Consider the following 56,656-nt stretch of genomic DNA (forward strand, 5'->3'; position numbering starts at 1 on the left):
CAGCGCGCGGGCACCAGCCAGCCCAGTTGCTCGAGCCCGGGCACACCGTCCAGCTTCAGCAGGGCACCGCAGAAGACGACCTGGACGATGGCGATGAGCACGAGCAGCGGCATCGTCACCTCCTCCTTGCGCACCAGCGCGGAGATGAACAGGCCGAGCATCATGGCCGTGAACGCCAGCAGGGCGACGGCGACCGCGATCTCCACCAGGGGCGGCATCAGCACGCCTTCGCCACCGGGCGCGTTGAGGTCCACGCCGAGCAGGGCGACCAGGGTCAGCACCACCGCCTGGAGCACGGTGATGACACCCAGCACGACGACCTTGGACATCAAGTACGCCGATCTGGACAGGCCCACCGCCCGCTCACGCTGGTAGATCACCCGTTCCTTGACGAGTTCGCGCACGGCGTTGGCGGCCCCGGTGAGCACCGCGCCGACGCACAGGATGAGCAGTGCGTTCATCGCCGTGTCGAGCGTCAGCTTGCCGCCCGCCAGGGCCCGCGCCATCACGCCCATCACGAACGGCAGGGCGATCATGATGATCAGGAAGGTGCGGTCGGCGCTGAGCGCGGCCGCGTACCGGCGCACCAGCGTGCCGAGCTGGGCGGCCCGGCTGCGCGGCCGGGGCGGCGCGGTGATGACGACGGGCCCGGACCGGGGCTGCTGGGGCTGGGCGCTGGCGTCGGCGACGTACCGGCCGTGGAAGGGCGAGGCGCTGTAGTCCCCGGCCCAGTCCCGGCCCGCGTCCCGGTCGAACGCCTCGAAGGCCTCCGGCCACTGCTCGAACCCGAAGTACGCCAGGGCGTCCTCGGGCGGCCCGTAGTAGGCGATCTTCCCGCCGGGTGCGAGCACGAGCAGCCGGTCGCACACGTCGAGGCTGAGCACACTGTGGGTGACCACGATGACGGTCCGGCCGTCGTCGGCGAGGCCGCGCAGCATGTGCATCACCGAGCGGTCCATGCCGGGGTCGAGTCCGGAGGTCGGCTCGTCGAGGAACAGCAGCGACGGCTTCGTCAGCAGCTCCAAAGCCACGCTGACGCGCTTGCGCTGGCCGCCGGACAGGCTGTGCACGGGCTGGGCGGCGCGCTGTTCCAGGCCCAGTTCACGGATCACCTCGTCGACCCGGGCTCGCCGCTCGGCCTTGGCGGTGTCCTGCGGGAAGCGCAGCTCGGCGGCGTAGGAGAGGGCTTTGCGGACGGTCAGCTGGGCGTGCAGGATGTCGTCCTGCGGGACGAGGCCGATGCGCTGGCGCAGCTCGGCGTAGTCGCGGTAGAGGTCGCGGCCGTCGTAGAGGACGGTGCCGTGGTCGGCGGGCCGCTGGCCGGTGAGGGCGTTGAGGAGCGTGGACTTCCCGGCGCCGCTCGGGCCGACGACGGCGAGCAGGCACTTCTCCCCCACCGGGAACGACACGTGGTCGAGCAGCGTCTTGCGCCCCCGGTCGACGGACACCGCGAGGTTCTGCACGTCGAGGGAGATCTCACCGGTGTCGACATACTCCTGGAGTTCGTCGCCGACGAGGCAGAACGCCGAGTGGCCGATGCCGACGATGTCGCCCTGGCCGATCGGGGCGCTGGTGACCCGGCTGCCGTTGAGGTACGTGCCGTTGTGGCTGCCGAGATCGGTGATCTCGTAGGTCCCGTCGGGCAGGGCGCGCAGTTCGGCGTGCCGGCGGGAGACCACCAGGTCGTCGATGACCAGGTCGTTGTCGGTGGCCCGGCCGATGCGGATGGTGCGGGCGGGCAGCGGCCGTACGGTCGTGGGCTGCCGGTAGGTGCCGGTCATGGCCGGCACGGAGACGGCGGAGGGGCGTTCCGGGGCCGGCACGGGGCGGCCCGTCAGGACCACGCGCGGTCCGTCGGCAGGGTTCCCGAAGCGGATGACGCTGCCGGGGCCGACGTCCCACTCGTGGATGCGGTGGCCGTCGGCGTAGGTGCCGTTGGTGCTGTTCTCGTCCTCGATGGTCCAGTGCCCGTCGTGGGGCCGCAGCACCGCGTGGTGCCATGAGACCCGGTCGTCGTCGATGACGATGTCGCTCAACGGGTCGCGCCCGACGTGGTAAGCGTGGCCCGGAATCATCACTGTGGAGCCCGTCTCGGTCTCCAGGACGAGTTCTGGTGCTACCGACGGCTGCGCCATGACCAAGATTCTACCGATTTGCCTGATGTATGACCCGGTGAGCCGCTCAGGCCACGGGTACGCCCAGGACGGGAGCCGCCCGCTGCATCCGCAGGGCGTCCACGGACTCGGCGAGCAGTTCGTACTCGGTGGTGTCGTCACTGGTGGCTATGCGCACCAGCCGTCCGGCCGCCAACTCCTCGGCGACCCGCTCCTGCTGACCGGGATCGGCGCACCAGGCGCGCAGCAGGGTGGGCACGTCGGGCACGGTCTCGGCGACCGGCACAAGCGCGCCCGGCGGTAAGTGCTCGGCGTCGGGCTGGGGGTCGAGGCGCTGGGCGATCCAGGAGGCGCGGTCGCGCAGCCACCACAGGGCGAGGGCGAGGGTCGGCGCCCGGTAGGTGCCCAGGGGGACGCCGATGCGGCGGCCGTCACAGGCTCCGTAGGCCGTGACATGGCACAGAAACTCGTCGTGCACGTGACCCTCCCCCGCTGCCCGGCCCGCCTGCCGGCCCGGCCTTGCCTGTTCTGCGGCTCGCGTGCTGTGCGTGAGGGCGCCGTCGCTCGAGGTGAAGCGCTCTCGCTGGTCAGTATGTTCACTACTGAATCACTGTCACCATGTCTTTCCGGCCACTCTCCTGGCATATTCACACCCCGAGTTGGCCGAAACGCTGTGGGCGGGCGCCAGGGGGCATGGCTCCGGAGGTGATCGACGGTCCCGCCGGGTCCGGGCAGGGTGGTCCGTGCCGGTTCGCCGCGAGCGGTGATCCGGGACCTGACCAGCAGAGACGACCTTTCGGAGGCTGATCGCCCATGCCCGCACCCGCCCACCGTTACGAGGAGCTGGTGAGCGAGACCGACGGCTCGGCTCCCTTGGCCGGGTCGGATGTGATCACGCTGGACGAGCAGGGACGGATCAGGGCCGTGCTCGGATTTCTGGACCGGGTGCCCGCCGGGGCGTGAGACCGGCGATGAGTTTCCCGGTGTCCCGCGGTCTGGTGTGTGAGAGGCGACCGAACACCGGAGGACACCATGACCACGACCGGGAAACTGGACGCGGAATTCACCGCGGTCCTGCGCAAGAGCCCCGCCGAGGGCGGCTGGACCTATCTGGTCTGGCCCCGGTCCGTCGAGTTCTTCGGCACCCGCGGCCTGGTCAAGGTGCGCGGGACGATCGACGGGCACCCGTTCCGCGGCTCGTTCATGGCACTGGGCGACGGCACGCACAAGCTGCCCGTGAAGGCCGACGTCCGCAAGACCATCGGCAAGGAGGAGGGCGACACGGTGACGGTGCGGCTGGAGGAGCGGATCGGCTCCTAGAACCTGTCCCGGGGGCGGCCGCCGCCCCCGGGACAGCCGGGGTCGGCTACTGCTTGACGACCGCGTCGATACGGGCCAGCTCGTCCGCGTCGAAGTCCAGGTTGCCGATGGCTCCCACGCTGTCCTCCAGCTGCTGCGGGCTGCTCGCGCCGACCAGCGCGGAGGTGACCCGGCCGCCGCGCAGCACCCAGGCCAGCGCCATCTGGGCCAGGGTCTGGCCGCGCGACTTGGCGATGTCGTTCAGGTCGCGCAGCCGGCCCACCAGCTCCTCGGTGACCGCGTCGGACTTCAGGAACGGGCTGTCGCTCGCGGCCCGGGAGCCCTCCGGGATGCCGTCGAGGTAGCGGGCGGAGAGGAGGCCCTGCTCCAGCGGGGAGAAGACGATGGAGCCGACCTGGAGTTCGTCGAGGGCGTCCAGCAGGCCCTCGTCCTCGGGGCGGCGGTCCAGCATCGAGTAGCGCGGCTGGTGGATGAGGAGCGGGGTGCCCAGCTCGCCCAGGATGCGGGCGGCCTCGCGGGTCTGCTCCGCGGAGTAGTTGGAGATCCCGACGTACAGCGCCTTGCCCTGCTGCACCGCCGAGTGCAGGGCGCCCATCGTCTCCTCGAGCGGGGTGTCCGGGTCGGGGCGGTGCGAGTAGAAGATGTCGACGTAGTCCAGTCCCATCCGCTTCAGGCTCTGGTCCAGCGAGGACAGCACGTACTTGCGCGAGCCCCACTCGCCGTACGGGCCGGGCCACATCAGATAGCCGGCCTTGGTGGAGATGACCAGTTCGTCGCGGTAGGCCGCGAAGTCCGACTTCAGGAACTCGCCCAGCGCGGACTCGGCGGCGCCGGGTGGCGGGCCGTAGTTGTTGGCGAGGTCGAAGTGGGTGACACCGAGGTCGAAGGCGCGGCGCAGGATGGCGCGCTGCGTCTCGACCGGCCGGTCCGGGCCGAAGTTGTGCCACAGGCCGAGCGAGAGCGCGGGGAGCTTCAGGCCGCTGCGTCCGGTGCGCCGGTAGGGCATGTCCGCGTAGCGGTCGGGGTGTGCGGTGTACAACGCGACTCCAGAGGGGTTGGCTCGGTCGGGAAGAAACCGGTGTCCACTCTGTCGTGACCTGCGCCCATGCGTCCAACAGAAGAATCCGATGGAATTCAGCGGATACGCTTCTCAGTCATGGAACTGCGTCACTTGCAGCACTTCGTCGCGGTCGCCGAGGACCAGCACTTCACCCGGGCGGCGGAACGACTCCTGGTGTCCCAGTCGGGCCTGTCGGCCTCGATCCGGGCGCTGGAGCGGGAGCTCCAGACGCCGCTGTTCGTGCGCACGACCCGCCGGGTGACGCTCACCCCGGCCGGGCGGGCGCTGCTCGGTGAGGCGGAGCGGATCCTGGCCCAGGTGCGGGCCGCCCACGAGGCGGTGGCGGCGGTGCAGGGCGTACTGCGCGGCATGCTCGCGCTCGGCAGTGAGCAGTGCATCGCCGGGGTACATGTCGCGGGGTTGCTCGCCACCTTCCGGCATCAGCATCCGGACGTGGAGATCTGTCTGCGGCAGGCCGGGTCGGGCGTGCTGGCGGAGGATGTCGCGGCCGGGCGGCTCGACCTGGCGTTCGCGGTACGGACGCAGGCGGACAGCGACCAGTTGCGGTCGGTGCCGCTGTCCAGCGAGCCGATGACGCTGCTGTGCCACGCCAGTCACCGGCTGGCCGCCGCCGGTGCGGCCGTCACGCCGGAGGAACTGGGCGGGGAGGTGTTCGTCGACTTCCACCCGGACTGGGGGCCGCGTCGCACCACCGACTCGGTGTTCGCCGCCGCCGGCGTGCGGCGGACCGTGGCCCTGGAGGTGAATGACGTGCACACCCTGCTCGACCTGGTCGACGAGAACCTCGGCGTCGCCGTGGTGCCGCGGCACTTCGCGCACAAGCGTGCCTCCCTGACCGCGCTGCAGGTGAAGGGCACCGGCGAGGCGGTCTACGAGACGGTGGCCCTGCTGCCGCCCCGGCAGGCCACCAGCCCGGCGGCCCGGGCGCTGATGGCGCTGCTTGAGGCCACGAGCGCGCCACTGGGAACCACAGGCGCGTCACCGGGGACGACAGGCGCGACACCGGAGAGCGCGGGCGCGCAAACGGAGGTCACCGGCGCGTGAACGGAGGCCACCGGCGCGTGAACCGGGGCGCACGAGGCGCGGCGATGCGCGATGGTGGATCCATGCATGCGAAGGACATCCTCATCGACGGCTACAACCGCATCCGGGAAGAAGTCCACGCCACCGTCGGGGGCCTCGGGCCCGACGAACTGAGCGCCCGCCCCTCCCCCGACACCAACTCCATCGCCTGGCTGGTCTGGCACCTCACCCGGGTCCAGGACGACCACGTCGCCGACGCCTTCGGCCTCGACCAGGTGTGGCTGTCCCAGGACTGGGAGAAACGCTTCGGCCTCGGTCTGCCCCGGCATGACACGGGCTACGGCCACAGCCCCGCCAAGGTCGCCAAGGTCCGGGTCGACTCCGGCGAGATGCTGACCGGCTACTACGACGCCGTGCACGACCAGACCCTTCAGGCCCTGCGCGGCCTGGCGGCCAAGGATCTGGAGCGCGTCGTCGACGAGCGCTGGGACCCGCCGGTCACCCTGGGCGTCCGGCTGGTCAGCGTCCTGTCCGACGATCTCCAGCACATCGGACAGGCCGCCTACCTGCGAGGAATCCTTCAGAGCGCGGCCTCGTAGCCGGGCAGGACCACGTCCCGGATCAGCGCGTTCCGCTCGTCGAACGGTAGGAACGCGCTCTTCAGCGCGTTCACCGTGACCGTGCGCAGGTCCTCGACGGTCCAGCCCGCCTGCTCGACCAGCAGCGACATCTCGCGGGTCATCGTGGTGCCCGACACGAGCCGGTTGTCGGTGTTGAGGGTGACGCGGAAGCCGAGGTCCTTCAGCGCGGTGATCGGGTGCTCGGCGATTGAGGTCGCGGCGCCGGTCTGGAGGTTGGAGGTCGGGCACATCTCCAGGGCGACACGCCGGTCGAGCACCCAGCCCGCGAGGCGGCCGAGCTTGCCCCCCGCGAGGTCGGGGATGTCGTCGGTGATGCGCACCCCGTGCCCGATGCGCTGAGCGCCGCACACCTGAAGGGCCTGGTGGATGCTGGGCAGGCCGTGGGCCTCCCCGGCGTGGATGGTGAACGGCACGTTCTCGCGGCGCAGGTGCTCGAAGGCCGCGAGGTGGTCGGCGGGCGGGAAGCCGTCCTCGGCGCCGGCGATGTCGAAGCCGACGACACCGGCGTCCCGGAACGCCACGACCAGGTCGGCGATCTCCCAGCTGCGGTCGAACATCCGCATCCCGCACAGCAGCGTCCCGACGCGCACGGGCGTCCCCGCGGCCGCCGCCTTGGCCATACCGGCCGCGAGCCCCTCCTGCACGGTCTCGACGACCTCGGGCAGGGCCAGCCCGCCCCGCACCATCAGCTCCGGGGCGTAGCGCACCTCGCCGTAGACGACACCGTCCGCGGCGAGGTCGAGCACGTACTCCTCGGCGGTGCGCAGCAGGCCCTCGCGGGTCTGCATGACGGCGAGGGTGTGCTCGAAGGTGGCTATGTAACGCACCAGGTCGCCGGAGTTCGCGGCCTCGTAGTACCAGGCGGCGAGTTCGGCGGGATCGGTGGTGGGCAAGGTGTGGCCCACCGCGTCCGCGAGCTCCACCACGGTGGCGGGGCGCAGGCCGCCGTCGAGGTGGTCGTGCAGCACGGCCTTGGGCAGCCGGCGGAGGGTGTCGGTGTCGATGCGGGGCGCGGTCATGTGCGTGTTCCTCGGCAGGTGCGTTCTCAGTCGGTGCGGTCAGTCGGTGCGGTCAGTCGGTGGCGGGCTGGAGCAGGTCCCAGCGGTTGCCGTACAGGTCCTGGAAGACGGCGACGGTCCCGTACGGCTCGTGCCGTGGCTCCTCCAGGAACGTGACGCCCGCGGCGGTCATCCGGGCATGGTCCCGGGCGAAGTCGTCGGTGTGCAGGAAGAACCCGACCCGCCCGCCGGTCTGGTCCCCGACCCGGCCGGCCTGCGTCTCCCCTTTGGCACGGGCGAGCAGCAGACCGCTGCCCGTTCCCTGGCTCCCCGGTTCGACGACGACCCAGCGCGACCCGTCGGGCCGGGGAGCGTCCTCGGCGAGCCGGAACCCGAGAGCGTCGGTGTAGAAGCGGATCGCCTCGTCGTAGTCGTCGACGACGAGGGTGACCAGGGCGATACGTCGCATCGGGGCCTTTCGGAGCACGGGGTTGACGGGAGAGGTTATACGTAACACTCAGGGGATGCAAACACCTGGCGCGAGTTCTGTACCTACTAGTATGTACGCTCCCCTTCAACGCCCCTACGGCTCCGAGGAGATCCCATGCCCTTCGTCCGCATAGACACGCTCCGGGCCGGCCCCGAGCGACTCGCCGCACTCGGCCGGGCCGTCCACGACGCCCTCATGGAGACGATCGGCATTCCGCCCGACGACCGGTTCCAGGTCCTGGTCGACCACGACGGCGCGAGCAGCACCCTCCACTACGACGACTACCTCGGCGTGCACCGCGACGACGGCATCGCCTACGTCGCGATCACGCTGCGCACCGGTCGCACGCCCGCGCGGAAGCAGGCGCTGTACCGGAGGATCACCGAGCTCGCGCACGCCTATGCGGGCACGGAGCCGCGGAACGTGTTCGTCGTCCTGACGGAGAACGGACCGGCCGACTGGTCACTCGGAGAGGGGCGAGCGCAGTATCTCGGCACTTCGAGGGCCTAGGTTCTGTCTGCTGGTCGGCACCGTGCCCAGATGAGGATGGCGGCGAGGTGGAGTGCGGCCTGGTAGGCGATCGCGGTCTGTCGGTTCGTGTGGCCAGGCCGCGCCACTGCTTGAGGCGGTCGGTGCGCCGCTCGACGGTGTTGCGCTGCTTGTAGGTATCCGCATCGAAGCCGGGCGGGCGCCCCCCTAGGCGGCCCTGCCGCAGACGGTCGCCGATCTGGTCCGACGGCTGTGGGATGACCACGCGAATCTGTCGGCGGCGCAGGTGGTCGCGGATCGCGCGGGACGAGTAGGCGCGGCCGGCCAGGGCCACGGTGGGGCGGTTCCGGGGCCGGCCGGGACCGGTTCTCGGCACCCGGATACGGGCCATGACCGTCTCGAAGGCGGGCGCGTCACCGGCCTGGCCCGCTGTGACGGCCAGAGCCAGGGGCCGTGCATGGCCGTCCGAGACCAGGTGGATCTTGATGCTCAGCCCGGCGGGAGCGTCCGAGTACATCGTCGGCCGACTCGTTTCGGCCTGCAGCCCCCTTCCAGCCGAGTTCGTCGAGGAGGCCCCGCCAGGGCGAGTTGCTGCGGTACTTCCACGCGATGGCCTCGAGCGCGCGACGGCGGTCGGCCCACCGCCGTCCGCGGACTGGATCGGCCGGCATCAGCGGCTCGATCCGGTCCCACATCGCATCAGTGATCACGAGCCGGACAGGCACATCCGATCCACTGACGGGCCCATCAAAGAGACACGCTCCAGGTCGGACTCCGCCCAACTGTGCGCCCGCACGTGCACGGCGAGGGCGAGAGCGGTACGGACAAACCCGCCCTGTGCTGCGGTCCCGACCGGCGGGTGGTCCGGCAGGTCGGGCCCCAACACCGTCTGTCTCTGCCGCGCGGGCAGGTCGAGAGCCGACGTCCGCCGAGCCGGGCCCGGAGGGGTCTCGCCGCAGCTCCTGGTGCGCTCCACAGACGGTCCTCAGCATCCCGCGGGCCATCTGGCTCGAGGTGTTCAGGTGACGTGGTGGTCCACTGTCGCGGTCCCGTACGGCCGTCGGCATCCGCACTGCTCCCCTTCCCCGGCGGGTCCGAGGGCGCGAGCGGGAAAGGCCGACAAGCCCAGGATGCTCTGTCTGACGCCGTTGTTCCAGGCGCAGTACCGAACGGGGCAGCGCGCCCCGGATCACGACCCCTGGGTTCTCTGAGTATCGCTCCAAAGGCGGCCGACCGCGCCAACCGTGACCGGCGCGGCGACGACACACCTCCCCTCCATGTCCTGTGCCAACGAACCTTGAGTGCGTGTCATCGAAGGTTGAGTTGGTCCGGTGGAGCCTGGGACAGGCCGATCGTCGGTCAGTAGTTGATCTGCCCCCACTCCCGGGCGGACAGAGGCCCGCGCCCCGGCTCTGCCGCGCAGGAGGGGAGCCGCCTGCCGAGGCCGGTCGGCCTGCGAGGCCGCTCCGGGTCAGTACCAGGTGTAGTCGGTGCAGTACCGGATCGGGTTGGGGTCGTCTCCCTCCCAGACCGCGGCCTGGACGGCGAATCCCGCGGTGGTGGCCGGGGAGTAGGCCGAGGTCGACCAGCCCTTCGAGGTGCCGTTACCGCCGTAGTGGGCACGCCACGGGAAGTAGACGTGAGGACCGGCAGCGCTGAGGGAGATGAAGCGGACCCGCACGTGGTGGTCGTCGGCTGCGGTGTCAGCCACCGAGAGGTACACGGACGGGTAGTTGTGGGAGCCTGCGGTGTAACCCTCGACGTTGACGGTCCCGCTGACGCCCGTGGTGGTGCACCCGGCGACCGCGGCATGCGCGGGACTGCTCGCCTGGCCCACCAGGATCAACCCGGTGAGCGCAGCGGTGGAGGCTAAGGCCCGGGAGCGGTTTCGCCATCTCATTGTCATTGCCTCACTCACGTTCGTGCCGCCGGTTGAGGCGACTGTTCCGTAGCACCATAAGGATCTTGAAATGTCTTGTACAGATCAATCCGAGCCGCCCGGGGCTTCATTAACGCACGCCCGCAGGCGTTCCCGTTGTCCAGGTACACCCTGTGGCCGCCCCGGTTGACCGAGACTAGGTCTCCGTCCTACGTCCACAGCCCGAGGCGGTCGGCCCGGCCACCCACTAGTGTCCCGGGCATGAAGATCACCGAGCCACCCCGTACGCCCGAGCAGCGCAAGGCGGACCTCCTGCACCGCCTGGAGCGGGAGATGGACATCTGGGTCGCCACGGCGGACACCGAAGGTGTGCCGTGCCTGGTCCCGCTCTGGTTCGTGTGGCACGACGAGGCCGTGTGGCTGTGCACGCGGCTGACCAATCCCACGGGCCGCAATCTGCGGGACGGCCGACGGACCCGGCTGGCCTTCGGGGACACCCGGGACGTCGTGCTCGCCGACGGTGACGTGGAGACCTTCACAACCTCCGAGGTGCCGCCGAAGGCGGCCGAGGCGTTCCGGGCGAAGACCGGCTGGGATCCGCGAGAGGACCACGCGTCGTACGCGTTCTTCCGGATGCGGCCGCGCGCGGTGCAGGCGTGGTGCGAGCAGCACGAGTTGCCGCGTCGGCATCTCATGCGCGACGGGGCCTGGGTGGTCTGACCGGTCAACCGTCCTTTCGGCGCAGCGCGTTCAGCCGGTCCAGTTCCCCGTCCGTGAGGCGGATCGCGCCCGCTGCCACGTTCTCCACGAGGTGGTCGGGGTTGCCGGTACCGGGGATGGCGAGCACATGTGGTCCCTGGTGCAGGGTCCAGGCGATGCGGATCTGCGCGGGGCTCGCGCCGTGATCACGGGCTACGGCGCGCACCTCCTCGTCGTGGGCGGTGGTGGCGCCCCGCTCCCCGCCCTCGCCGGCGACGGCGTAGAACGGCACGAACGCGATGCCCTGTTCTCCGCAGATCCGCAGCAGTTCGTCGGTGGCGGGGTCGGGGCGGTCGAGGGCGTACCGGTTCTGCACGCAGACCACGGGCGCGATGGCCTGCGCCTCGGCGAGGTGGCGGGGCTCGGCGTTGGAGATCCCCAGGTGGCGTATCAGGCCCGCCTCGCGCAGTTCCGCGAGGGCGCCGAAGTGCTCGGCGATCGAGTCGTACTTCGGCATCCGGCGCAGGTTGACCACATCCAGGTGGTCTCGGCCGAGCTGGCGCAGGTTCTCCTCGACGTGGGGGCGCAGGTCCTCGGGGCGGGCCGAGGTGCCCCACTCCCCCGACCAGGTCCGGTACGGACCCACCTTGGTGACGATGACCAGGTCGTCGGGGTACGGCGCCAGCGCGCTGTTGATGAGTTCGTTGGCGGAGCGCAGCGACGAGAAGTAGAAGGCGGCCGTGTCGATGTGGTTCACGCCGAGGTCGATCGCCTTGCGCAGGACGGCGATCGACCGGTCGCGGTCACTCGGAGTGCCGAGATGGAAGGCGGCACTGCCCGTCAGCCGCATCGCGCCGAAGCCGAGGCGGTGGACGGGCAGGTCGCCGAGTTTCCAGGTGCCCGCGGCGTCCGCGGTGATCGTCTGTGAGCTCATCGACGGAGTCTCACACACGCCCCACGCTCCGGCGTCAGCAGTAGAGGTTGCCGCCGGGTGACGTCCCGAGGGTCTGCGTGAACCGCTGGTAGTTGTTCACACGGCTCTGCACCTGCGCCGGGTTCTTGCCGTCGCACTCCAGGGAGCCGTTGATGCTGCGGATGGTCTGACCGAAGCCGGCGCCGTTCACCATGGCGTTGTGCGGGGTCATGGTGCCGGGGCCGGTCTGGGTGTTCCAGTACCACAGGGCCGTCTTCCAGGCGACGGCCGAGTCGTTCTGCACCAGCCAGGGGTTGTTCAGCAGGTCGATGCCGAGCGCGTCGCCCGCGGCCTTGTAGTTGAAGTTCCAGCTCAGCTGGATCGGGCCGCGTCCGTAGTAGGCGGCCTGGCCGGCCGGGCAGCCGTAGGGCCGGCTCCAGTCGCAGTAGTGCGGGTAGTTGGCGGTGTTCTGCTCCACCACGTGCACCAGGCCGCCGGTCTCGTGGCCGACGTTGGCGAGGAAGGCGGCGGCCTCCTGCCTCTTCACCGTGTCGCTGCCGGTGTCGGCGAAGCCGGGGTAGGCACTCAGCGCCGCGGTGAGACCGCTGTAGGTGTAGAAGGGATTCCGGTTCGGGAACATCTGGTTGAACTGCGCCTCGGTCACGACGAATCGGGCGGCCGGCGTGCCCGGCCCGCTGTCGCAGGCGTACGGCTCCCAGTACCAGGTGCTGATGGTCGGGTCGTAGCCCGGGTTGGCGTGTTCGGCGATGTACGCCTTGCCGTCGGTGTAGCGGACGATGTCGCCGGCGGCGTACGACTTGCCCGCCGTCCAGTTCGGGTAGCTGGAGCACGCGGCGGCGGAGGCGCTGGTGGCCGGCAGGAGCACCGGCGCGGTGCCCGCGAGGGCGAGGGCGGCCAGGACGGCGGAGACACGGCGTCTCGACACGGGGTCAACTCCTTTGCGGGGCACGGCCGCACCTGTCGGGGCAGGGCGGAGCAGAGCCTTCACCGCACGCACCGGTGGACCGGTCACGGCGTGGGCGCGGCCGTGGTGGGGGGTGGTGGAGGCACACTCAACCGCGTTGGTCTGTACCAGTCAAGGGTGTAGACCAGTCATCCGTGCACCGGGTCACCCCGGGCTCACGCGCGTGCCGACTCCGCCAGCGTCGCGGCCGGGCTGATGGCGAGCGGCCCGTCGGCGCCCGAGGACCTCTACAGCACGGCCGGGTTCTTCGCCTCGCCGGCCAACCGGGACACCCTCGACTTCCACGGGCGCTACGCGGCCCGCTACGGCGTCGAGGCACCCGCCCTCGGCAGCCTCGGTGAGTCCTGTTATCAGGGCGTGCTGTTGCTGACCGCGCTGCTGAAGCGGGCCGGGACGCTGGACGTGTCGGCGATCTGGGCGGCGGCGGGCCCGGTGTCGTACGCGGGCCGCGCGGGCTGCTGTACCTGCGGGACAGTCATGTGCGCCAGCGCATCTACCTGGCCCGCGCCGACGGCCTCGGCTTCGACATGCTGACGAACTGGACCTGCGCGGCGCGCGTCCTTGACGGGTCGGGCGAACGACACGGCCCCCCTGATCGACACCCCGCGCCACGCGACCGAGAATTTCTGCCATGAGCACCACGCCCCTCGCCTCCTCGTCCCACCCCCTGGTCATCCGCGCGCAGCGACTGGCGCACGATCTCCTCGTCCCGCACGCCGAGCGCGTCGACCAGGAGGGGGTGCCGACGAGCCACATCGAGGCGGTGAGGCGGTCGGGGCTGCTCGGACTGGGCGCGCCGAAAGAATACGGCGGGGCGGACGCGCCCGCCGCCGTGGCACGGGAGGTCGCGGAGATCCTGGCCGGGGCGTGCTGCTCCACATGGTTCGTGCAGACACAGCACCACACACCGGTGAAGCTGCTCGCCACATACGCCTCGCCGGTCCGGGAGAAGCTGCTGCGCCCGCTGGCGACCGGCGACTCTCTGGCCGGCATCGCGTTCGCGCACGTCCGTGCCTTCCCCCGCGTGCCGGTGCGGGCCGTGCCCGAGCGGGGCGGCTGGCGCTTCGAAGGCACGGTGCCCTGGTACACGGGCTGGGGTCTGAACGACGTGATGCTGCTGGCGGGTGTGACGGACTCGGCCGACGTGGTGTTCGTCGTCACCGAGGCCCGCGAACAGCCGGGGATGCGTCCGTCGGCGCCGATGCGGCTCGCCGCCCTCACCGCCGCCCGTACGGTCTCCCTGGAGCTGGACGGCCTGTGGGTGCCGGAGGACGCCGTCGTGCTGCGCACCTCGCAGGAGCAGTTCGCCCTGGCCGACCTGCCCAGGGCCGCCAACACCAGTCCGGCCGTGTTCGGGGTGGCGAGCGCGGCGCTGGACCTGGTGGCGGACGTCCCGGACGGTCAGGAGCCGGCCCGGTCGCTGCGGGCCCGGCTCGACGACGTCCGGCGGGAGGCCTACGCCCTGGCCGACCGCCCCGCCCCGCACGAGTGCGTCCCGGAACGGCTGGTGCTCAAGGCACGGGCGTACGACGTGCTGCGGGCGGCCACGACCGCGGCGATCGTGGCCGGGGGCGGCCGGTCCATGGCCCTGGGCAGCCGGGCGCAGCGGCTGGCACGCGAGGGGATGTTCCTGCTGGTGCAGGGCCAGACGGCCGAGGCACGCCGGACGCACCTCGGCGCGCTGGCGTCCGGCTAGTGGGCTGGGTTTGAGCAGGAGACCCCGAGGGGGCGACGCACTGGTCGAAGCGGGAGCCGGCCAGGGTCGTAGGGATGTCTCCGGACCCGCTGCTGATCGACAGGATCCGCGACCGGATCTGCCGTTACTGCTCACGCGTCTCCGGACCAGCTCACCAGCCGAGCTGCGGCAGGGACGGTTTGTCGGCCGGGGAGGACTCGTCAGTCAGGGACGGCTTGTCGGCAGGGGACGGGACCTTGCCGCAGAACTCCGCTTCGATCACATCGATGTAGCGCGACCCGTCCCCCAGCCAGTCGCCGTTGATGTTGAACGTCAGCTGGTGCTTCCCGTCCTGCGTGCCGACCATCGCGGACACGGATCCGTTGGTACGGCCGGTCTTGCCCACCACCTTCGCCCCGCAGGACAGCTTCGCGAACTCGACTCCGAGCCCGAACCCGAGCCCCTTCCCCGTCGGGACCTCGTCGAGCATCTCCTTCATCTGCGCCGGGGGCAGCAACTCGCCCCTCATCAGGGAGCGATGGAAGCGGTTGAGGTCGCCGGCGGTGGAGATGACATCGCCGGCCGCGCCCAGCCAGGTCATGTTCTGCTCGGTGGCATCGTGGATTCTCGCGTCGGGGGCTTCCTGGTGCAGCCGGGAGTAGCCGACGGGGTGGGGTTTCGGCATGTGGGGTGACGTGCCGGGGAACGACGTGCCGCGCAGCTTCAGCGGCCGGATGATGCGGCGGGTGATCTCCTGCGCGTACGAGCGGCCCGTCGCCTTCTCGACGACCATCCCGGCGATGACGAAGTTGGTGTTCGAGTACACCGGCGTAGTCTCCGGATCGGGCAGCGGCGGGTACTTCAGCGCGATCGCCACGAGTTGCTCGGGCGTGTGCGTGTCGTACCGGTGCTCCGGAAAGCCGGGACCGGCGGCGTCGTGGACGAAGGCGGGGTCGTCGGTGTAGTTGGCGATGCCGCTGGTGTGGTTGAGGAGCTGCCGCAGAGTGATCTTGCCGCCGTCGTAGCCGTTGCCCCGCACCAGGTCCGGCAGCCACGACTCGACCGTGTCGTCCAGGCTCAGTCTGCCTTCGGCCTCCAGCTGGAGCAGGACGGTCGCGACGAACGTCTTGGTGATGCTGGCCCCGCGGAAGTGGTCGCCGGGGGAACGCTCGCGGCCCGTGCCGGTGTCGGCGTAGCCGGCCTCCGCGAACCAACTTCCCTTGTCGTCATGGCCCTTGGCGGCCACTCCGGGCAGTCCGCCCTTCTCGACCAGATCACGCAGTGCGGTCCGGGTCGCCTCGTGGTCGCCCCGCGACTGTGCCGCGTGCGCGGACGGGGCGAGTGCCGCCGTTCCGGCGGACAACGCCACGGCCAGGCCGAATGAGACGGTGCGTGAAGCCCGCTGCTTCATGGGTGTGTGCCTCCCGTTCACCGAGGGGCAGAACTTGCCCCTCGGTGTGGATGACGCCCAACGCGGGCTCACGGGTTGATCGTTGGGGGCGGGAGGCCGAGGTCCTAGCTCGCGAACGGCGCGAGCACGGCGGGTTCGGCGGGCGCGGCGGGTGCGTCCTCCTCGACCGAGGGGTGCCGCCACAGTCCTTGTGCGGCGAGGCGCGGCAGCACACCCTCGCCGAACCAGTACGCCTCCTCCAGGTGGGGGTAGCCGGAGAGGACGAACTCGTCGATACCGAGGGCGTGGTACTCCTTGATGCGCTCGGCGACCTCGTCGTGGCTGCCGACCAGGGCGGTGCCCGCGCCACCGCGCACCAGGCCGACGCCGGCCCACAGGTTGGGGTGGATCTCCAGGCGGTCGCGCCGGCCGCCGTGCAGGGCGAGCATGCGCCGCTGGCCCTCGGACTCGCTGCGGGCGAGCCCCGCCTGCACCGACGCCACGGTCTCCGGGTCGAACCCGTCCAGCAGCCGGTTCGCCTCGGCCCAGGCCTGCTCGGCGGTGTCGCGGGTGATGACGTGCAGCCGGATACCGAAACGCAGGGTGCGGCCCTCGGCGGCTGCCAGCGTGCGGATCCGGTCGAGCTTCTCGGCGACCTGGGCGGGCGGCTCGCCCCAGGTGAGATAGACGTCGGCGTACCGGGCGGCGATCTCACCGGCGATGGGCGAGGAGCCACCGAAGTACACCTGGGGTACGGGGTCGGGCACGCGGGCGAGCGTCGCGTCCTGCACCCGGACGTGCTCACCGTGCAGGTCGACAGCCCCGCCCTGCCACAACTCCCTTACGACGTGCAGGAATTCCCCGGTCCGGCGGTACCGGCTGTCCTTGTCGAGGAAGTCGCCGAAGGCGCGCTGTTCCTGGTTCTCGCCGCCGGTGACGACGTTGAGCAGCAGCCGTCCGCCGGTCTGCCGCTGGTAGGTCGAAGCCATCTGCGCGGCGAGGGTGGGCGAGATCAGTCCGGGCCGGAAGGCGACGAGGAACTTCAGGCGTTCGGTGTGCTGGCTGACCATCGCGGTGGTGAGCCACGCGTCCTCGCACCAGGCGCCGGTGGGCGTGAGGGCCCCGGCGAAGCCCACTTGCTCGGCGGCGCGTGCGATCTGGCTCAGGTAGGCGACCGTCGGCGGCCGGTCTCGGCCGGATGCGGTGGCCGGGGTGCCGTGGCCGCCGCCGACGACATGGCGGCTGTCGCCGTTGGTGGGCAGGAACCAGTGGAAGGTGAGGGACACGGGGGTATCTCCGATCGATGTGGAACGTCCGTGGGGCGGTTGACGGGTGTCAGCCCGCCACGGCCAGCAGCGGGGTGCGACCGACCGCCGCGGCGAACTGGTCGACCACCTGGGTGAGCGCGTCGGCGGCGGCCGGCGCGACGGTCAGGGACCCGTCGTCGTGCACGGTGATGTCCTTGTCGAGGGTGAACCAGCCCTGCACCGTGTGGGCCGCGCCCATGGAGGTCAGCACCGGACGCAAGGCGTAGTCGATGGCCAGGACATGGGCGATGCTGCCGCCGGTGGCGAGCGGCAGCACTGTCTTGCCGGTGAGCGCGTACTGCGGGAGCAGGTCCAGCAGCGCTTTGAGGACACCGGAGTAGGACGCCTTGTAGACGGGGGTGCCGACGACGACACCGTCGGCGCGTGCGAACAGGTCGTGGGCCTCGACGATCGCGGGGTGCCGGAAGTCCGCGCCGAGCAGGGCCTCGGCGGGGATGGTGCGGACGTCGAGCGGGATCACGTCATGGCCCTGTGCGGCCAGCCGCTCATCCAGGTGGCGCAGCAGTCGGCTGGTGCGGGACGAGGCGGAGGGGCTGCCGGAGACGGACAGGACGGTGGCCATGGGGTCTCTTTCCGGGAGAAGGCGCGACTGCGCGTGGCAGCGCCGAATTCGGGGACGCCCGCATTCAACGGGCATGACGGACCACCGAATTCAGGCGTGAGGGAAATGCACCGCGCACGACGTGCCGTCGGCGCGACGGTGGTCAGCCGACGGCGAATGCGGTGGTGGGGAGAAGCGGCGAGCCGGGAGACTCAGGCTGCGGCGCGACAGGAAGCGCTGGAGACGCGTGCGAGGTCGACGTGGCGTCGCCGCGTGAGGTCCAGTCGCATGGTCATGCCGTGGATCGTGGCAGCGGGAGACGACGGCCGTCAAGGAGATCGCGGCTCATCTCGTATACCGGACCATGGATTTCGGAACCACGGATATCGGGACCGTGGATTTCAGGACCGTGGATTTCAGGACCAGGGATTCCAGTCGTCGACGCCATTCGGTCGACTCAGTCGTCGTCCGACGGAACCACGTCGACTCAGTCGTCGTCCGACGGAACCACCACGAGGAAGGCGTCCGACTCCAGGTCCATCACGACGGTGGCCGGCTCGCCCTCGGCGCGGCAGCGCGCCGCGTACTCCTCCGCCGGCCATGATCCGCGCGGAGCTCCCGCCGGGAACCGCTCCAACACCTTCGCGTCGATGGCCGCAGACACGTCCGCTGCCCTCCCCTGTCCCGCGCCGCCTCCCGGCGACGACGATCGGTCACTGTCGTACACATCCGGTTGCCCCGGATCCGCCTGGTCATGTACCGCCCGGTAGGAGTTCACGCCTCTACCAGCCACTACACATAAAGGAAAAATAAGAGCAGAATGAACTTACGCGGCGCTTACCGCACCCCCCACCAGACGCGGTCGCCCTGCAAGACGAAGGAGACGAGTCATGGCCAACGTCTCACCCGCCAGAGGTGACATAACCAGCCACCCTGATGCCTCCGAGATGCGGGATCGGTACGCCCGTGTGCTCGGTGGTCGCGATGTGGCGCTCGTGGACGGACCGGTGTTCCTGCTCGGTCTGTACTGCGCGGCCTCCCCGTGGATAGTCCACTACACGACCAGCCAGCCGCCGCTCGTGACACACAACCTGATCATGGGCATCGCGATCGGTCTGCTGGCGCTCGGGTTCACTCGCGCTCCGGAGCGTATGTACGGCCTGAGCTGGGCCATGTGCGCACTCGGGGTATGGATGATCATCTCGCCGTGGGTCGTCGGCGAAAGCCCGGACGCCGGCGTCGTGTGGAACAACATCATCATCGGTGCACTGGCCGTGGTTCTGGGTCTGGTGTGCGCCGGCACGGCGGCGAAAGCCTCTACGAGGTCCTAGGCCCACCGGAAGAAATCCGAAGGCCGGTCCGCGCCCCGGACCGGCCTCTTCATGTCCGCACCGGAGTGTCCCGGCCGTCAGGGGGCACATGCACCACAGCGGGGGGTCCTGAGGAGAAGGGGCGGAGATGGAGATCGACGGCATCATCAGTGCCATCGTCATCGGCATCGTCATCGGCGTCCTGGGCCGGCTCGTGGTCCCGGGCCGTCAGCGGATCGGAATCCTGTGGACGATCCTCGTCGGCGTCATCGCCGCGTTGATCGGATCCGCGGTCGCCGCCGCGCTCGGCGTCGCCGACACCAACGGCGTCGACTGGGTCGAGTGGCTCATCCAGATCGGCCTCGCCGCTCTCGGCGTCGCCGCACTGGACCGCTCGAAGGCACGCCGCTGACCGCGTAGGACAGCGACGGCGTCACGACAGCGACAGCACGGCGTGGCAACAGCACGTGCGCGACGCAAGGAGACACCCGGCGTGCCGTGGCCCGGCGGCCCGGCATGCCGGAGCCGTGTGTCTCCCGGCATCAGCGGCCCGCCGACCGCATCGCGGCGAGCCCCTCACGGCTGGACGGGTACAGCGGCGTCCAGCCCAGCTCGCGTTCCGCCTTGGCGCAGGACACCGCCAGCCGCGACGACATCACCGTGTGCGCGTACGACATGGGCTTCATCAGCCACAGCGGTACGGGCATCGGCTTCGTCAGCCCGAACGCCCCGGCCACACTCTCGAGGTGGGCGCGGAAGCCGAGCGGGGTGCGGTCGGCGATGTTGTACGCCTGCCCCGGCCGGCCGCGTTGCACGGCGGCGACAACCGCGCGGGCCGCGTCGGTGAGCTCCACCCACGGCAGCACCCGGCCGCGGTCGGCGGGCATGGGCAGTTGCCGCCTGCGCAGCAGGGGCAGCAGGGCGTCAGTGCCGCCGGGGCCGTAGAACAGGCCGAAGCGGAGCGCGATGCCCTCCAGCGCCTCGGTCTCGAAGGCGAGCCGCTCCTTGGTCCGCATGGCCGCGATGTGCCGCTCCAGCTGCGGGGTCCTGCCGCGCGGGCCGAAGGGGTCGCCCTCGGTGACCGGGCGGTCGCCGTGGTCCCCGTAGCCGTAGCCGAAGACCATCGACTCCACGACGAAGCGGCGGGCACCGGTGACGCGGGCGGCTTCGACGAGGTGGGCCGTGCCCTCGGTGCGCAGCGCGTCGGTGGCGAACATGTCGCGGTCACGCATGGGCGGCTTGCGCAGGGCGGTCGCGGCGTGGATCACGGTGTCGAAGCGGAGCCCGTCGACGGCGCGCAGCAGCGCGTCGCGGTCCATGAGGTCGGCGCGGATGCCGTTGTCGGGGCTCCGCCCGAGTCCGGTCACCTTGTGGCCCGCCTGGCTCAGGGCGCGGGTGACGTGCCGGCCGAGGACGCCGCTCGCGCCGGCGAGGAGGATGCTCTGGTTCTTGTGGATCGTCGTCATGACCATGCGACGGATAGGACGGGCGTGGATGTGACATCCGGGTGGGGACTGCCGGCCGGCTACGGCGCGTACACGTACGGCGTTGTAGTGGTAAGGGGTGTGAAGCCCAGGCGTTCCAGGATGGGTCGGCTCTGGCTGGCGGCGTCGACCTGGAGGTAGCGGTAGCCGCGTGCCGCGGCCTCGTGGGCGCGGTGGGCCACCAGGGCGCGGTAGATGCCGCGGCCGCGCCAGCTCTCGACGGTGCCGCCGCCCCACAGGCCGGCGAACCGCGTGCCGGGCACGAGTTCCATGCGGGCCGCACTCACCGCCTCGTCGCCGGCCATCGCCACGACGGCGACGACGGTGTCCGGGTCGGCGGAGAGCCGGGCGAGGAGCTGGTCGCGCAGCCAGGAGCTGTCCGCGCCGAACGCCTTCTCGTGGACGTCGGCCACGAGGTCCACGCCCGTCGGGTCGGTGACCGGCTCTACGCGGACGCCCGGCGGCGGTTCGGCGTCGAGAACCAGCTCGCCGATCTCGCCGATCATCAGTGTCTCCTCGGGCTCGGGGCTGAACCCGGCCGCACGCAGCCGCTGTCCGAGATCCGCCGGCCGGTCGTGTCCGTACAGCTTCCACTCGAAGTCCAGGCCGAGCCCGGTGTAGTGGGCGATCTGCTCGGCGATCGCCGCGTCCGCCGCCGCCTCGTCGAGGGCGGACCACAGGACGCCGTTCCAGCCCTGCGCGGTGGCGACCTGGCGCACCACCTCGCCGGTCCGCTCGACGCGGTCGCCAGGGCCGTCCGGCCGCGCCCCCTCACGCAGCTCACGGTCGAACAGGGCGAGCAGCGCGGTGTGATCCAGATGAGCCATGGGCACACCTCAGCATGCGCCAGGGAGCCGTGCAACGCGTTTTCCGGTGCGGACGTGCGCCCCGGCGGCCGTACAGTCCTGTCGATCACGTCATCACCAGGAAGGGCCCGGCACCATGGTCGTGAAAGACAAGGAACTGCCGTACCTGCGCCGCTGCGTGGAGCTCGCGGCCGAGGCGCTCGAGGCCGGGGACGAGCCGTTCGGTTCGGTCCTGGTCGGCGGGGACGGCACGGTCCTCGGCGAGGACCACAACCGGGTGGCCTCGGGCGATCGCACGCGGCACCCCGAGTTCGAGCTGGCGCGCTGGTCGGCGGCCCGTCTCACGCCCGAGGAGCGGGCCGCGGCCACGGTCTACACCTCCGGTGAGCACTGCCCGATGTGCGCGGCAGCGCACGCCTGGGTCGGTCTCGGGCGCATCGTCTACGTCACCTCGTCCGAACAATTAGCATCCTGGCTGAGCGAGTTGGGGGTCCCCGCGCCGCCCGTGCGGACACTCCCCGTCCAGGAGGTCGCACCGGGTGTGGTCGTGGACGGCCCGGTGCCCGAACTGACGGAAAAGGTGAGGGAGTTGCACGTGCGGTTCCATCGGGGACGCGTGTGAGGCACCCGGCCGATCCCCGCCCGTCAGGCCCTGTCCCCGGGGCCTGACGGGGTCGGCCGCCCGAGATGCGGGGCCGCGTGGGCGAACGTACGATCGAATTCAACGGACCAGGCGTATGCCTCGGTCTCCCCGACGGGGGGAGGCGCATGTCCTTGCTGTCAGCACGCCGGCTGATGGCCGCCCGCATCCCCCTCGTCACGCTCGCCACAGCCGTGAGCATGACCCTCCTGGCGGCGGCTCCCGCCCGGTGGGCCGTCATCGGGCTCGCCGGCGTCGTCGCCGTGGACGGTCCGGGTGCTCGATCACCTGGACGGCCTGGAGGTGAGCATCCTCGACACGGACCGGCTGCCCATCGTCGAGGTTCCGCCGGCGAACCCCGCCGGCCTGGACGCGGTCGCCGACGCACGCCGCCTGTCCGCTCATGCCCCGCGACCGCTCAGCTCCGAGGACGACATCGACCGCCTGAGCGGGACCCTGACCCGGCTGTCCGATCGCTTCCCGCTGCGACTGAAGGGCTGGACGGCCATGACGACGCACAACGACGACGTGGACTGGGACCGCTGGCCGGTCGCCGACTACCTCCGGGAGAACTACCGGGAGGTGCATCCCTCGGACGTGGCGGTCATCGCCCACCACAGCGCGTTCTACCGCCGCTTCCCGCGCGGCGCCATCGCCCGCTCGGTGGAGTTCGGGGCGGGTCCCAACCTCTTCCCGCTGATCCTCGCGTCCGGCGCGAGCCGCAGGATCGACGCCGTGGAGGCGGGCGCGGGCAACGTCGCCTACCTCCAGGAGCAGATCTGCCACCGCCTCGACGCTAGCTGGTTCCCCTTCCACTCGCTGTGCCGGCGGCTCAACCCCGACGTGCCGGCGACCCTGGCCGGGGCGCTGGCGCCGGTGAACGTCGTCCACGCCGATGTCCGGACCCTGCCACCCGGCTCGTACGAACTCGCCTCCATGCACTTCGTCGCCGAGGGCGCGACGGAGGACTTCGCCGAGTTCGCCGACTTCTGCCGCACCTTCGTCCGCACCGTCGAGCCGGGCGGCCACCTGGTCGCCGCGTTCATGGAGAACATGCCGACGCACAGCATCGGCCCGGCCTCCCGCTGGCCCGGCTGCCCGGTCAGCCCGGCAACCGTGACCGAGGTCTTCACGCCCCTGACCCGCGACCTGGACGTCACCCACATCGACACGGACCCGACGCTGCCGGACTACGGTGATTCCGGGATGGTGCTGCTGACGGGGGTGGCGGAGGCGGTTCGAGGACACCGGTCCGGCCGCCACTGACGGCCCACCGGCAACCGACCGGGGCCTGCGGCGGCTGCGGCTGCGGTCCGGGCGGGCGGCGTTTCGCCGTCGGCCATGGCCATGCGCGGAGCGGACGACCGCGCTGCGCCGACGACGCCGCCCTGCGCGGCCGCGGGGAGGGCGCGGCTCCCGGGCCCGAGAGCGGTGTCACGTGGCCGCCGCCCTGTGGGACGCCGGGGCTCCGCTGCATCAGCAGCGGCACGGGCACCGTGGAGTGTCCGTCAGGTGGAGCCGCGAGGGCTCCACCCTTCGGCACCCGGGCGGCAGAACCTCGGCGGCGGGCCCTCCGGAACCCCGGCGGCAGGGCCGTCTGCCCTGCCGTGGCCGCCTCCCCCGACGCGGCCGATGAACACGGCGAGCCGGCTCCCGGCCGCGCAGCGGAACGTCGCAAGCCGTCCGTTCAGTCGTCCGTCCCCGGGCGGAACCGCCGGCGCAGGACGACTCCTCCGGCCACCAGTGCCGCGCTCGCCGCGACGGCCTGAAGGGTGTGGTCCGTGCCTGTGTGGGCCAAGGCGCCGGTGGCATGTGGGGCGGTGTGGGGGGCCGCCGGTTCGGGGGCGAGGTGAGGCCGGGGTGGGGTGGACGGCTTCGGGACCGGCTTGGGTGGGTGGTGGGGGCGGACCGGGCGGTCGCCCGGGGTGTTGGAGGACTCGTTGCCGGTCGACGCGTTGCCGATACCGACCACGTTCACGGTGTTGCCGGTGACATTGACCGGCAGGTCGACGGGCAGGTGCACGACGTTGCCGGAGACCACGCCCGGTGAATCCTTTCCGCTGCCTTCGGCGACCGCGCCGCCGGGCTTGCCGGACCGGCCTGCCCGCGCGTCGTCCTGGTTCGCGCAGCTGTTGCCCGCGGCGGGATTGAGGAGCCCCACCACGTTCACGGTGTTCCCGCACACGTTCACCGGGACGTGCACCGGCACCTGAACGGTGTTGCCGGAGACCACCCCGGGCGAACCGGCCGCCGAGCCGTCCGCCCCGGATTGGGCGTACGCGGGGACGGTCAGGGCCATCGCGCCAGAGGCGGCGGCGACGGCGATCACACCGTTTCGGGTCACCCGTTTCATAGGTTCCCTGCCTTCCAGACATCGTCGCGGGCACTCACCCGCACGAGATAAAACGCGCACAGCCGAACCGAGTTATGGCTTATCTGCCTTTCACTCCATCGAGCGGCCTGGTTGTCGAACTAGCGGTAAAGCCCTTCGCATGCGCGACGCGGCCGTGCAGGGTAGGACACTCCGCCCCCGCCCGCTCGTCCGGAGGCGCGGCTTCCGGTGCCCGCTTATGGTGAGCGAGGGCGCCGGTCCCCGGTCCGCTGCGGGGCGCCCCCTGGAGGCATCGATGCTGGCCAAGCTGTCCACGCGCCCCTCGGTGAGGCGCTGCGCGGTCCCCTGTGCGGCCGGGCTGGCCCTGCTGGGTGGGGGGCTGCCGGCCGCGGACGGCCCCGAGCCCGGCCTGGCGCGCTTCTACGACCAGAAGGTCAAGTGGTCGGCATGCGAGGGCGAGGACATACCGAAGGGCCTCCAGTGCGGCAAGGTGACCGTCCCCCTCGACTACGCCGAACCCGGGAAGGGGACGCTCGATCTCGCCCTGGCCCGCTACCGGGCCACGGGCAAGTCCCGGGGCTCGCTGCTGCTGAACTTCGGCGGCCCGGGCGGTCAGGGCGTGGGCCAACTCGCCATGGCCGGCAAGGACTTCATGGGCCTGACGAACGGCTACGACGTGGTCGGCTTCGATCCCCGGGGCGTCGGCCGCTCCTCGCCGGTCAGCTGCGGCAACGCCTCGGACGGCGCACTGGACTCGACGGGCGGTGACGCCGCCGTGGCCGATCCCCAGGCCGTGCTCGAAAAGCTGCGTCACGCGGCGACCGAGTGCACCGAGCACTCCGGCCCCGTCCTGCCCCACATCGGCACGGTGAACGCCGCCCGCGACCTGGACGTCATGCGCGACGCGCTCGGCGACGGCAAGCTCAACTACCTGGGCTTCTCCTACGGCAGCAGGCTCGGCGCGGTGTACGCGGCCCAGTTCCCCGACAAGGTCGGCAGGATGGTGCTGGACGGTGTCGACACACTCACCGAACCGCTGTCCGAGCAGGGTGTGGCGAGCGCACAGGGGCAGCAGGCCGCGCTGGAGAACTTCCTCACCTGGTGCACCGCGGACATCGCCTGCCCCTTCGGACAGAACCCGCGGGAGGCCAGGGAGCACGTGGTCCAGGTGGTCGAGTCGCTCGACGAGGACCCGGTGCCGACCGACTTCGGCGAGGCGTTCTCCGGCCAGGACTTCGCGGGCGCCCTCGCGCAGGGGCTGTACAGCAGGGAGCTGTGGCCCTCGCTCCAGCGGGCGATCGCGCAGCTGCTCGAGGACGGCGACTCCAGCCGCCTGGAGGCCTTCGCGTCCGGGGGCGTCACCCTCCCCCCGTGGCGGGCGGCCCACGGCGGGCTCGTCGACCCGGAGGACGTGCCCCTGGACAACCTGTCGGCGGCGCTGATGGCGGTCAACTGCGCGGACGATCCCGACCGCCCCGCCGCCGAGCAGGTCGGCAGGGACCTCGGCCGGCTGCGCGCCCGGTACGAGCGGGCGTCGCCGGTCTTCGGCCGGTACCGGCTCACCCAGGTGCTGATGTGCTACGGCCGCCCCAAGGGCACCGATTTCATCCGTGACGAGGTCAAGGACCTCGACACGCCGAGGATGCTGCTCGTCGGCACCCGGGGCGACCCGGCCACGCCGTACCGCTGGACGGTGGAGACGGCCGAGCGGCTCGGTTCGTCAGCCGTGGTGCTCGACAACCGGGGCGAGGGCCACACCGGCTACGGCTCCTCCAAGTGCGTGCACCGCAAGGTCGACGCGTTCCTGCTGTACGGCACTCTCCCGCCGGACGGCAGTTCCTGCGGCTCCGACCACGACACCGAGTGAGCCGTTGCGGCCACGGACCCCTCTGTCAGCCGAGTGAGACCTCGGGTGCGTAGAGGTCCAGCCACATCGCCAGGTCGAGGGTCCGCTCCAGGCCCCGCCGCGCGGCCTGGCTGCTCACGGGCGTGTCGCGGTGTGCGGCCTGCCGGAGCCGTTCGCGGTCGACGAGGTCGAAGACCGGGTGGTCCGGCCGTGCCAGGAGGTCCTTCGCCTGGTGCCGGAGGGCCACCGCGTACTTCGGGTCCTGGGTGGACGGGTAGGGGCTCTTGACCCTGTCGTACACGGACCGGGGGATCAGGTCCGCGGTCGCCTCCCTGAGCAGGCTCTTCTCCCGGCCGTCGAAGGACTTCAGCGCCCAGGGCGCGTTGTAGACGTACTCGACGAGCCGGTGGTCGCAGAACGGCACCCGGACCTCCAGGCCGACGGCCATGCTGGCGCGGTCCTTGCGGTCGAGCAGGATCCGCACGAACCGGGTCAGGTGGAGGTGGCTGATCCGCCGCATCCGGAACTCGAAGTCGCTCTCGCCGTCGAGGCGCTGGACACCGGCGACGGCGGAGCGGTAGCTGTCGGCGACGTACGACTCCAGGTCCAGTGCCTTGACCAGCTCCGGGCGCAGGACGTCGGCGTCGTCGCCGAAGTGCCGGCCGAGGCGCACCAGCCAGGGGAAGGTGTCGGCCTGGCGGGCCTCCTCGTCGAAGAACTGCTGGTAGCCGCCGAAGACCTCGTCGGCGGACTCACCGGACAGGGCGACCGTGGACCGTTCACGGATGGCCCGGAAGAGCAGGCAGAGCGAGGCGTCCATGTCGCCGAGACCGGCCGGCAGGACACGGGCCCTGATCACCTTCTCGCGTACGCCGGGGTCGGCGAGGGCGTCCGCGTCCAGCACGATGTCCTGGTGATCGGTGCCGGCGTCCCGGGCCACGTCGTGCACGAAGGGGGTGTCGGGGGTGGCGCGCAGGTCGTCGGCGACGAAGTTGTCGGCCTGACCCGCGAAGTCGACGGCGAAGCTGCGGACCTGCTCGCCGTGTGTGGCGAGCTGCCGGGCCGCGAGCGCCGTCATGGCGGAGGAGTCGAGGCCGCCGGAGAGCAGGGTGCAGCGGGGCACGTCGGCGACGAGCTGGCGGCGCACGATGTCGTCGAGGAGCGAGCGGACGGTGGCGATGGTGGTGTCACGGTCGTCGGTGTGGGGCCGCGTCCGGAGCTCCCAGTAGACGCGGTGGCGCACGCCGGTGCGGTCGACGGTGACGACGGTGCCGGGCTCGACCTCGCGCATGCCCCCCACACGGCGTGCCCCGGTGTCTTGACCATGGTGAACAGCTCACGCAGGCCGTCGAGGCCGACGCGCCGGCGGGCCAGCGGGTTGGCGAGGATCGCCTTCGGCTCGGACCCGAACAGGACGCCGTCGGGAGTGGGGTGGTAGTAGAGGGGCTTGATGCCCATGCGGTCGCGGATCAGCAGGAGCCGGTCGGTGCGGCCGTCCCAGACGGCGAAGGCGTACATGCCGTTCAGGCGCTCGACGACGGCGTCGCCCCATTCGAGGTAGCCGCGCAGGACGACCTCGATGTCGGAGTCGGTGGTGAAGCGGTGGCCGCGGGCGGTGAGCTCGCCGCGCAGTTCGGTGAAGTTGTAGGCCTCGCCCGAGTGGACGAGGGCGACGGTGCCGTGCGGGGTGGCGGCGGTCATGGGCTGGCGGCCGCCGGGCAGGTCGATGATCGCGAGCCTGCGGTGTCCGAGACCGGCGGGCCCCTCGGCCCAGACGCCGCGTTCGTCCGGGCCGCGGCAGGCCATCGTCTCGGTCATCGCGTCCAGGGTCGCTGCCTCGGCACTCAGGTCGCGGTCGAAGGAGACCCAGCCGGTGACGCCGCACATACGCGTACCTTCCGCAAATCAATTGTATTAGCCATCTAGATTTCGAGCGTGTGACAGCGGTCGGCGTCCGTCAACTCACCCGTAACGTGAGCGCGACCCACCACCCCCTCGGTTCCAGCCGGACTTTGCATGCGCAATATCCGGGGATCCGCTCCCTGACGGGGCGACATCCGTCGGAAATCGGCCGGCGGCAAAAACTTCCCAAACTTCCGGGATGACACGGCCATGCCCCCGCTCCCCCGAACCGGCGGGCCGGTTGCCCCGAATGCCCCAATGGTGAATCGGTTCTATCGTGCTGTCATGGAGCACGTTCTGAGTCCCGCGACCCTTGCCGAGCTGCGGCGCCCGCGCCCCTACCCCGCGGTCTCCGTGCTGACGCCGACCCACCGGCGCGACCCCCACAAGCCCCAGGACCAGGTCCGGCTGCGCAATGCGGTGGCCGAGGCCAAGCGGCAGCTGGAGGCCGATCCGGCGGTCAGCCGCGAACGACGGACCGAGGTCGCCCGGCACCTCGACCAGGCCCTGTCCGAGGTCGACCTGACGCACGCCGAGGACGGCCTGGCGATCTTCGCCGCTTCCGGCGAGCACCGGGTGTGGTCGCTCGCCCGGTCCGTACCCGAACGCGTGGTGCTCTCGGACACCTTCCTCACCCGCAACCTCGTCTCCGCTCAGACGGCGGAGCGGCCTTTCTGGGTGCTGTCGCTCTCCGCCGACCGCGCGACCCTGTGGAACGGCGGCATCGACCGCGTCGTCGAGGAACGGGCCGACGGCTTCCCGCTGACCCGCCGTGTGGAGAACTTCGACCCGGAACGGCAGCAGCGGGTCGGCGACCTGCCGAGCGCCTTCCGGGAGGAGCGCACCCGCCAGTTCCTGCGCGAGGCCGACACCGCGATGAACACCGTCCTGCGCGAGCACCCGCGACCGCTGTACGTCACCGGCCCGCCGGCCGCCCTCGCCCTGCTGGACGAGGTCGGCAGCGCCACCAAGGGGGCGATGCACGTCCCGCACGGCGGCCTCGCGCACGGCACGCCCGAGTCCGTGTGGCAGGCCATTCGGCCGGTGATCGAGACGGAGGCCCGCAGGAACACGGACGCCGTGACCCGCGCCCTCGAAACCGCCCGCGGACGACGGGAGTTCGCCGCCGGTGTCGACGAGCTCTGGCAGAGCGCCCGGGACGGCCGCGTCCGGCTGCTGGCCGTCGAGGAGAACTACCGGGTGACGGTCCGCGACGCCGGGGACCATCTGATCCTCGCCGAGAGCGGCGAGCTCGAGGGCCGCGAGGACATCGTGGACGAGATCGTCGAGCAGTGCCTGGAGACCGGAGCCGACGTCCGCTTCGTACCGGACGGCACACTCGGCGAGGCGGACGGCATCGCCGGCGTTCTGCGGTACTGAAGCACTCGAACACAGGACCGTCGAACACTCGCGGCAACCGGGCGCCACCTTCCCGACGGACCGTCAAACTCCCTGTGTAATCTACGACTTGATCCTCCGGAGGACCTGCTCCGCACCTACCTCGGAGTAACTCCGTGAGACTGTGGCATATGCCAGAAGCACCACCGTATCGTGTGCTGCGAAATCCCTTACAGGCCGTCGCGGGCTGTGCAACAGTCGTAACGGTCCCTCCGTCCGCCTTGGTCGAACCGTCCCCGCATCGGAGTGCGTCATGCCGTCCCACCTCTCCGCGGACCGCCCAGCCGCCCAGCCGCCCGGACGCGGCTCGGTCGACGCGCTGATCTCGCAGACGCGACGGCTCAAGGGCGACGTGGACGCCGTACGGCGCGACGCCGAGGAGGACGGATCGGACCACGCCGCAGGACGCTGGCAGCGTGCCCTGTACGACCTGGCCCTGCACCAGCTCAACGACCTCGACGAGCACTTGGCCCAGCTGCGGGACGGGCCCCTGCCCACGGCGGCGCCGGAACCCGCCGCGCCCGCACCCGGCTCACTGCTCAGCCGGGTCGGCAGCGCCGAGTGGAACCTGCTGACGGACGAGGCCAGCTGGTCCGGGGAGCTCTACCAGATCCTGGGCCGCGACCCCGCCACTCCCCCGCTCACCCTCGACGAGCTGCCGTCCCTGGTGCTCGACGAGGACCGGCCGAAGCTGACCACGATGGTCACGAACTGCCTCGTCGACGCCCGGCCCATCGACGGCGAGTTCCGCATCGCGCGTCGGGACGGCGATGTACGGACCGTGCACATGATGGGCGAACCGGTCCTCGACACCGACGGAACCACCGCCTCGATGTGGGCCGTGCTGCGGGACGTCAGCGAACTGCGCCGCAGCCAGCGGGTGGTGAGCGAGACCCGTGACTCGCTCCCCGACCGGCGGCAGGACGCGCAGACCGAGCACCGGCTCGCGGTCGAGTTGCAGGAGGCCGTGCTGCCGCAGTGGCGCGGCACCCTGCGGCTCCCGCACCGGGGCCCCAGGACCCTCGACCTCGCGGCCCGGCGCCTGCCGGCGTCCACGAACACGCTGATCGGCAGCAACTGGTACGACGCGCTCGAACTGACCGACGGCGAGACCTTCCTCAGCGTCGGCGACCTCACCGGACACGGCGTCGGCGTCACGTCGAACATGACGATGCTCCTCGGTGCCGTACGCGGCATGGCCATGGCCGGCGCCCCGCCCGGCCGGCTGATGGCCTGGCTGAACCAGTTACTCGACGCCACCGTGCAACCCGCCCTCGGCAGCGCCGTCTGCTGCCGCTACCGCCCCGCGACCCGCACCCTGGTGTGGGCGCAGGCCGGACACCCCGCCCCGCTGCTGTTCCGCGACGGGACGGGTCGTGTGCTCGGCGCACCGGACGGCGTCCTGCTCGGCGCCACCTCGGGCGCCGTCTACGGGCAGGCCGAAGAGACCCTGGAGGTGGGCGACCTGCTGCTCCTGCACACCGACGGGCTGGTACCCGGGCACACGGGAACTGCGGCCGCGAACCTCCTCCTCGACCTGGCGCCGCGTCTGACCGGGACCTCCACCGCACAGGACTGCGTACGAACGGTGGTCCAGGAGTTCGGCCAGAGCGAGCGCGCGGACAACGCCTGCGTGCTCGTCGCCAAGGTCACGGCATAGGAAACTCAGGCCTGTGCGTTGTTGCCGCCCCTGCCCTTCGTCTTCGGCAGGGCGAGCTTGATCTCCTCCCGCAGCTCCTGGATCTTCGGGTAACCGGAGTACTGGGCGGTGAGCCGGTACATCTGGCGCAGCCGGTCCCAGGTGCGGTGGGAGGAGTTGGAGCCCATCGACACCAGGGCCAGTCGCGCGTACCGGTCCGCCTGTTCGGGGTCGTCCGCGATGAAGCACGCAGAGGCCATCGACAGATAGTCGAAGATCTTCGACCGCTGCCGGCCGTCGACCCGCAGGGCCAGCGCCTTCTCCGCGTAGTGCTGGGCATGCGCGGCCGCGCCCGGCTCGAACTCGGCGAGGGTGCGGTAGGCCAGGGCCTGCATGCCGTAGAGGTCCTCCTCCTTGAAGGTCTGCATCCAGTCCGGCGGCGGCACGTCGGCCTTGTCGGAGACGAACAGGTCTTCGGCCTGCCCGAGCGTGCGGCGCATGGCCTGGCCCTTGCCCATGGAGGCCTGTGCCCAGGCCTCGATGGTGCAGAGCATCGCCCGGGTGCGGGGCAGCACGTCGTCGCCGGAGCCGGACGTGGCGAGCTTCATCAGGTCCAGGGCCTCGTCCGGCTTGCCCAGGTGCACCATCTGGCGGGCCGCACGGGAGAGTGCCTCGCCCGCGCGTGGCCGGTCCCCGCCCTCTCTGGCCGCGTGCGCGGCGATGACGAAGTACTTCTGGGCCGTGGGCTCCAGGCCGACGTCGTGCGACATCCAGCCCGCGAGGACGGCCAGGTTGGCGGCGACGCCCCACAGGCGCCGCTGGAGATGGGGTGGGTGACGGTAGGCGAGCATGCCGCCGACCTCGTTGAGCTGGCCCACCACGGCCTTGCGCTGGAGCCCGCCGCCGCGGGCGGCGTCCCAGGCGCGGAACACCTCGACCGAGCGCTCCAGTTCCTCGATCTCCTGCGACCCGATGGGGGCGGCCTCGTAGCGGTCGAACCCAGCGGGGTCGGCGTGCAGGGGATGATCGAGGTCGGGAGCGTCGGCAGCCAGGGCCGGGTCGGTGTGCAGCCAGTCGTACATGGCGCTGCTGAGTGCGGATCCCGCGGCGAGCGCGGCGCCCGCGCCCACCAAGCCGCGTCGGTTGAGCATGAGGTCCATTCCCGTGAATTCGGTGAGGACCGCGGCGGTCCGCTCGGGCGCCCACGGCACTCCGTCGGGAGACTCCGCACTCCCGCCGCCCTGCCGTTTCCCCGCACGCCCGTGCCGGACCAGACCGAGGTCCTCGATGGTCACGACACGGCCGAGACGCTCGGTGAACAGAACCGCCAGCACCTGCGGCACCGGATCGCGCGGGATCTCTCCCATGCCGATCCAACGCCGCACCCGGGAGGTGTCGGTCGCCAGCTGGGGATGGCCCATGGCCGCCGCCTGCCGGTTGACCAGCCTCGCGAGTTCGCCCTTGGACCAGCCGGCCAGGCCGAACAGGTCCGCCAGCCGGGTGTTGGGTTGTCCGCTCACGTCAAGCCCCCAGGTTCTCGGCTGAGTTGACAGTAGCCCGGGGAGACTTGCCGGGCGACTATTCGCCAGGGTTCGCCAGGGTGCGCCAGATGGTGTGCCACTGGGCATCGGGTGTCAGGTAGGAACGCGCCACCCCGACCCGGTCGCCGCAGGGACATTCCCCAGGGTGCTCCCGGGAGTCCGGGCCGGGTGGTGCGCTGTCGTCGCAGGCACACGAAGGGATCTGTCTCGCCCATGTACGCAGCATCGTCCTCCGTGTCCGCACCGCCCCGGTCGCTGCACCCCCGTCCCACGGACAGCGGCCCCTACCTCGCCCCCGCGCGGCCGGTGGCCCCCGTGCTCGGTGCGGGCAGGGCACGGCGCGGCGCGGCACTCGGCACCCAACCCCTCAGCGGGAGACTCGACTTGTCCGGCCCCCAGGGCGCGCAGCTGCGCACGGCGATCACGTCGGTGCACCGCATCTGCCCGGAGTTCGCCCCGGTGCAGGTCCTGCGCCGCAACGGACGGGCTGTGCTCCTGGTCGGTACGACCGGTCGCAGCTCGGCCGTCGCCAAGTGTTTACTGGATCACTCCCCCGCCTGGTCCGAGCGGATCCGCCACGAGATAGCGGCGTACCGGTCGTTCGTCCGGCACCGCCCTCCCGTGCGGGTGCCGAGACTGATCGCGGCGGACCCGGACAACTGCACCCTGGTGATCGAGCGGATGCCGGGGCGGGTGGCGACGCTCCAGCGGCACCCGGCCGAGGCGCCGCCGCGGGCGGACATCAGGGCGGCACTCGGCGCGATCTGCCGGCTGAACGCCTGGCGACCGCCGGCGGGCACGTTCGACGCCCCGCTGGACTACGCGGCCCGGATCTCGCGGTACCACGAGCTCGGCCTGCTCACCGACCGGGACCTGGGTGATCTCCAGAAGCTGCTGCACGGCATCGCGCAGGCGTCCGGGCGGCAGGGCATGGGCCAGTTCTGCCACGGCGACGCACTGCTGTCGAACATCCTCCTGTCACCGGCCGGTCCAGTGCTGGTGGACTGGGAGCACGCGGGCTGGTATCTGCCGGGGTACGACCTGGCGACGCTGTGGTCGGTGCTCGGGGACGCACCGGTGGCCCGCCGCCAGATCAGCCAGATCGCCCAGTCGGCGGGCCCGGCGTCCAGGGATGCCTTCCTGGTGAACCTGATGCTGGTGCTGACCCGGGAGATCCGTACGTACGAGACGGCCGTGCAGCGTTCGATGCACGACACGACCCCGGCGGCACCGGGTACGGCCCATCCTGGTGCTGCGCCGTCCGGCGAGGAGCAGCGGCTGCTGCTGCGGCGGCTGCACGACGACTGTCAGCTGGCCCGGCGGGCCGTGCGCGCGGCGGTCGGCACTCGCTGACGGGGACGAAGAGGCCGCTGTGTGCCTGGACAGGCGCACAGCGGCCCTTTCGTGTGCGGGCTGCCGCCGGGTTCAGCCCTGCTGGAAGAGCTCCGCGGGCAGTGGCTTGAGGAGGGTGTACAGGTCGTCCGTGATGGGGCGGTCCCAGGCCGCGATGGTCACCAGGACGTTGTCGCTGCGGTCGAACTGCACGCAGGAGATGCGGCCCTCGGAGAGCTTGACGCGGCGCACGATCAGGAGGTTGTCGCCCTGCATCACCGGCACGTCCTCGGTGCCGACGACGGTGACCTCCTCGTCGTTCTCCAGTGCCAGCAGCAGCTGCGCCACCTCGAAGGGGACCTGTCCCTCGGGGACCTCGCGGGCCGGGGAGCCCTCCGGCAGGTTGCCGATGATCATCGCGGGGCCGCGGCCGCCGAACAGGTCGTAGCGCAGGAAGACGCCCTGGCAGGTGCCGTCGGGGGCGGGCAGCAGTCCCGCACCGAGGTTGCCGGGCCAGTCGCCCGGGTCCATGGCCAGTACGTCGAAGTCGGGCCCGGCGGGGGTGGCGCTGCGGCGGCGGAGGAACGACATGCCGCCATGGTACGTGGCCCGGCCTGCGAAGTGTCGGGAGGGCGGCGACCCGATCGGCCCTACGCCGTCGTCCGGTGCCGTTGGTGGTGGCGGGCCACCCGGGCGCGGTTGCCGCAGGACGGTTTGCACCACTCCTGGCGCGGGTGCTCCTTGAGGAAGTACCGCACGCAGCGGGGCGCGTGGCAGGCCCGCAGCCGGTCGCGGTCGGGGCTCTCGAGGAACGCGATCACGACGTGTGCGAGGACTGCCGTGAGATCGTCGCCGCCGCGTACGGGCTGCCGGCGGACGTCGGGTCCGGCACCCTCTGGCCAGTCCAGGACGGGCACGGTGGGGGTGCGGGCGGCAGCCTCGTTGAGGCGCCGTACGGCTTCGGGTACGGGCAGGAGACGGGCCGCGTCGGCGGGGCTCGGCTCGCCGGGGCGCACGGCGCGGGCGAAGAGCGCGCGGACGGCGGCCCGCAGGTCTCGGACGGCGGCGAGCTGCGCGGCGTCGGCGGTGAAACCGGCGTCGCCCCCGCCTTCGCCGTCGGCTCGCCGCTCCCTGTCGAGGACCTCGGGGTGTGCCCGGACCCAGGCGGTCAGGCCCGCCGGGTCGGTCAGGTCGTCGGCCACACCGCCGTTGCCGTCGTGCCGGAGGGTGAGGGCGAGGTCCAGGGCGAGCCGGGCGTCCCTGCTGATCGGTTCCCGCATGAGTCTAATGATAGGCATGCCGATATCCATTAAGCGGGGTCAGTCCTCCGGCGGTGCCGGCGGGACGACCGCGACGGGGCTCGCGGCGTGCAGCAGGACGGCGTGGGTGACCGAGCCCAGCATGCGGGCGGGTGCCAGCAGGTGCCGGCGGTGGCGACCCACGACGACGAGGTCGGCGCCCGGGGAGGCAGCCACGAGGTGTCCTGCGGCGTCGCCCGCCGCCGCGACGGGCTCGACCGGGACGTCGGGGTGCCGTTCGCGGTACGGGGCGAGGAAGCCATCGGCGAGGATCCGGGTCTCGTCCTCGATGACGTTCTGGTCGACGATCGGCGGGGGCAGTTCGCCGGGCGTCATCCAGGGCTGCGCGGGCCACGGGTAGGCGGCGACCGCCTGGAGCCGGGCGCCGCTCCGGGCGGCCTCGGCGAAGGCGAACTCGAGTGTGGCCTCGTCGGGGCCGTCCACCTTCAGGCCGACGACCACGCGCCGACCGGGGCCGGCCGGAGTCTCCTGAACGTCGCGTCCCGGCCGGGGCACCACCACGACGGGGCATTCGGCGTCGCGTGCGGCCGCCATGCCGTTGGAGCCGAGCAGCAGGCTGGCGAAGCCGCCACGGCCCCGGGAGCCCAGGACCAGCAGCTGGGCGGAGGCGCCCTGTTCGGGCAGGACGGCGCTGGGCGCGCCCTCCAGGCCGAGGTACTCCGTCTCCGGCAGGCCGTCGAGGCCCTCCAGCTGGGCGCGGACCCGGTCGAGCACCGGGTCGTCCTGCGGGTCCGGCGGTCCGGCTGCGAGCACCTCGGGCTGCGCCCAGTGGGCGTACTGGCGTACGTGCACCACACGCAGGGGCGCCGAACGCCGGCGCGCCGCGTCGAGGGCCCACTCCAGTGCGCGCAGGCTGTGGTCCGAACCGTCGACCGCCGCGATGACCGGCAGGGTGCTCATGGGTTCCTCGCCTTCCGGGATACGACCGTGCCCCCGGGGCCAGCCTGGCTCAGGCGCGGGCCCCGGGAGGACGTCTCAGGTCGCGTGTCCGGAAATGCGGACGGAACACCCCTGGATCGGCCGTCGGGTCACGGCCCTCAGGGACGGTTCACTTGGTGCCGCGCTCGAGGTCGCACGGCGTGGCGTCAGGTGAGGTCGAACTCCCCTTCCCGTGCTCCCGACACGAACGCGCCCCACTCGGCGGGCGTGAAGATCAGGGAGGGGCTCTCCGGGCGGGCACTGTTCCGCATGGCGATGAAGCCTTCCACGAAGGCGATCTGGACATCGCCCAGGCCGCGGCTGCTGGACTGCCACGCTGCGTTGGTGAGGTCCAGTTCCGGCTTGTCCCAGCCCGTGAGCGGGCGCTGCTGGGTGGTGGTCTCGGCCACGTCCGTGCTCCTCCCGGTTCGTCGTCCGCGGCCAGCCTAGCGATCGCGTCCCATGGCCAACAGGGCACGTGAGGGGGACCTTTCAGGAGTCCGGGGGTTCGGCTCCCACGAGCCACATCGAGAAGAACTGCGAACCGCCGCCGTAGGCGTGTCCGAGAACCCTGCGAGCGCCGTCCACCTGGTGTTCCCCGGCCTGTCCGCGCACCTGGAGCGCCGCCTCCGCGAAGCGGATCATGCCGGAGGCACCGATGGGGTTGGTGGACAGCACGCCGCCCGACATGTTGACGGGCAGGTCCCCGTCGAGTTCGGTCACGCCCGCCTCGGTGAGCTTCCACCCCTCGCCCTCGCCGGCGAAGCCGAGGTTCTCCAGCCACATCGGCTCGTACCAGGAGAACGGGACGTAGATCTCGGCTCCGTCGATCTCGCGGCGGGGGTCGGTGACACCGGCCTGCCGGTAGACATCGGCCGCGCAGTCCTGGCCGGCCTGCGGGGAGACGAAGTCCTTGCCGGCGAAGAGGGTCGGTTCGCTGCGCATCGCGCCGCCGAGCATCCAGGCGGGTGGTCGCGGCGCCCGGGCGGCTCCGGCGCGATCGGTGAGGACCATGGCGCAGGCGCCGTCGGAGGAGGGGCAGGTCTCCGAGTAGCGGATCGGGTCCCACAGCATGGGCGAGGCCATGACCTTGTCGAGGGTGATGTCGTGCTCGTGCAGGTGGGCGTAGGGGTTCTTCAGCGCGTTGCGCCGGTCCTTGTGGGCGACGAGGGCGCCGATGGTCTCGGGCGCGCCGCTGCGTCGCATGTACGCGCGAATGTGCGGGGCGAAGAACCCGCCGGCCCCGGCGAGCAGGGGCTGCTGGAAGGGGATGGGCAGGGACAGGCCCCACATGGCGTTCGACTCGGACTGTTTTTCGAAGGCGAGGGTGAGGACGGTGCCGTGGACGCGGGCCGCGACGAGGTTCGCTGCGACGAGCGCGGTGGATCCGCCGACCGAGCCCGCCGTGTGCACCCGGAGCATCGGTTTGCCGACGGCGCCGAGCGCGTCGGCTAGGTAGAGCTCCGGCATCATGACGCCCTCGAAGAAGTCGGGCGCCTTGCCGATCACGACGGCGTCGATGTCGGCCCACGTCAGCTCTGCGTCGTCCAGAGCCCGTCGGGCCGCCTCCCGGACGAGTCCCGCGATGGACACGTCCCGGCGTGCCGCGACGTGCTTGGTCTGGCCGATGCCGACGACGGCCACGGGCTCCTTGCTCATCGGGGCTCCCCTTCGAGTACGGCGACCAGGTTCTGCTGGAGGCAGGGGCCGGACGTGGCGTGGGCAAGGGCGCGGTCGGACTCGCCACGGTGGATGCGGGCGGCGGCTTCTCCGACGCGGATGAGACCGGCGGCCATGATCGGGTTGGCGGCGAGGGCACCGCCGGAGGGGTTGACGACGACGCCGTCGTCGAGGCGGAGGGCCTTGCGCAGGACGACCTCCTGCGCGGTGAAGGGCGCGTGCAGCTCGGCGGTGTCGACGGGCCGCTCGAAGGCGCCGGCCCGCTCGGCGGCCAGGCGGGTGGAGGGCGAGTCGGTCAGGTCGCGCACGCCGAGGCCGTGTGCCTCGATGCGGTGGTCGACGCCGCGGATCCAGGCGGGGCGGGCGCACAGTTCACGGGCCCGGTCGCCCGCCGCGAGGATGACGGCGGCGGCCCCGTCACCGATGGGCGGGCAGTCGCCGGTGCGCAGGGGCCGTACCAGGTACTCCCCCTGTGCCACGGGCTCCTTGAGTTGCGCGTGCGGGTTGGCGGACGCCGCCTCACGGTCGCGGGCGGCGACGGCCGCGAGGGCGGGTTCGTCGGTGTCGCCGGCGTCGATGAGGGCCTGGGCCTGAAGGGCGGCGAGCGCCACGGAGTCGGGCCACAGGGGTGCCACGTAGTACGGGTCGAGCTGGCGGGTGAGGACGTCGCGGACCGAGCCGGGCGAGGACTTGCCGTACGAGTAGACCAGGGCGGTGTCGGCGTCAGCGGTGAGGAGTTTGGTCCAGGCCTCGTACAGGGCCCAGGCGCCGTCCATCTCGACGTGCGACTCGGAGATCGGGGGCCACGCGCCGACGCCGTCGAGAGCGAGGGTGAAGGAGAAGGCGCGGCCGGCGAGGTAGTCGCTGGAGCCGGAGCAGGTGAAGTCGATGTCGGCGGTCTTCAGGCCGGTCCGGTCGAGAACCTCGTGCAGCACCGGCATGAGCATCTCCACCTCGGAGAGCTCCTCGCTGGTGCGCCGGTGGACGGTCTGGGCGAAGGCGACGACGGCGATCCGGCGGTCCCCCCGTGCGCTCGTCACAGCAACTCCTTGTAGGTGTCGTAGTCCGCGTCCGGTTCGCCCGTCGGCCGGTAGTGGTCGGGATAGCGGGCGCCTTCCGTCCACACCGGTTCGACCCGCAGCCCCATGCGGACCTCGTCGTACGGGATGCCGCCGATCCGGCCGTGCAGGGCGAGGTCGGCGCCGTCGAGGGCGATGTGGGCGTAGACGTAGGGCACCTCGATGTCGAGATTCGCTGTATGTGAAGCCTTGATGTTGACGATGCAGAACGTGGTCACTGTGCCGCGCGGTCCCACCTCGACCTGTTCGGATGTGGCCACCCCACATGTGGGGCACGCACCCCTCGGCGGGACGTAGACCTTGCGGCAGGCGGGGCAGCGCTCGCCGACGGTCCGGCGACCGGAGAGGGCGTTGATGTAGGCGGTCTGGGCGCGGCCGGGCGAGTAGGTGTAGTCGAGGCGGGCGGCGGCGACGATGCCGGTGACCGGGTCTTCGAACTCGCCCGTGTGCCCTGCTGGTTCGGCCCGGGCGCCGTCGTACGGCTCGAAGCAGGCGATGTCCGTGATGGCGCCGGTGCGTTCCTCCGCCCAGCGGATGCGGACGCGCATGCCGGTGTGCACGGCGTCGTGGCCCGGGGCGTCGAGGGCGTGCAGCAGGGCGGTGTCGGCGCCGTCGAGGCGGACCAGGGCCCAGGCGAAGGGGGTGGTGAGGGGCTGGCCGCGGCGGGGGGCGTGGTTCCAGGCCCAGGTGGTGACCGTGCCGGTGGGGGCGACCTCGACGAGGTCGCGGATCTCCTCGGCGGTGACGGGGTCGTACTCGACGGGCGGGACGAGGGTGCGGCCGTCGACGGTGCGCACCCCGAGGACGACGCGTTCGCGCAGGCCGGTCAGGAAGGCGCTCTGGACGGGACCGAGCGAGCGGGTGAAGGGGAACTCGACGACGAGAGGGGCTTTGAGGACTTCGGGCATGCCGGAGGGCTCCTTCGGTCAAGCGCGCTTGTAGACGGGCGGTCGCTTCTCCGCGAAGGCGCGGGCGCCCTCCTTGGCGTCGGCGGTGTCGAAGACCGGCCAGCCGCGGGTGAGTTCGGCCACGAGGCCGTCGGACTCGGTCATCTCGGCGGTCTCGTAGACGGAGGCCTTGACGGCCTCGACCGCCAGCGGGCCGCAGGAGTTGATCCGTTCGGCGATCTCCAGCGCCTTCGCGAGCGCCGTGCCGTCGGGGACGACGTGTCCCACCAGGCCGATGGCGGCGGCCTCGCGGGCGCTGTAGGGGCGGCCGGTGAGGAGCATCTCCAGGGCGTGGGTGCGCGGGATCTGGCGTTGCAGCCGGACCGTGGAGCCGCCGATGGGAAACAGGCCGCGCTTCACCTCGAACAGGCCGAAGGTCGCGGACTCGCCGGCGACGCGGATGTCGGTGCCCTGGAGCATCTCGGTGCCGCCCGCGACGCAGTACCCCTCGACGGCCGCGATCACCGGCTTGCGCGGGCGGTGGTGGCGCAGCATCGCCTTCCAGTGCAGGTCGGGGTCGGCCTTGAGCCGGTCGCGGTACTCCTCGCCGGCCATGCCGTCGCCGGCGAGGGCCTTGAGGTCCATGCCCGAGCAGAACGAGCCGCCCGCGCCGGTGAACACGATCGAGCGGACCGAGTCGTCCGCGTCGGCCTCCAGCCAGCCGTCGTGGAGGCCGACGAGCATCGGCAGCGAGAGCGCGTTCCTGGCTTCGGGCCTGTTGAGCGTGAGCACCAGTGTGGCGCCTTCGCGCTGCACGGTGAGGTGTTCCGTCCCACCCATGGCCAACTCCCCTCTCGTGGAACGAGAACAGGTTGCAGTAGGGCGGGAGGCACTTCAAGGGTTTTCTGACAGTCAGTCAGATTTCTTCGCGCGAGCCCTTCACAGTTGGACCGCCCTTTGCTCTGATGACCGGCGAACCGTCCGATGCCAGGCACGTCCCGGGGTCAGGAGGAGCGGTGGAGTACAACCTTGCCGACCTGTTCGAGTCGGTCGTCGACGTGGTTCCCGACCGTGAGGCGCTGGTGTACGTCGACCATCCGGGCACGGGCGCGGAACGCCGCCTGACGTACGGCAAGCTGGACGCGGCGGCCAACCGCGTCGGCCACCATCTGCTCGACAGCGGGATACGGCCCGGGGAGCACCTCGGGCTCCACCTCTACAACGGCGTGGAGTACCTCCAGACGGTGCTGGGCTGCCTGAAGGCGAGGATTGTCCCGGTCAACGTCAACTACCGTTATGTGGAAGAGGAGTTGGCGTACCTCTACCGGGACGCTGATCTGGTGGCGCTGGTCTTCGACGCGGAGTTCACGGACCGGGTGGCGGCGGCGCGGCCCCGGGCGGAGGGGTTGCGGCATCTGGTCCGGGTGGGTGCGCCGGCGCCGAGGGCCGCCGCGGTGCCCTGTGTGGAGTTCGCACAGGTGGAGGCCGCTGGGTCACCCGAGCGCGGCTTCCCGGCCCGCTCGCCCGATGACCAGTTCGTCATCTACACCGGTGGTACGACCGGGATGCCCAAGGGTGTGATGTGGCGGCAGGAGGATCTGTTCTTCGCGGGGCTCGGCGGGGGCGCGCCGACCGGTGAACCGGTGAAGAAGCCTGAGGAGCTGGCCGAGCGGGTCGCGGCCGGCGGCGCGGGAATCACCTTCTTCCCCACGGCGCCACTGATGCACGGCACCTCCACCCTCACGGCGTTCATCGGCTTCAACTTCGGGCAACGGGTCGTGATCCACCGCAAGTTCGTGCCCGACGAGGTGCTGCGGACGGTGGAGAAGGAGAAGGTCAGCAGCATCTCACTGGTGGGGGACGCGATGCTGCGGCCGCTGATCGACGCGCTGAGCGGTCCGCTGCGGGACATCGACCGCTCGTCGCTGTTCAGCGTGTCGTCGTCCGGCGCGATCATGTCGGACACGGTGCGCCGGCAGTTCCAGGAGCTGGTGCCGAACGCCATGCTGCTGAACAACTTCGGCTCGTCGGAGTCCGGTTTCAACGGGACGGCGACCGAGGACTCGGGCCCCGAGCGGGGCTTCCGGGTCCGGGTCAACGCCCGCACGCAGGTGGTGGACCCGGCCACGTACGAACCGGTGGCGGCCGGTGAGCTGGGCCGGATCGCCCAGTGCGGACATGTGCCGCTCGGCTACTACAACGACCCGGCCAAGACCGCCGAGACGTTCTTCGAGAAGGACGGCGAGCGGTGGGTGTTGCTCGGCGACATGGCCACCGTCGACGAGGAAGGTGTGGTCACCGTTCTCGGCCGCGGCTCGCAGTGCATCAACACCGGCGGCGAGAAGGTGTACCCGGAGGAGGTCGAGCAGGCCCTCAAGTCCCACCCGGACGTCTACGACGCGTTGGTGGCCGGGGTTCCGGACCCCCAGTGGGGCCACCATGTGGCGGCCGTGGTGCAGTTGCGCGAGGGTGCGGCGCGCCCGTCGCTGGAGGACATCCAGACACACTGCCGTGACAGGCTCGCCGGTTACAAGATCCCGCGCCAGTTGGTGATCACTGAGTCGGTCCAGCGGTCGCCCAGCGGCAAGGCGGACTATCGCTGGGCGCGGGAGGTGGCCGTGGCGGCGGACGGGTGATTCTCCGGCCGGTCGATTGAACCTAAGGTGACGTGCGGACGTACTGGTGGTGGCAGGCCCGGTCACCGGGCTCTGTTTGCCATGCCTAGCAAGACCGCACGGAAGGACCACCGGGTGTCGCTCTTCACTCGCTCCCAACAGCAAACGGGCACGACCGGGAGCGGGGCGGAACCGGATGATGCCACCGGCGCGGCGGGGTCGGAGGGTGACACGGCCGGAGTGGATTCCGACAGCGACATCGCCGCGGCGGAGTCGGACGGGGACGCGGACGCGGCGGAGCGGAACGGAGGCGACGCGGTCCCTGCGGAACCGGAGGGCGACGTCGGCACGGCAAGCCCGGAAGACGACGCCGACACGACGGAACCGAACAGGGGCACGCCCCTGGCGGACGCAGACGGCGACACAGTTGCGGTGGAGTCGGACAGCGACGCAGCCCCGACGGAGCCGGACGGCGACGCCGGCAGGACGAAACCCGACAGCAGTACAGACGCGGCAGGCCCGGGGGGCGACGCCGGCACGGCAAGCCCGGACGGCGACGCCAGCACGACGGAACCAGACAGCGACACGGCCACGACAGGCACGGACGGCGACACAGCCGTGGCAGAGTCGGACAGCGACGCCGGCACGGCGGAACCGAACAGCGGCACGACCCCGGCGGACAAGGACGGCTGCACAGCCGCGGCGGACGCGGACAGTGGCACCGCCGCGACGCACCCCGACCATGCCCCTGCCGCGCGCGAAGAAGGCGACGACGCCGGCGTGCAGGAAGCAGACGTCGAGGAGGAGCCGCCTGCGGCGGCCGTCGCGGCGTCGGACCGGGACAGGCCCGGCTGGTTCGGATGGCGGCGTCGCCATCCGCGTGCGGCGCGCGGCGTCAGCGTGGGGACGACCGTGCTGGCCGGTGCGCTCGTGGTGTTCGCGCTGCTGCTGCCGAACCGGATCGAGCGGATCGAGTTCGCCTCGTTCGTCCGTATCCCCGCCGAGGGCGTGCTGCTCGCGGGTCTGCTGCTCGCGCTGCCGCCGAGGTACCGGCGGATCATGGCGGTCGTCTCGGGCGTGTTCCTCGGGCTGGTCACGGTCCTGAAGTTCGTCGACATGGGCTTCTACCAGGTGCTGGCCCGGCCCTTCGACCTGGTCCTGGACTGGATTCTCATCGAGAACGCCACGGACTTCCTGAGGGAGACGTTCGGCCGTACCGGCCAGGTGCTGTCCGTGATCGGGGTGATCGTGCTGCTCGTCGCGGTGCTGGTCCTCACGACGCTCGCCGTGGTACGGCTGACGAACCTGATGGTCCGGCACCGTCCCGTCGCCGCCCGTACGACGCTGATCCTCGGCACGGCGTGGATCACCTGTATGACTCTGGGCGTGCAGATCGGCACCGTGCCGATCGCCACCAAGGGCAACGCGGAGTTCCTCGGCAATCGCGTGGACCAGGTGCGCGCCGGTCTGAAGGACGCGCGGGTCTTCCAGAAGCAAGCTGCCGTGGACGCCTTCGCGAAGACGCCGCCGGACCAGTTGCTCACGGGGCTGCGCGGCAAGGACGTCCTGTTCACCTTCATCGAGAGCTACGGCCGGGTCGCGATCGACGACCCGGCGATGGCGAAGCAGACCGACGCCGTGCTGAAGGAGGGCACCGCTTCGCTCAAGTCGGCCGGGTTCGAGTCGCGCAGCGGCTGGTTGCAGTCGCCGGTGACCGGCGCGGGCAGCTGGCTCGCCCACTCGACCTTCCTGTCCGGTCTGTGGATCAAGAATCAGCAGCGGTACCGCAGCCTGACCACCAGCGACCGCATGACGCTGACCAACTACTTCCGCAAGACCGGTGCCTGGCGGACCGTCGGCATCGTCCCCGGCGTGCGCCGGGCCTGGCCGGAGGGGAAGTACTTCGGCCTGGACCACATCTACGACTCCGAGCACCTCGGCTACCACGGCCCGTACTTCAGCTGGACGCCCGTGCCCGACCAGTTCAGCATGGAGGCCTTCCAGCGGCTGGAGCACGGCAAGAAGGACCGTGAGCCGATCATGGCGGAGGTCATCCTGGCCTCCAGCCACAACCCCTGGTCGCCCATCGCCCGCATGATCGACTGGGAGGACCTCGGCGACGGTTCGGTGTTCCACCGGATCAAGAAGGAGGGCACCAACCCCACGGAGGTCTGGAAGGACCCGGAGAAGGTGCGCACCGAGTACCGCCGAGCCATCGAGTACTCGATCCGGAGCCTGACCGAGTGGGTCGAGCGCTACGGCGACGAGGACACGGTGCTGGTCTTCCTCGGCGACCACCAGCCGGTGCCGACGGTCACCGCCGGGGACACCGGCAAGGACGTGCCGGTCACGATCGTCGCCCGCGACAAGAAGGTGCTGGACCGGGTCGCCGACTGGGGCTGGACCGACGGCCTCAAGCCGGCCCCGGACGCGCCCCGTTGGGGCATGGACAAGTTCCGCGACCGTTTCATGACAGCGTACGGTCCGCAGGGCTGAGGAACTCCCCCACGGCTGCGAGGAACTCCTCGGGCCGTGCCTCGTGCACGAGATGCCCGGCGTCGATGGTGACGCGCCGGGCATCGGGAAGCAGCTCGGCGAGGGCGGTGATCTGATCCTGGGGGATCAGGCTGGTCGCCCCGCCACCGATCAGCAGTGTGGGCATGGTGATCCGCCCCATGTGGTCGCACCACATGGGATCCGGGGCGTTGCGCTGTTCGTCGGTGGCGAGGATCATCGCCCAGTCGTACGGCAGGTCCCCGCCGGGCCGTTCGGCGGGCGGGCGCGGCGGGTCCAGCGGGAAGGGCGCGGGTACGTCCTCCAGAACGAGCCGCCGTACGAGCCGCGGGCAGTGCTGGGCGAGCAGGCAGGCGACAGCGCCGCCGAGCGAGTGGCCCACGACATCGGTGCGGGTGACGCCGAGCGCACCGAGGAAGGCGAGCACGTCGTCGCGCATGACCTCGTAGGCGTATCCGCCGGGCCAGTCGCTGCGGCCGTGCCCGCGCAGGTCGGGGGCGTACACCCGGCGGGGCCCGGCGGCCAGCGCGGGGGCGATCTCCGCCCAGTCGGCACCGTCGGCCCCGCGGGCGTGCAGGAGTACGACGGGCGGCGCGTCCCCTGGTCCCCAGACGCGGTAGGCCAGGGTGATGCCGTTCGCCCGCACGGTGCGCGGTTCGGTGTCCATGCCGGACACCGTAGTGAGGGCTCCTCGTCAGGAGGGTCCGGCTCTGCCGAGAGCAGAAGGACGTCTCACTCCGGTCCGGAGAAGAAGGCGGCCACGCGCCGCACGAACCACTCCGGGTCGTCCAGCCACGGGTAGTGTCCCGCCCCCGGCTGCACCGCGAACTCGGCCACTGGGAACACCTCGGCCGCACGCCGGGCCAGGGCGGGACTCGGGCCGCCGTCCATCTTCCCGGCCAGGACGAGCACCGGGGCGGTGACACGGGCGAGCGCGGAGCGTGTCGCGTCCGGGTCGTAGGCGCCGTCCGCCCCGTAGCGGTCCGCCGCGTCCTCGTTGGTCTCGTCCTCCTCGCGGTCGGCGTGGGCCCGGGCGGTGTCGTCCCAACGGCCGTAGAAGAAGGGGAGGAACACGGGGTCGAAGTCACCGGTGCCGGACAGCCAGGCCTCGAACGCCGGGAACGCGTCGGCGAACCAGGGTTCCGACGCGCGCAGCCGGGCCGCGGCCAGCCGGTCCTCGGCCGTCGCGGGCAGGCCCAGCGCCCACGGGGTGGCGGTGATGAGCGCCAGCCGCCCCAGCCGGTCCGGATACCGGGCCGCGTACAGCATGGCGAGGCTGCCTCCCGCCGAGTGTGCGAGCACGTCCATCCGCTCCAGGCCCAGGTGGCGGCGCAGCGCCTCGACGTCGTCCACGAGCCGGTCGCAGCGGTACGTGGCCGGATCCGCAGGCACCTCGGACTCCCCCGTGCCGCGCAGGTCGAGGAGCGCCAACTGCCGGTGCTCGTGCAGTCCGCCCAGGTTTCCGAGGTACGCCGAGGCTCGCATGGGGCCTCCCGGAAGCACGACGAGCGGCCTGCCCTCGCCGCTCATGTGACAGGCGAGTCGGACACCGTCCGGAGCGCGGAAGATCGGCATGGCGCCGATCCTCGTCCCGAAAGGCACAGGGCCGCAACAGAGTCCTCGCCTCGGGCGCATCCATCGGCATCCGCGTCAGAAGGAGTGCATGGAGGGGAGGTCGTGCAGGCCCGCCGGAGCGCCGAGCCATGCGGCCAGTGCCACGGGGTCCGGCTGCTCGCCCCGCTGTACGGCGATGCGGGCGAAGGTGGCGCGAACCACCTCCGGACAGTGGACCAGGGCCCGTGCCGCCACGGCGTCGGCGGTGTCCAAAGACGCCGTCCCGGCGTCCCGGCGCAAGGTGAGAGCGAGCCGGGCCCAGTGTTCAGGCTGCTGAGGTTGCCGTGTCACCTGGTCGGTGGCGAGGCGGCGGGACTCGTGCCGACGGCCCTGGATGCGGGCCAAGTCGGCGGGGTCGTCGACGGTGTCCTCGTCCGGGGCGGTCGCCCACTGGCACAGCATCTTCGTGTAGTGGTTCAAGGAGGGGACGGCAGTGTCGGGCAGCAGTACGCCGGCGACCCTCCTCCTGGGTTCTTCCGCACCGGAGCGACACGCCTCGGCCAGCTGCGACACCGCGTGCGGGTCGGGGGTCACATGGTGCAGTCGCCAGCGGACGCGGTGGGCGACGGCGGCTTCCGTTGCGAGCGCGGTGATTTCCTCCGGCACGGCCGCGGGGACGGTCCACCTGGCCAAGCGGTCGCCCAGTCCGGCGATGAGCTCCCGCCCGGAACCGGTGAGACGTGCTGTCGAGGACAGGGTCTCGAAGGCGTGCCCCGTCTGTATGCGCCAGTACGCGTACTGGAACTGGGCCCGCCGCCGCAGGTGCCGGTCGCGGGCCCAGTGAGTGAGTTCCCGCCAGAAGTCGACCACCGCGAAGAAGGCGAAGACGCCGTGCAGGAATCCCGGCAGCGGGCGCGGGGTGTCGCGCCACGGCGCGTAGTAGAGCTCCCCATCGGGCCCCTCGCGCTCCGTTTCGTAGAGGTCGAGGGAGTCCAGGACGGTGTCGAGTTCCATGTGGCGGAACTCGTGGACCAGGGTGGCGGCGAGTTCCACCGCGTCGGGGGGCGTGCTGAGCACGACGCCGCCGAACGCATCGCTCGACGACACAGACGTCATCGTGCCGGCGGTCGGCTCCGCCTCCGTCCGGGGGGTGAGGGCCGTGAGGGTCACCGCGAGGGCGTCGGCCTGCCCGGGCGTGAGATCGGAGAGCAGCTTTCCCGCATCGCGGATCGTCCGCCGCCATCGGGTCAGCGCCACCGGCCCCAGCGGGTCGGGCGGCACAGGCTCGTCACTCTCGCGGTAGGGGTCCACGTCTTCCAGGACGAGGTCGAAGCCGCGCCGCCCGACGGGTGTGCGCACCCGGTGGACGGGGACCCAGCCCGGCGGGTTCGGATCGCTCCGGCTCGGCAGCCGCACCTCCACGCCCTCGCCTTTGACGACGGCCGCGCCCCCCAGGCAGACGACCTGGGCTACGGCGGTCCCGGACGCACGCAGATCGGCGGCTCCCAGGCCGGGCAGGTGGACGTGACCGGCATGCACGGGGACGGGCAGGGTGAAAAACAGTCGGGCCCGGACGCCGACCGCCGCCGCGACCGAGTGGAGACGGAGGAGGTCGGCCGGCGGTGCCCCGGCCCAGGTGCGCGGTCCGCCCGGCGGTGTGTGCAGGGCGCGTAGGGCCCGGCTCAGCCAGCGGCCCACGGACGGGTGGAGCAGCACGGCCGTCACCGCACTCGGGTCGGCCCGTTTCGCCCGCACAAGGAGCTCCCGTACGTCCGAGGCCCTGAGTGACTCGGTCTCGCCGGAGGGTGTGACCACGGCTGTCAGGTCGATGAGTTCGTCCAGAACCACCGCTCGGGCCTCGCGTTGCTGGGCTCGCATCCGTTGGGCCAGGGCGCCGTCCTCGGCGCCCGCGGCCATCGTGCGTAGATCGGCGGATGTGGGAAACGGCTGCCCGAGCGTGTCCTGGGCGAGGTCCCGTTGTGGGACACGGTCCGCGGGCACCGGTGTGTAGCTCACCGGCCGCTCGGCGGACCCTGAGTAGCTGCTCCCCGAGTAGCCACCCCCTCCGCCTCCCTCTCCGCTCCGGTTCACCCGGGGCCGGATGTACCGTCCGACGAGGCGTGCGGCGGCAGTGTGGGAGGGGCTGGCCAGGGCCTGTTCGAGGGGGAGGTTCGCCAGGTCAGGGGCGGCGGGTGCACGTACGTCCTGGTCGGCGGGGCGGATGTCGTCCATCGGTTGGCCTCCTCGAAGTGCCGCGTCATCGCCGTCGCCGTCCGTTTCCCCACCGGGGGCGACCGTGCGCTCCGCGAGTTCCGCTCGTACTCCGGCGAGGTTGCGGGCGCAGCACAGGACGTCGGGATGCTGGTCGCCCAGCCGCCGCCTGCCGGCTTCGAGGACGGCCTCGAAGTGCTCCACCGCCAGGTCCGGCCGGCCGAGCAGGTGCCAGGTCGTGGCGAGTTCGTGCCGGGCGGCGAGGGTGTCGGGGTGGTCGGAGCCCAGGTGGCGTTCGTTGAATCGCCAGATGTCGTCGAACTCGTCCCGCGCCCGCTTCAGGCATTCGGGGTCCGACTCGTGGTCGCGGATCAGCCGGGCGCGTTCGTGGCGGGCCATCGGCACGTCGGGGTGCTCGGGCCCCAGCACCGTCAGATATCCACGTACGGCGTTCTCGATGGCCTCTTCCGCTTCCCTGGCGTGACCGGCCTCGCGCAGGGCACGGGCGAGTGTCACCCAGTTGGCCAGGGTGTCCAGGTCGTTCTCACCGACGAGCTCTGTGAACTCCCGTGAGAGGCTGCGCAGTTCGGCGACGGCCTCCTCATGGCGGTCGCGCTTGTGGGCCAGGATCGCCAACTCGTGCCGGATGCGCAGAATGCCGCGCGGGTAGGTCGGGGCCTTCAGGCGCATGGCCAGGGCCACGCGTAACTCCTCCTCGGCGGATTCGTACCGTCCCAGCTCCCGCAGTACCCGGGCCCGGCCCGTCTTGGCCGACTGAAGGTAGGCGTGGCCGTCCGGCAGGGCGCGTGCGCAGGCCCGGCCCACGTCCTGGTACAACTGGTCCGCCTCGACGAGGGCGCCGGTTTGGCGTACCGCCCAGGCGCGGTGGAGGGCGGCGGCGATGGTGGCCGGGTGGTCGTCGCCGAGCAGCCGGGCCCGGAGCGAGCCGAGTGCGTCGAGTTCGGCGCTGGCTTCGCGGTACATGCCGAGGTCGGTGCGGTACTGCGCGGTCCGCACAGCGGGCTCGGTGGTCGCCACGGCCAGGTCCGGGTCCACCCGGTCGTCCTCGGGCAGCAGGGACAGGACCGCGGCACAGTGCGGGGCGATGGCCTGCCAGCGGGGCCAGTCCTTGGTGTCGAAGGGGTCGAGGGGGCCCGTGTGCCTCTCCAGCAACGCGGTGACGAGGCGCAGCAGCAGGGGCTTCTGGGCGGTGAAGTCGGCGTGGGCGCGGCAGGCGGCCCGGACCATCGGATGAATGGTGATCCAGCGCTGGGGGCGGCCCTTCGCTCCGGCGGACTCGCGGGTTGTCTCGATGGTGATCAACTGGAGTCCGGCGAGGCCCTTCACCGCCTCCTGGAGCCGCTCTTCCGTGGGTACGGTGAACAGTTCGCTTTCGGCGAGGAGTTCCGACGCGATGAGTTCCCGGTACGGAACGGGTGCCGGGCCCAGGGCCGAGAGCAACCGCAGGAGGGGGCGAGCCAGGTCGGTGCCCTGCCGGTGCAACAGGTCGAGGGAGAGCTCCCAGGTGCTGACGATCGCGCGGCGGTTGCGCTCGTCGGGGCCCAGATCCGTGTCGGGGTCGAACGCCATGTCGGCCAGACGGGAGTCGAAGCTGGCGCGGTACTCGTCGAATGTCTCGGGTGTCGAGGGCATCGGCCAGGGGTCATCCAGCGCCCGTGCCAGATAGGAGCCGGCGAGATTGAGGGCGAGGGGCAGACCTCCGAGGTGTTCGGCGAGTTCCCGGGCCTCCTCCGGCTCACCGGCACCCGGAGCGAGATCGTGGAGGACTTCGGCTCCGTCGGAACCGGAGAGGTTGCCGACGTCGACCATGTGCACCCAGTCGCCCCAGCGTTCACGGCGGGATTCCCGGCTGGTGAGCAGTACCGTCCCCCAAGGGTGCGCGGGTGGGCGCAGCCAGCCGACGCCCTCGGCCGTACGGGCCGGCTCGGCCGCCAGCACCGAGGGGTCGTCGACGTTGTCCAGGACCAGCAGCCAGGGCGTGGTGAGGGCGTTGAGGAACCTCCACAGCACGTCAGCGGGATGGGATGGTCCGGCGAAGTCGGCGACCCGGGCGCCCGCGTCGAAGGCGACCGCGCGCAACGCCAGGGAGAGGGCCTCGGCGTCCGCTGCCGACACCCACCACACTCCCGTCATGGTGGCGGCCAGCCGGTGTGCCGTCTCCAGGGCGAGGGTCGTCTTGCCGCATCCCCCCATGCCGGACAACAGCCACACACCCCGCTCGGAGCCGTCGCCGTGGGCCCGCCGGGTGATCGCGGCGGTCAGTTCGCCCACCTGCCCGTCGCGCCCGCGCAGCCGGTCCGATGCGATCCTGCGCTGCGGGACGGCCAGTGGCACGGCGGCCGGGCCGGACGCCGGCGGGGCGAACCGGCCGAGCGGTCCGCCGATCCGGTCCGCGGGTGTCATGCCGTGGACGGTCGTTTCGGTGACGTCGGGCAATTCCTCGGGCGTCAGCCTGCGGCCCAGCACATGCTCCAGGTCGACGAGTTCGCGCCTGCTCAGGGTCTCGGCCCAGCGGTCCACCCGGCATGCGGCGATCCGGCCCGGCCCGTCGCTGCGGTGGTGGCGGGAGACGACTCCCACGAGGTGGCCTTCACAGAAGACAGCCGCACCGGACATGCCTTCCCAGGAGTCTTTGCGAGGGTCCGGGTCGTCCGCCGGGGGCGAGGTCACCTTCAGGTCGAGCGTGCCCTCACCCCGGTTGGACAGTGCCGCGCAGGTGGTGTCCGCGTGCTCGGCGTCCCGGAAGAGCGAACCGTCGCTGTCGGTGCGGAGCTTGAAGCGCGGGAAGCCCAGCGCGGTGCAGCGCAGGACGACGTCCCGCTCCCCGATCCGGCCGTAGGACGCGGAGGGCGCCGCGCCCGTCACCGTCTCGCTCAGCCGGACCGGAACCACCAGCACGGCGACATCGATGCCGGTGTGCCGCCACTCCACGGCCGCCCCCACGGTCAGCACGTCCGGACGGTCTGCCTGGAATCGGATCTCGATCGACGCCGCGTCCTCGATGACGTGGGCAGCGGTGAGCACGCGCCCCGCAGAGACGAGGTAGCCCGAGCCACGTCGGCGCGCACCGCCATTCGTGGGCGTGACGATGATCTTGGCGACCCGCTGCGGCACCAGCCCACGATCGATCCGCATGCGCCCTCGATCAGCACTCGCCGGAGGCCTCGTCGCCCGCGATCATGGCGGGTCGCGGCGGGCCTCCGCCGACCGGGACGGTGGTGGGCGTGAGAGTGAGCTTGACGCGTTGCGTCTGCGCGTTCGCGTAGGTACCCCGAGTGTTCGCATCGACGACCCAGAACCGGACCTTGGCGTCGGCGCCCGCCTCGCGGGTGACGGCGACGGTCGCCTCGATCTCGACGGGGCCGGCCTCGAACCGGATGGCCTCGCCTGCGCCGTCCGCCAGGGCAGTGGTCAGCTGACTCCTCAACTCGCGGATCATGTCGGACAGTTCGATCACTATGACCCCCTCGTGCCGCGCTACCCGGATGTTACCGGCCCCGCCCCGCCCCCGAGGCTCTTCCGAAGCTCCCGCTTGAGGATCTTCCCGCTGGCGTTGCGCGGGAGGCCCTCCACGAACACCACCCGCTTCGGGGCCTTGAAGGAGGCGAGCTTCTCGCGGGCGTGGGCGATGAGTTCCGCCTCGGTGACCTCGCCGCGTGGGACGACGACGGCTGTGACGGCTTCGATCCAGCGTTCGTCGGGCAGGCCCACGACCGCCGTCTCGGCGACCTGGGGATGGGTGTACAGGGCGTCCTCGACCTGGCGTGAAGCGACCAGTACGCCACCGGAGTTGATGACGTCCTTCACCCGGTCGACGATCGTGTAGTAGCCGTGCGCGTCCCGTACCGCGAGATCGCCGGAGCGGAACCAGCCGTCGCGGAACGCCTTGGCGGTCTCCTCGGGCTTGTCCCAGTAGCCCTCGCACAGTTGCGGAGAGCGGTAGACGATCTCGCCCGGGGTGCCGTCCGGTACGTCCCTGCCGTCCTCGTCGACCACACGCGCGTCGACGAACAGCACCGGTCGGCCGCAGGAGTCCATGCGCCCCTTGTGTTCCTCGGGGGCGAGGACCGTGGCCAGGGGGCCGATCTCGCTCTGCCCGAAGCAGTTGTAGAAGGCCAGTTCCGGCAGGCGTTCCTTCAGCCGTTCCAGGACGGGGACCGGCATGATCGACGCCCCGTAGTACGCCTTGCGCAGGCCGCTCAGGTCGCGGGTGGCGAAGTCGGGGCGGTTGGACAGGGCGATCCAGACGGTGGGCGGAGCGAACAGGCTGTCCACGCGGCCCGCTTCGACCAGGTCGAAGAGCCGGTCACCGTCGGGTGCGTCGAGGATGATGTTCGTCGCCCCGACCGCGAGGTAGGGCAGCAGGAAGACGTGCATCTGCGCCGAGTGGTAGAGGGGCAGCGAGTGCGCGGGACGGTCGCCCGCACTGAGGTCGAGGGCGGTGATCGCGCTCAGGTACTCGTGCACCAGAGCCCGGTGCGTCATCACCGCGCCCTTGGGCAGGGCGGTCGTCCCGGACGTGTACAGCAGCTGCACGAGGTCCTCGGTGCGGGGCTCGGGACCGTCGTACGGGGGCGCCTCTGCCAGCCGGGCGAGGAGTGAGTCGTCGGCGTCACGCAGGGGCAACGTCCGTACGCCGTCGGGGAGTTGCCCGGCGAGGTCCGGGTCGGCGAGGACCAGGGAGCTGCCGGACTGGCCGACGATGTAGGCGAGGTCGTCGCCGGTCAGGTTCTGGTTGACGGGCACGTGCACCAAGCCCGCACGGGCACAGGCCAGGAAGGCGATCAGGTAGGCGTCGGAGTTGTGGCCGTACGCGCCCACCCGGTCGCCCGGGGACAGCCCCTGGTTGAGGAGGACGCTCGCCGCACGGGAGACGGCGGTGTCCAGTTCGTCGTATGTCCAGGTGCGGTCGCCGTACTCCACCGCGGTGCGCGCCGGAGTGCGCCGGGCGCTGCGCCGCAGGACTCCGTCGACCGTGCTGCCGTGTCCGGGCGTCGTCATGACAGTGATCCTCGGTTCACCGCCGTGCGAGGTCAAGAACCGACCGGCTCAACCCTGCCGCCGCCAGAGGCGTCCCGTGTCTTGGTACTGACGTGCGAACGCGGCACATCCGTACGCTCAAGTCTCCTTCCCCTCAATGATGTTGGAGGGCACGATGCGCAGCCGCCTGAGACGACTCGTTCTCGGGGCCACGGCCCTGTTCACGGCCGCGTCCGCGTTACCCGCGGTCGCTGCCCCGAGCCAGGGACGAGCGGAGCAACACCCGTCCCGCGACGGCCTGTCCGCCGTCATCCGCTACACCGAGTACGGCATCCCGCACATCCTCGCGAAGGACTACGCCGGCCTGGGCTTCGGTACGGGCTGGGCGCAGGCGTCCGACGAGGTCTGCACGCTCGCCGACGGGTTCGTGACCCTGCGGGGCGAGCGCTCCCGGTACTTCGGCGCCGGAGCCGCCGCCGGCGGCGCCCTCTCCGGGGCCAGGACGAATCTCGCCAGTGACCTGTACTTCCGCGGGGTCCGTGAGACCCGCACCGTGGAGAAGCTGCTCGCCGAGCCCGCGCCCGTGGGCCCGAGCCGTGAGGTCCGGGACATGATGCGCGGCTGGGCGGCCGGTTACAACGCCTGGCTGAAGCAGAAGAAGATCACGGATCCCGCCTGCGCGGGCGCCTCCTGGGTCCGTCCGGTCACCGAGCTCGACGTGGCCGCCCGTGGCCACGCCATCGCCTCGATCTCCGGCGAGGGGCGCTTCGTGGACACGATCACGGGCGCGCAGCCACCGGCCGGAGCCGGCGCCGCCTCCGGCACTCCGTCCTCCCGGCCCGCCGCCCGCACGCCGGACGCGAAGGCCGTGGCGAAGGCGGCCGACGAGCTGTGGGGCGACCCCGGCATGGGCTCCAACGCGGTCGCGTTCCGCGGCGACACCACGGCCAACGGCAGCGGTCTGCTGCTGGGCAACCCGCACTACCCGTGGCAGGGCGGGCGCCGGTTCTGGCAGTCGCAGCAGACGATCCCCGGCGAGCTGAACGTCTCCGGTGGCTCTCTGCTCGGCACACCGGCGATCTCCATGGGCTTCAACGCCCATGTGGCGTGGAGCCACACCGTCTCGACCGGCATACCGGCCAACTTCCACCAGCTGACGCTGGATCCGGCCGATCCCACGACGTACCTCGTGGACGGAAGGCCGGAGCGCATGAAGAAGCGGACCGTGACGGTCGCGGTGAAGGACGGCGCGCCGGTGACCCGCACCCAGTGGTGGACCCGCTACGGCCCGGTCGTCACCTCCCTCAGCTCCCAGGTCCCGCTGCCGTGGACGAGCACGACGGCGTACGCCCTGCACGACCCGAACGCCGCGAACCTCCGTTTCGCCGACACCTCGCTCGGCTTCGGCAAGGCGCGGAGCACGGAGGACGTCCTCGCGTCCCTCGACCGGCACCAGGGCATCCCCTGGGTGAACACGATCGCCGCCGACCGCGCGGGGCATTCCCTCTACACCCAGTCCCAGGTACTTCCGCGCATCACCGACGAGTTGGCGCAGCGCTGCTCGACGGCGCTGGGCAGGACCACGTATCCGGCGTCCGGTATCGCGATCCTCGACGGCTCGCGCGGCGACTGCGCCCTCGGCAGTGATCCCGACGCGGTGGCGCCGGGCATCTTCGGGCCGGCGAGGATGCCGACGCTCAAGGACGCGCCGTACGTGGAGAACTCCAACGGCACCGCGTGGATGACCAACGCCGACCGGCCGATCACCGGATACGAGCGGGTCTTCGGCACGGTGGAGACGCAGCTCGGCCTGCGCACGCGCGGCGGGATCGAGGACGTGGCGGCGATGGCGGACCGGGGCCGCCTGACCGTACGCGACCTGCAACGGCAGCAGTTCGCCAACCGGGTGCCCGCTGGTGATCTCACCGCGGCGGACGTGGCACGGGCGTGCGCCGCGCTGCCCGGCGGTACGGCGACGGGCAGCGACGGCGAGGCCGTCGACGTGTCGGAGGCCTGTGGGGTGCTGACGGCGTGGGACCGCACCATGGACACCGGGAGCCGGGGAGCGCTGCTGTTCGACCGGTTCTGGCGGAAGCTGGAGCAGGCGGTGCCTCCGGCCGAGTTGTGGAAGGTGCCCTTCTCGGCGGCGGACCCGGTGCGTACGCCGAACACGCTGAACACGGACGCGCCCGGCTTCGCCGTCGCCCTCGCCGACGCGGTGGCGGAACTGCGCGCCGCGGGCATCGCGCTCGACGCGCCGCTCGGCGCGCACCAGTTCGTCGTCCGCGGCGGTGAGCGCCTTCCGGTGCCCGGCGGCGCGGGCAGGCTCGGCGTGTGGAACGTGCTCGAACCGACGTGGAACGCGGCCGGGGGCGGCTACACGGAGGTGCCGTTCGGCAGCAGTCACCTCCAGGCGGTGGGATGGGACGGCAGCCGCTGCCCGGTGGCCCGCACCCTGCTGACGTACTCCCAGTCGTCGAACCCCGAGTCGCCGCACTTCGCCGACCAGACCCGGCTGTTCTCCGATGAGAAGTGGGTCACGTCGCGCTTCTGCGAGAAGGACATCCTGTCCTCGCCGAAACTGAAGGTCCTCCGGGTGCACGAGCGCCCCTGACCTGCTGATGGGGTGCCGCTCCCGGTGGGGCGGCGCCCCGTTCGTCATGCCCGGCCGGCCCGGGATCCGTACATCAGCCGGCGCAGCACCGCTTCCGCGGGGCCCCGGCGGCCGCCCCGTTCCAGGGCGTACGCCCCGGCCACCGTGACCAGCCAGACGGCGAACGCGAACAGCGCCATGGTCGCGCTGCTCAGATGCTGCCCGAGGCCGAGTCCCCAGGCGGCCAGCACCGGGGCGAAGAGCAGCGAGTGGGCGAGGTAGCAGGACAGGGACCGTTTGCCGACGGCGGCCACCGCCGTCACCGCCGTCGTGCCGCGGCGGGGCCGGCGGGTGGTCCACCAGTGCGCGAAGAGGGCGGCGGCCGCGACGTATCCGAGGCCCCCGGCGTTGCCGGTGATGTCGCGGAGGGCCGTGAGCGCCCCGGATTCGCTCTGCATGTCGTCCGGCACGCGCAGGACGCCGATGTGG

Annotated in this window: 48 protein-coding genes and 4 pseudogenes (2 of these 52 cut by a window edge); 19 read left to right on the plus strand and 33 right to left on the minus strand. The window is 71.5% G+C overall.

Features of this window, described 5'->3' with window-relative positions:
- Window positions 1–2,135 carry the 5' portion of an FHA domain-containing protein gene (locus tag ACZ6TU_RS34005; RefSeq protein WP_469552731.1) on the minus strand. 196 nt of this gene lie to the left of the window's left edge, so only the first 2,135 of its 2,331 coding nucleotides appear in the window; the start codon lies at window positions 2,133–2,135; its stop codon lies beyond the left edge, outside the window.
- A gap of 46 nt (window positions 2,136–2,181) precedes the next feature.
- Window positions 2,182–2,592, minus strand: a complete 411-nt coding sequence (locus tag ACZ6TU_RS34010; RefSeq protein ID WP_467679666.1) for a hypothetical protein — start codon at window positions 2,590–2,592, stop codon at window positions 2,182–2,184.
- A gap of 362 nt (window positions 2,593–2,954) precedes the next feature.
- On the opposite strand from ACZ6TU_RS34010, the pseudogene ACZ6TU_RS34015 reads away from it, so the two are divergent.
- Window positions 2,955–3,077, plus strand: a pseudogene (locus tag ACZ6TU_RS34015) (nuclear transport factor 2 family protein); the annotation flags it as partial.
- 69 nt (window positions 3,078–3,146) lie between these two features.
- Window positions 3,147–3,434: a DUF1905 domain-containing protein gene (locus tag ACZ6TU_RS34020; RefSeq protein WP_467679668.1), complete on the plus strand. Its 288-nt coding sequence runs from the start codon at window positions 3,147–3,149 to the stop codon at window positions 3,432–3,434.
- A 46-nt stretch (window positions 3,435–3,480) separates the two neighbouring features.
- On the opposite strand, the gene mgrA is transcribed toward ACZ6TU_RS34020, so the two are convergent.
- Entirely contained in the window at window positions 3,481–4,473 is a 993-nt protein-coding gene (gene mgrA / locus ACZ6TU_RS34025; RefSeq protein WP_469552733.1) for an L-glyceraldehyde 3-phosphate reductase, read from the minus strand.
- Window positions 4,474–4,590: 117 nt separating this feature from the next.
- Between mgrA and ACZ6TU_RS34030 the strand changes: the two genes are divergently transcribed.
- Together ACZ6TU_RS34030 and ACZ6TU_RS34035 are read left to right on the plus strand one after the other, a co-directional pair.
- Window positions 4,591–5,559 (plus strand): LysR family transcriptional regulator, encoded by a 969-nt coding sequence (locus ACZ6TU_RS34030; protein ID WP_467679671.1) that lies wholly within the window; start codon window positions 4,591–4,593, stop codon window positions 5,557–5,559.
- Window positions 5,560–5,621: 62 nt separating this feature from the next.
- Window positions 5,622–6,137, plus strand: a complete 516-nt coding sequence (locus tag ACZ6TU_RS34035; protein ID WP_467679672.1) for a mycothiol transferase — start codon at window positions 5,622–5,624, stop codon at window positions 6,135–6,137.
- On the opposite strand, the gene ACZ6TU_RS34040 is transcribed toward ACZ6TU_RS34035, so the two are convergent.
- Both ACZ6TU_RS34040 and ACZ6TU_RS34045 read right to left on the minus strand, forming a co-directional pair.
- The gene (locus ACZ6TU_RS34040) at window positions 6,119–7,198 is read right to left on the minus strand and encodes an adenosine deaminase (RefSeq protein WP_469552736.1); all 1,080 of its coding nucleotides are present in this window, start codon (window positions 7,196–7,198) and stop codon (window positions 6,119–6,121) included. The two genes, ACZ6TU_RS34035 and ACZ6TU_RS34040, sit on opposite strands and share 19 nt — an antisense overlap.
- Window positions 7,199–7,250: 52 nt before the next feature.
- On the minus strand, window positions 7,251–7,646 hold the full coding sequence (locus ACZ6TU_RS34045; protein WP_467679675.1) for a VOC family protein: 396 nt from the start codon (window positions 7,644–7,646) through the stop codon (window positions 7,251–7,253).
- A 135-nt stretch (window positions 7,647–7,781) separates the two neighbouring features.
- Here ACZ6TU_RS34045 and ACZ6TU_RS34050 point away from each other — a divergent pair, with 135 nt between their 5' ends.
- Window positions 7,782–8,177, plus strand: a complete 396-nt coding sequence (locus ACZ6TU_RS34050) for a tautomerase family protein (RefSeq protein WP_467679677.1) — start codon at window positions 7,782–7,784, stop codon at window positions 8,175–8,177.
- Here ACZ6TU_RS34050 and ACZ6TU_RS34055 read toward each other — a convergent pair.
- A pseudogene (locus ACZ6TU_RS34055) lies at window positions 8,174–8,881 on the minus strand (IS5 family transposase). The gene ACZ6TU_RS34050 and the pseudogene ACZ6TU_RS34055 overlap by 4 nt on opposite strands.
- A gap of 746 nt (window positions 8,882–9,627) precedes the next feature.
- Window positions 9,628–10,056 (minus strand): hypothetical protein, encoded by a 429-nt coding sequence (locus tag ACZ6TU_RS34060; RefSeq protein WP_469552738.1) that lies wholly within the window; start codon window positions 10,054–10,056, stop codon window positions 9,628–9,630.
- Window positions 10,057–10,296: 240 nt separating this feature from the next.
- On the opposite strand from ACZ6TU_RS34060, the gene ACZ6TU_RS34065 reads away from it, so the two are divergent.
- Window positions 10,297–10,755, plus strand: coding sequence for a pyridoxamine 5'-phosphate oxidase family protein (locus ACZ6TU_RS34065; RefSeq protein ID WP_467679680.1), 459 nt, complete (start codon window positions 10,297–10,299; stop codon window positions 10,753–10,755).
- A gap of 4 nt (window positions 10,756–10,759) precedes the next feature.
- Here ACZ6TU_RS34065 and ACZ6TU_RS34070 read toward each other — a convergent pair whose 3' ends face one another.
- Both ACZ6TU_RS34070 and ACZ6TU_RS34075 read right to left on the minus strand, forming a co-directional pair.
- Complete coding sequence (locus ACZ6TU_RS34070; RefSeq protein WP_469552740.1) at window positions 10,760–11,668, minus strand: oxidoreductase; 909 nt, start codon at window positions 11,666–11,668, stop codon at window positions 10,760–10,762.
- Window positions 11,669–11,702: 34 nt separating this feature from the next.
- On the minus strand, window positions 11,703–12,593 hold the full coding sequence (locus tag ACZ6TU_RS34075; RefSeq protein ID WP_469552742.1) for a glycoside hydrolase family 19 protein: 891 nt from the start codon (window positions 12,591–12,593) through the stop codon (window positions 11,703–11,705).
- A gap of 231 nt (window positions 12,594–12,824) precedes the next feature.
- Here ACZ6TU_RS34075 and ACZ6TU_RS34080 point away from each other — a divergent pair.
- Together ACZ6TU_RS34080 and ACZ6TU_RS34085 are read left to right on the plus strand one after the other, a co-directional pair.
- Window positions 12,825–13,165, plus strand: a pseudogene (locus ACZ6TU_RS34080) (ABC transporter substrate-binding protein); the annotation flags it as partial.
- Between the two features lie 98 nt (window positions 13,166–13,263).
- Window positions 13,264–14,328, plus strand: coding sequence for an acyl-CoA dehydrogenase family protein (locus tag ACZ6TU_RS34085; protein ID WP_467679686.1), 1,065 nt, complete (start codon window positions 13,264–13,266; stop codon window positions 14,326–14,328).
- A gap of 151 nt (window positions 14,329–14,479) precedes the next feature.
- Here the strand turns inward: ACZ6TU_RS34085 and ACZ6TU_RS34090 are convergent, their stop codons facing one another.
- The 5 genes from ACZ6TU_RS34090 to ACZ6TU_RS34110 all read right to left on the minus strand — a co-directional run bounded on the left by ACZ6TU_RS34090 (window position 14,480) and on the right by ACZ6TU_RS34110 (window position 18,230).
- The gene (locus tag ACZ6TU_RS34090) at window positions 14,480–15,718 is read right to left on the minus strand and encodes a serine hydrolase domain-containing protein (protein WP_467679688.1); all 1,239 of its coding nucleotides are present in this window, start codon (window positions 15,716–15,718) and stop codon (window positions 14,480–14,482) included.
- A gap of 104 nt (window positions 15,719–15,822) precedes the next feature.
- Entirely contained in the window at window positions 15,823–16,983 is a 1,161-nt protein-coding gene (locus ACZ6TU_RS34095; RefSeq protein WP_467679690.1) for an LLM class flavin-dependent oxidoreductase, read from the minus strand.
- 49 nt (window positions 16,984–17,032) lie between these two features.
- Window positions 17,033–17,587 (minus strand): NADPH-dependent FMN reductase, encoded by a 555-nt coding sequence (ssuE, locus tag ACZ6TU_RS34100; protein ID WP_467679691.1) that lies wholly within the window; start codon window positions 17,585–17,587, stop codon window positions 17,033–17,035.
- A 191-nt stretch (window positions 17,588–17,778) separates the two neighbouring features.
- Window positions 17,779–17,862, minus strand: a complete 84-nt coding sequence (locus ACZ6TU_RS34105; protein WP_350710819.1) for a putative leader peptide — start codon at window positions 17,860–17,862, stop codon at window positions 17,779–17,781.
- A 191-nt stretch (window positions 17,863–18,053) separates the two neighbouring features.
- Complete coding sequence (locus ACZ6TU_RS34110) at window positions 18,054–18,230, minus strand: hypothetical protein (RefSeq protein ID WP_467679693.1); 177 nt, start codon at window positions 18,228–18,230, stop codon at window positions 18,054–18,056.
- A 226-nt stretch (window positions 18,231–18,456) separates the two neighbouring features.
- Between ACZ6TU_RS34110 and ACZ6TU_RS34115 the strand changes: the two genes are divergently transcribed.
- Window positions 18,457–18,897 (plus strand): SPW repeat protein, encoded by a 441-nt coding sequence (locus ACZ6TU_RS34115; protein WP_467679695.1) that lies wholly within the window; start codon window positions 18,457–18,459, stop codon window positions 18,895–18,897.
- A gap of 127 nt (window positions 18,898–19,024) precedes the next feature.
- A complete protein-coding gene (locus ACZ6TU_RS34120) occupies window positions 19,025–19,288 on the plus strand; it encodes a GlsB/YeaQ/YmgE family stress response membrane protein (RefSeq protein ID WP_467679697.1) in 264 nt (87 codons plus the stop codon).
- A 130-nt stretch (window positions 19,289–19,418) separates the two neighbouring features.
- Here the strand turns inward: ACZ6TU_RS34120 and ACZ6TU_RS34125 are convergent, their stop codons facing one another.
- Both ACZ6TU_RS34125 and ACZ6TU_RS34130 read right to left on the minus strand, forming a co-directional pair.
- On the minus strand, window positions 19,419–20,342 hold the full coding sequence (locus ACZ6TU_RS34125) for an NAD-dependent epimerase/dehydratase family protein (protein WP_469552816.1): 924 nt from the start codon (window positions 20,340–20,342) through the stop codon (window positions 19,419–19,421).
- Between the two features lie 59 nt (window positions 20,343–20,401).
- A complete protein-coding gene (locus ACZ6TU_RS34130) occupies window positions 20,402–21,178 on the minus strand; it encodes a GNAT family N-acetyltransferase (RefSeq protein ID WP_467679833.1) in 777 nt (258 codons plus the stop codon).
- A 124-nt stretch (window positions 21,179–21,302) separates the two neighbouring features.
- Here ACZ6TU_RS34130 and ACZ6TU_RS34135 point away from each other — a divergent pair, with 124 nt between their 5' ends.
- Entirely contained in the window at window positions 21,303–21,788 is a 486-nt protein-coding gene (locus ACZ6TU_RS34135; RefSeq protein ID WP_469552745.1) for a nucleoside deaminase, read from the plus strand.
- Between the two features lie 525 nt (window positions 21,789–22,313).
- Entirely contained in the window at window positions 22,314–23,072 is a 759-nt protein-coding gene (locus ACZ6TU_RS34140) for a class I SAM-dependent methyltransferase (protein ID WP_469552818.1), read from the plus strand.
- Between the two features lie 421 nt (window positions 23,073–23,493).
- On the opposite strand, the gene ACZ6TU_RS34145 is transcribed toward ACZ6TU_RS34140, so the two are convergent.
- A complete protein-coding gene (locus ACZ6TU_RS34145) occupies window positions 23,494–24,159 on the minus strand; it encodes a chaplin (protein ID WP_469552747.1) in 666 nt (221 codons plus the stop codon).
- A gap of 274 nt (window positions 24,160–24,433) precedes the next feature.
- Between ACZ6TU_RS34145 and ACZ6TU_RS34150 the strand changes: the two genes are divergently transcribed.
- On the plus strand, window positions 24,434–26,005 hold the full coding sequence (locus ACZ6TU_RS34150) for an alpha/beta hydrolase (protein ID WP_469552749.1): 1,572 nt from the start codon (window positions 24,434–24,436) through the stop codon (window positions 26,003–26,005).
- A gap of 25 nt (window positions 26,006–26,030) precedes the next feature.
- Here ACZ6TU_RS34150 and asnB read toward each other — a convergent pair.
- A pseudogene (gene asnB, locus ACZ6TU_RS34155) lies at window positions 26,031–27,871 on the minus strand (asparagine synthase (glutamine-hydrolyzing)).
- Window positions 27,872–28,171: 300 nt separating this feature from the next.
- On the opposite strand from asnB, the gene ACZ6TU_RS34160 reads away from it, so the two are divergent.
- The gene (locus ACZ6TU_RS34160) at window positions 28,172–29,266 is read left to right on the plus strand and encodes a baeRF3 domain-containing protein (protein ID WP_467679705.1); all 1,095 of its coding nucleotides are present in this window, start codon (window positions 28,172–28,174) and stop codon (window positions 29,264–29,266) included.
- Window positions 29,267–29,537: 271 nt separating this feature from the next.
- Window positions 29,538–30,944, plus strand: coding sequence for a PP2C family protein-serine/threonine phosphatase (locus ACZ6TU_RS34165; RefSeq protein WP_469552751.1), 1,407 nt, complete (start codon window positions 29,538–29,540; stop codon window positions 30,942–30,944).
- Window positions 30,945–30,949: 5 nt separating this feature from the next.
- On the opposite strand, the gene ACZ6TU_RS34170 is transcribed toward ACZ6TU_RS34165, so the two are convergent.
- Entirely contained in the window at window positions 30,950–32,443 is a 1,494-nt protein-coding gene (locus tag ACZ6TU_RS34170; RefSeq protein WP_467679709.1) for a DNA-binding protein NsdB, read from the minus strand.
- Between the two features lie 234 nt (window positions 32,444–32,677).
- On the opposite strand from ACZ6TU_RS34170, the gene ACZ6TU_RS34175 reads away from it, so the two are divergent.
- Window positions 32,678–33,817, plus strand: coding sequence for an aminoglycoside phosphotransferase family protein (locus tag ACZ6TU_RS34175; protein ID WP_469552753.1), 1,140 nt, complete (start codon window positions 32,678–32,680; stop codon window positions 33,815–33,817).
- A 72-nt stretch (window positions 33,818–33,889) separates the two neighbouring features.
- Here ACZ6TU_RS34175 and ACZ6TU_RS34180 read toward each other — a convergent pair whose 3' ends face one another.
- The 8 genes from ACZ6TU_RS34180 to ACZ6TU_RS34215 form a co-directional block, all read right to left on the minus strand.
- Window positions 33,890–34,387 carry a hypothetical protein gene (locus ACZ6TU_RS34180; RefSeq protein ID WP_399416154.1) on the minus strand — a complete coding sequence of 166 codons (498 nt, stop codon included), beginning with the start codon at window positions 34,385–34,387 and terminating at the stop codon, window positions 33,890–33,892.
- A 59-nt stretch (window positions 34,388–34,446) separates the two neighbouring features.
- A complete protein-coding gene (locus ACZ6TU_RS34185; RefSeq protein WP_469552755.1) occupies window positions 34,447–35,076 on the minus strand; it encodes a CGNR zinc finger domain-containing protein in 630 nt (209 codons plus the stop codon).
- Window positions 35,077–35,115: 39 nt separating this feature from the next.
- Entirely contained in the window at window positions 35,116–36,015 is a 900-nt protein-coding gene (locus ACZ6TU_RS34190; protein WP_467679715.1) for a universal stress protein, read from the minus strand.
- 185 nt (window positions 36,016–36,200) lie between these two features.
- Entirely contained in the window at window positions 36,201–36,443 is a 243-nt protein-coding gene (locus ACZ6TU_RS34195; protein WP_467679717.1) for a DUF397 domain-containing protein, read from the minus strand.
- Between the two features lie 82 nt (window positions 36,444–36,525).
- On the minus strand, window positions 36,526–37,692 hold the full coding sequence (locus tag ACZ6TU_RS34200) for a thiolase domain-containing protein (RefSeq protein WP_469552758.1): 1,167 nt from the start codon (window positions 37,690–37,692) through the stop codon (window positions 36,526–36,528).
- On the minus strand, window positions 37,689–38,753 hold the full coding sequence (locus ACZ6TU_RS34205) for a thiolase domain-containing protein (protein ID WP_469552759.1): 1,065 nt from the start codon (window positions 38,751–38,753) through the stop codon (window positions 37,689–37,691). The genes ACZ6TU_RS34200 and ACZ6TU_RS34205 overlap by 4 nt, the downstream gene beginning before the upstream one ends.
- Window positions 38,750–39,700: a Zn-ribbon domain-containing OB-fold protein gene (locus ACZ6TU_RS34210; RefSeq protein WP_467679722.1), complete on the minus strand. Its 951-nt coding sequence runs from the start codon at window positions 39,698–39,700 to the stop codon at window positions 38,750–38,752. Before ACZ6TU_RS34210 ends, ACZ6TU_RS34205 begins: the two co-directional genes overlap by 4 nt.
- An 18-nt stretch (window positions 39,701–39,718) precedes the next feature.
- Window positions 39,719–40,519 (minus strand): crotonase/enoyl-CoA hydratase family protein, encoded by an 801-nt coding sequence (locus tag ACZ6TU_RS34215; RefSeq protein ID WP_467679724.1) that lies wholly within the window; start codon window positions 40,517–40,519, stop codon window positions 39,719–39,721.
- Window positions 40,520–40,695: 176 nt separating this feature from the next.
- On the opposite strand from ACZ6TU_RS34215, the gene ACZ6TU_RS34220 reads away from it, so the two are divergent.
- Window positions 40,696–42,315, plus strand: a complete 1,620-nt coding sequence (locus tag ACZ6TU_RS34220; protein WP_469552762.1) for an acyl-CoA synthetase — start codon at window positions 40,696–40,698, stop codon at window positions 42,313–42,315.
- Between the two features lie 759 nt (window positions 42,316–43,074).
- Window positions 43,075–44,790, plus strand: coding sequence for an alkaline phosphatase family protein (locus ACZ6TU_RS34225; RefSeq protein ID WP_469552820.1), 1,716 nt, complete (start codon window positions 43,075–43,077; stop codon window positions 44,788–44,790).
- Here the strand turns inward: ACZ6TU_RS34225 and ACZ6TU_RS34230 are convergent.
- The 5 genes from ACZ6TU_RS34230 to ACZ6TU_RS34250 form a co-directional block, all read right to left on the minus strand.
- Window positions 44,762–45,475 (minus strand): alpha/beta fold hydrolase, encoded by a 714-nt coding sequence (locus tag ACZ6TU_RS34230; RefSeq protein WP_469552764.1) that lies wholly within the window; start codon window positions 45,473–45,475, stop codon window positions 44,762–44,764. The two genes, ACZ6TU_RS34225 and ACZ6TU_RS34230, sit on opposite strands and share 29 nt — an antisense overlap.
- Before the next feature lie 65 nt (window positions 45,476–45,540).
- The gene (locus tag ACZ6TU_RS34235; RefSeq protein WP_467679730.1) at window positions 45,541–46,383 is read right to left on the minus strand and encodes an alpha/beta fold hydrolase; all 843 of its coding nucleotides are present in this window, start codon (window positions 46,381–46,383) and stop codon (window positions 45,541–45,543) included.
- Between the two features lie 75 nt (window positions 46,384–46,458).
- Window positions 46,459–51,729, minus strand: coding sequence for an aKG-HExxH-type peptide beta-hydroxylase (locus ACZ6TU_RS34240; protein WP_469552766.1), 5,271 nt, complete (start codon window positions 51,727–51,729; stop codon window positions 46,459–46,461).
- Window positions 51,730–51,739: 10 nt separating this feature from the next.
- A complete protein-coding gene (locus ACZ6TU_RS34245) occupies window positions 51,740–52,051 on the minus strand; it encodes a trypco2 family protein (protein ID WP_467679733.1) in 312 nt (103 codons plus the stop codon).
- A gap of 20 nt (window positions 52,052–52,071) precedes the next feature.
- Window positions 52,072–53,595, minus strand: a complete 1,524-nt coding sequence (locus ACZ6TU_RS34250) for an acyl-CoA synthetase (RefSeq protein ID WP_467679734.1) — start codon at window positions 53,593–53,595, stop codon at window positions 52,072–52,074.
- A gap of 154 nt (window positions 53,596–53,749) precedes the next feature.
- Here ACZ6TU_RS34250 and ACZ6TU_RS34255 point away from each other — a divergent pair, with 154 nt between their 5' ends.
- Window positions 53,750–56,188: a penicillin acylase family protein gene (locus ACZ6TU_RS34255; protein WP_467679736.1), complete on the plus strand. Its 2,439-nt coding sequence runs from the start codon at window positions 53,750–53,752 to the stop codon at window positions 56,186–56,188.
- Window positions 56,189–56,232: 44 nt separating this feature from the next.
- On the opposite strand, the gene ACZ6TU_RS34260 is transcribed toward ACZ6TU_RS34255, so the two are convergent.
- A protein-coding gene (locus ACZ6TU_RS34260; RefSeq protein ID WP_467679738.1) for a DUF418 domain-containing protein crosses the window boundary here: on the minus strand, window positions 56,233–56,656 show its 3' portion. The gene runs 842 nt beyond the window's last position; the window shows 424 of its 1,266 coding nt (coding positions 843–1,266); its start codon lies off the right edge, out of view; the stop codon is at window positions 56,233–56,235.

Source organism: Streptomyces sp. NPDC052064, from assembly GCF_055585925.1.

Bases quoted from the DNA above. Each gene is read 5' to 3' on its own strand.
- ACZ6TU_RS34020 (WP_467679668.1), top strand. From the start codon at position 3,147: ATGACCACGACCGGGAAACTGGACGCGGAATTCACCGCGGTCCTGCGC.
- ACZ6TU_RS34180 (WP_399416154.1), bottom strand. From the start codon at position 34,387: ATGTCGTTCCTCCGCCGCCGCAGCGCCACCCCCGCCGGGCCCGACTTC.
- ACZ6TU_RS34240 (WP_469552766.1), bottom strand. From the start codon at position 51,729: ATGCGGATCGATCGTGGGCTGGTGCCGCAGCGGGTCGCCAAGATCATC.
- ACZ6TU_RS34115 (WP_467679695.1), top strand. From the start codon at position 18,457: ATGGCCAACGTCTCACCCGCCAGAGGTGACATAACCAGCCACCCTGAT.
- ACZ6TU_RS34125 (WP_469552816.1), bottom strand. From the start codon at position 20,342: ATGACGACGATCCACAAGAACCAGAGCATCCTCCTCGCCGGCGCGAGC.
- ACZ6TU_RS34135 (WP_469552745.1), top strand. From the start codon at position 21,303: ATGGTCGTGAAAGACAAGGAACTGCCGTACCTGCGCCGCTGCGTGGAG.
- ACZ6TU_RS34120 (WP_467679697.1), top strand. From the start codon at position 19,025: ATGGAGATCGACGGCATCATCAGTGCCATCGTCATCGGCATCGTCATC.
- ACZ6TU_RS34185 (WP_469552755.1), bottom strand. From the start codon at position 35,076: ATGCGGGAACCGATCAGCAGGGACGCCCGGCTCGCCCTGGACCTCGCC.
- ACZ6TU_RS34065 (WP_467679680.1), top strand. From the start codon at position 10,297: ATGAAGATCACCGAGCCACCCCGTACGCCCGAGCAGCGCAAGGCGGAC.
- ssuE (WP_467679691.1), bottom strand. From the start codon at position 17,587: ATGGCCACCGTCCTGTCCGTCTCCGGCAGCCCCTCCGCCTCGTCCCGC.
- ACZ6TU_RS34160 (WP_467679705.1), top strand. From the start codon at position 28,172: ATGGAGCACGTTCTGAGTCCCGCGACCCTTGCCGAGCTGCGGCGCCCG.
- ACZ6TU_RS34235 (WP_467679730.1), bottom strand. From the start codon at position 46,383: ATGCCGATCTTCCGCGCTCCGGACGGTGTCCGACTCGCCTGTCACATG.
- ACZ6TU_RS34230 (WP_469552764.1), bottom strand. From the start codon at position 45,475: ATGGACACCGAACCGCGCACCGTGCGGGCGAACGGCATCACCCTGGCC.
- ACZ6TU_RS34255 (WP_467679736.1), top strand. From the start codon at position 53,750: ATGCGCAGCCGCCTGAGACGACTCGTTCTCGGGGCCACGGCCCTGTTC.
- ACZ6TU_RS34200 (WP_469552758.1), bottom strand. From the start codon at position 37,692: ATGAGCAAGGAGCCCGTGGCCGTCGTCGGCATCGGCCAGACCAAGCAC.
- ACZ6TU_RS34085 (WP_467679686.1), top strand. From the start codon at position 13,264: ATGAGCACCACGCCCCTCGCCTCCTCGTCCCACCCCCTGGTCATCCGC.
- ACZ6TU_RS34210 (WP_467679722.1), bottom strand. From the start codon at position 39,700: ATGCCCGAAGTCCTCAAAGCCCCTCTCGTCGTCGAGTTCCCCTTCACC.
- ACZ6TU_RS34190 (WP_467679715.1), bottom strand. From the start codon at position 36,015: ATGAGCACCCTGCCGGTCATCGCGGCGGTCGACGGTTCGGACCACAGC.
- ACZ6TU_RS34030 (WP_467679671.1), top strand. From the start codon at position 4,591: ATGGAACTGCGTCACTTGCAGCACTTCGTCGCGGTCGCCGAGGACCAG.
- ACZ6TU_RS34250 (WP_467679734.1), bottom strand. From the start codon at position 53,595: ATGACGACGCCCGGACACGGCAGCACGGTCGACGGAGTCCTGCGGCGC.
- ACZ6TU_RS34070 (WP_469552740.1), bottom strand. From the start codon at position 11,668: ATGAGCTCACAGACGATCACCGCGGACGCCGCGGGCACCTGGAAACTC.
- ACZ6TU_RS34150 (WP_469552749.1), top strand. From the start codon at position 24,434: ATGCTGGCCAAGCTGTCCACGCGCCCCTCGGTGAGGCGCTGCGCGGTC.
- ACZ6TU_RS34105 (WP_350710819.1), bottom strand. From the start codon at position 17,862: ATGACCATGCGACTGGACCTCACGCGGCGACGCCACGTCGACCTCGCA.
- ACZ6TU_RS34060 (WP_469552738.1), bottom strand. From the start codon at position 10,056: ATGAGATGGCGAAACCGCTCCCGGGCCTTAGCCTCCACCGCTGCGCTC.
- ACZ6TU_RS34035 (WP_467679672.1), top strand. From the start codon at position 5,622: ATGCATGCGAAGGACATCCTCATCGACGGCTACAACCGCATCCGGGAA.
- ACZ6TU_RS34045 (WP_467679675.1), bottom strand. From the start codon at position 7,646: ATGCGACGTATCGCCCTGGTCACCCTCGTCGTCGACGACTACGACGAG.
- ACZ6TU_RS34215 (WP_467679724.1), bottom strand. From the start codon at position 40,519: ATGGGTGGGACGGAACACCTCACCGTGCAGCGCGAAGGCGCCACACTG.
- ACZ6TU_RS34050 (WP_467679677.1), top strand. From the start codon at position 7,782: ATGCCCTTCGTCCGCATAGACACGCTCCGGGCCGGCCCCGAGCGACTC.
- ACZ6TU_RS34040 (WP_469552736.1), bottom strand. From the start codon at position 7,198: ATGACCGCGCCCCGCATCGACACCGACACCCTCCGCCGGCTGCCCAAG.
- ACZ6TU_RS34090 (WP_467679688.1), bottom strand. From the start codon at position 15,718: ATGAAGCAGCGGGCTTCACGCACCGTCTCATTCGGCCTGGCCGTGGCG.
- ACZ6TU_RS34175 (WP_469552753.1), top strand. From the start codon at position 32,678: ATGTACGCAGCATCGTCCTCCGTGTCCGCACCGCCCCGGTCGCTGCAC.
- ACZ6TU_RS34140 (WP_469552818.1), top strand. From the start codon at position 22,314: ATGACGACGCACAACGACGACGTGGACTGGGACCGCTGGCCGGTCGCC.
- ACZ6TU_RS34165 (WP_469552751.1), top strand. From the start codon at position 29,538: ATGCCGTCCCACCTCTCCGCGGACCGCCCAGCCGCCCAGCCGCCCGGA.
- ACZ6TU_RS34145 (WP_469552747.1), bottom strand. From the start codon at position 24,159: ATGAAACGGGTGACCCGAAACGGTGTGATCGCCGTCGCCGCCGCCTCT.